This is a genomic window from Microbispora oryzae (assembly GCF_017896165.1).
GTDB lineage: Bacteria > Actinomycetota > Actinomycetes > Streptosporangiales > Streptosporangiaceae > Microbispora > Microbispora oryzae.
In genome coordinates this window covers 115,344-173,014 of record NZ_JAFCNB010000006.1, presented here as the reverse complement: position 1 = coordinate 173,014, position 57,671 = coordinate 115,344, and the positions used below count along the sequence as shown (strand labels likewise).

General features: G+C 72.8%; 50 protein-coding genes (2 of these 50 cut by a window edge). 31 read left to right on the top strand and 19 right to left on the bottom strand.

Annotated features, from left to right (window positions below):
- The 3 genes in view from rplM to glmM are tightly spaced (at most 30 nt apart) and all read left to right on the top strand, a layout consistent with a single transcriptional unit that may run on beyond the window.
- Positions 1-277: the 3' portion of a 50S ribosomal protein L13 gene (gene rplM / locus JOL79_RS13555; protein WP_210156132.1), read on the top strand. 167 nt of this gene lie to the left of the window's left edge; only the last 277 of its 444 coding nucleotides appear in the window; the start codon falls outside the window, past its left edge; it ends in the stop codon at positions 275-277.
- 30 nt (positions 278-307) lie between these two features.
- Positions 308-829, top strand: a complete 522-nt coding sequence (rpsI, locus tag JOL79_RS13550; RefSeq protein ID WP_210156131.1) for a 30S ribosomal protein S9 — start codon at positions 308-310, stop codon at positions 827-829.
- 1 nt (position 830) lies between these two features.
- Positions 831-2,186: a phosphoglucosamine mutase gene (gene glmM / locus JOL79_RS13545; protein WP_210156130.1), complete on the top strand. Its 1,356-nt coding sequence runs from the start codon at positions 831-833 to the stop codon at positions 2,184-2,186.
- Positions 2,187-2,312: 126 nt separating this feature from the next.
- Here glmM and JOL79_RS13540 read toward each other — a convergent pair whose 3' ends face one another.
- From JOL79_RS13540 to JOL79_RS13500, 9 genes are all read right to left on the bottom strand, one after another.
- The gene (locus JOL79_RS13540; RefSeq protein ID WP_307848516.1) at positions 2,313-2,768 is read right to left on the bottom strand and encodes a type II toxin-antitoxin system VapC family toxin; all 456 of its coding nucleotides are present in this window, start codon (positions 2,766-2,768) and stop codon (positions 2,313-2,315) included.
- Positions 2,769-2,782: 14 nt separating this feature from the next.
- A complete protein-coding gene (locus tag JOL79_RS13535) occupies positions 2,783-4,051 on the bottom strand; it encodes an AAA family ATPase (protein WP_230984733.1) in 1,269 nt (422 codons plus the stop codon).
- Positions 4,052-4,164: 113 nt separating this feature from the next.
- Positions 4,165-4,881, bottom strand: a complete 717-nt coding sequence (locus tag JOL79_RS13530; protein ID WP_210156128.1) for an ABC transporter permease — start codon at positions 4,879-4,881, stop codon at positions 4,165-4,167.
- Positions 4,878-5,831, bottom strand: a complete 954-nt coding sequence (locus tag JOL79_RS13525; RefSeq protein ID WP_210156127.1) for an ABC transporter ATP-binding protein — start codon at positions 5,829-5,831, stop codon at positions 4,878-4,880. Before JOL79_RS13525 ends, JOL79_RS13530 begins: the two co-directional genes overlap by 4 nt.
- The gene (locus JOL79_RS13520) at positions 5,831-6,697 is read right to left on the bottom strand and encodes an ABC transporter permease (protein ID WP_210156126.1); all 867 of its coding nucleotides are present in this window, start codon (positions 6,695-6,697) and stop codon (positions 5,831-5,833) included. The genes JOL79_RS13525 and JOL79_RS13520 overlap by 1 nt, the downstream gene beginning before the upstream one ends.
- On the bottom strand, positions 6,694-7,623 hold the full coding sequence (locus tag JOL79_RS13515) for an ABC transporter ATP-binding protein (RefSeq protein ID WP_210156125.1): 930 nt from the start codon (positions 7,621-7,623) through the stop codon (positions 6,694-6,696). Before JOL79_RS13515 ends, JOL79_RS13520 begins: the two co-directional genes overlap by 4 nt.
- A gap of 101 nt (positions 7,624-7,724) precedes the next feature.
- Complete coding sequence (locus JOL79_RS13510; RefSeq protein ID WP_210156124.1) at positions 7,725-8,657, bottom strand: DUF389 domain-containing protein; 933 nt, start codon at positions 8,655-8,657, stop codon at positions 7,725-7,727.
- Positions 8,658-8,741: 84 nt separating this feature from the next.
- Positions 8,742-9,665 carry a type I pantothenate kinase gene (coaA, locus tag JOL79_RS13505; protein WP_307848515.1) on the bottom strand — a complete coding sequence of 308 codons (924 nt, stop codon included), beginning with the start codon at positions 9,663-9,665 and terminating at the stop codon, positions 8,742-8,744.
- Between the two features lie 114 nt (positions 9,666-9,779).
- On the bottom strand, positions 9,780-10,730 hold the full coding sequence (locus tag JOL79_RS13500) for an SDR family NAD(P)-dependent oxidoreductase (protein ID WP_307848514.1): 951 nt from the start codon (positions 10,728-10,730) through the stop codon (positions 9,780-9,782).
- 62 nt (positions 10,731-10,792) lie between these two features.
- Between JOL79_RS13500 and JOL79_RS13495 the strand changes: the two genes are divergently transcribed.
- The 10 genes from JOL79_RS13495 to tsaD all read left to right on the top strand — a co-directional run bounded on the left by JOL79_RS13495 (position 10,793) and on the right by tsaD (position 19,141).
- Positions 10,793-11,146, top strand: a complete 354-nt coding sequence (locus tag JOL79_RS13495) for a holo-ACP synthase (protein ID WP_210156122.1) — start codon at positions 10,793-10,795, stop codon at positions 11,144-11,146.
- 18 nt (positions 11,147-11,164) lie between these two features.
- Positions 11,165-12,739 carry an NAD(P)H-hydrate dehydratase gene (locus JOL79_RS13490; RefSeq protein WP_210156121.1) on the top strand — a complete coding sequence of 525 codons (1,575 nt, stop codon included), beginning with the start codon at positions 11,165-11,167 and terminating at the stop codon, positions 12,737-12,739.
- Between the two features lie 23 nt (positions 12,740-12,762).
- Positions 12,763-13,908, top strand: a complete 1,146-nt coding sequence (alr, locus tag JOL79_RS13485) for an alanine racemase (protein WP_210156120.1) — start codon at positions 12,763-12,765, stop codon at positions 13,906-13,908.
- 24 nt (positions 13,909-13,932) lie between these two features.
- On the top strand, positions 13,933-14,985 hold the full coding sequence (locus JOL79_RS13480; protein WP_210156119.1) for an alpha/beta fold hydrolase: 1,053 nt from the start codon (positions 13,933-13,935) through the stop codon (positions 14,983-14,985).
- Between the two features lie 32 nt (positions 14,986-15,017).
- Positions 15,018-15,476: a tRNA (adenosine(37)-N6)-threonylcarbamoyltransferase complex ATPase subunit type 1 TsaE gene (gene tsaE, locus JOL79_RS13475; protein WP_210156347.1), complete on the top strand. Its 459-nt coding sequence runs from the start codon at positions 15,018-15,020 to the stop codon at positions 15,474-15,476.
- Positions 15,477-15,590: 114 nt separating this feature from the next.
- On the top strand, positions 15,591-16,220 hold the full coding sequence (locus JOL79_RS13470; protein WP_210156118.1) for a hypothetical protein: 630 nt from the start codon (positions 15,591-15,593) through the stop codon (positions 16,218-16,220).
- Between the two features lie 2 nt (positions 16,221-16,222).
- Positions 16,223-16,771: a class F sortase gene (locus JOL79_RS13465; RefSeq protein ID WP_210156117.1), complete on the top strand. Its 549-nt coding sequence runs from the start codon at positions 16,223-16,225 to the stop codon at positions 16,769-16,771.
- Positions 16,772-16,828: 57 nt separating this feature from the next.
- On the top strand, positions 16,829-17,551 hold the full coding sequence (gene tsaB, locus JOL79_RS13460) for a tRNA (adenosine(37)-N6)-threonylcarbamoyltransferase complex dimerization subunit type 1 TsaB (protein WP_210156116.1): 723 nt from the start codon (positions 16,829-16,831) through the stop codon (positions 17,549-17,551).
- Between the two features lie 2 nt (positions 17,552-17,553).
- Positions 17,554-18,021, top strand: coding sequence for a ribosomal protein S18-alanine N-acetyltransferase (gene rimI, locus JOL79_RS13455; RefSeq protein ID WP_230984768.1), 468 nt, complete (start codon positions 17,554-17,556; stop codon positions 18,019-18,021).
- Positions 18,022-18,103: 82 nt separating this feature from the next.
- Complete coding sequence (gene tsaD, locus JOL79_RS13450) at positions 18,104-19,141, top strand: tRNA (adenosine(37)-N6)-threonylcarbamoyltransferase complex transferase subunit TsaD (RefSeq protein ID WP_210156115.1); 1,038 nt, start codon at positions 18,104-18,106, stop codon at positions 19,139-19,141.
- Between the two features lie 28 nt (positions 19,142-19,169).
- On the opposite strand, the gene JOL79_RS13445 is transcribed toward tsaD, so the two are convergent.
- Complete coding sequence (locus tag JOL79_RS13445) at positions 19,170-19,988, bottom strand: hypothetical protein (RefSeq protein WP_210156114.1); 819 nt, start codon at positions 19,986-19,988, stop codon at positions 19,170-19,172.
- Between the two features lie 164 nt (positions 19,989-20,152).
- The gene (locus tag JOL79_RS13440; protein ID WP_210156113.1) at positions 20,153-21,340 is read right to left on the bottom strand and encodes a class I SAM-dependent methyltransferase; all 1,188 of its coding nucleotides are present in this window, start codon (positions 21,338-21,340) and stop codon (positions 20,153-20,155) included.
- A 277-nt stretch (positions 21,341-21,617) separates the two neighbouring features.
- On the opposite strand from JOL79_RS13440, the gene groES reads away from it, so the two are divergent.
- The 4 genes from groES to JOL79_RS13420 all read left to right on the top strand — a co-directional run bounded on the left by groES (position 21,618) and on the right by JOL79_RS13420 (position 24,731).
- Positions 21,618-21,929: a co-chaperone GroES gene (groES, locus tag JOL79_RS13435; RefSeq protein ID WP_030508383.1), complete on the top strand. Its 312-nt coding sequence runs from the start codon at positions 21,618-21,620 to the stop codon at positions 21,927-21,929.
- A gap of 64 nt (positions 21,930-21,993) precedes the next feature.
- The gene (gene groL, locus JOL79_RS13430) at positions 21,994-23,616 is read left to right on the top strand and encodes a chaperonin GroEL (protein ID WP_210156112.1); all 1,623 of its coding nucleotides are present in this window, start codon (positions 21,994-21,996) and stop codon (positions 23,614-23,616) included.
- A 276-nt stretch (positions 23,617-23,892) separates the two neighbouring features.
- On the top strand, positions 23,893-24,519 hold the full coding sequence (locus tag JOL79_RS13425) for a sigma-70 family RNA polymerase sigma factor (protein ID WP_210156111.1): 627 nt from the start codon (positions 23,893-23,895) through the stop codon (positions 24,517-24,519).
- Positions 24,516-24,731: an anti-sigma-D factor RsdA gene (locus JOL79_RS13420; protein ID WP_210156110.1), complete on the top strand. Its 216-nt coding sequence runs from the start codon at positions 24,516-24,518 to the stop codon at positions 24,729-24,731. Before JOL79_RS13425 ends, JOL79_RS13420 begins: the two co-directional genes overlap by 4 nt.
- Here JOL79_RS13420 and JOL79_RS13415 read toward each other — a convergent pair.
- Complete coding sequence (locus JOL79_RS13415) at positions 24,692-25,069, bottom strand: DUF5319 domain-containing protein (protein WP_210156109.1); 378 nt, start codon at positions 25,067-25,069, stop codon at positions 24,692-24,694. The genes JOL79_RS13420 and JOL79_RS13415 overlap by 40 nt on opposite strands.
- A gap of 127 nt (positions 25,070-25,196) precedes the next feature.
- The gene (locus tag JOL79_RS13410; RefSeq protein ID WP_210156108.1) at positions 25,197-26,195 is read right to left on the bottom strand and encodes a helix-turn-helix transcriptional regulator; all 999 of its coding nucleotides are present in this window, start codon (positions 26,193-26,195) and stop codon (positions 25,197-25,199) included.
- A gap of 484 nt (positions 26,196-26,679) precedes the next feature.
- Between JOL79_RS13410 and guaB the strand changes: the two genes are divergently transcribed.
- Both guaB and JOL79_RS13400 read left to right on the top strand, forming a co-directional pair.
- Positions 26,680-28,161: an IMP dehydrogenase gene (gene guaB / locus JOL79_RS13405; protein WP_210156107.1), complete on the top strand. Its 1,482-nt coding sequence runs from the start codon at positions 26,680-26,682 to the stop codon at positions 28,159-28,161.
- A 71-nt stretch (positions 28,162-28,232) separates the two neighbouring features.
- A complete protein-coding gene (locus JOL79_RS13400; protein ID WP_210156106.1) occupies positions 28,233-29,351 on the top strand; it encodes a GuaB3 family IMP dehydrogenase-related protein in 1,119 nt (372 codons plus the stop codon).
- 57 nt (positions 29,352-29,408) lie between these two features.
- Here JOL79_RS13400 and nagA read toward each other — a convergent pair whose 3' ends face one another.
- Entirely contained in the window at positions 29,409-30,551 is a 1,143-nt protein-coding gene (nagA, locus tag JOL79_RS13395; protein ID WP_210156105.1) for an N-acetylglucosamine-6-phosphate deacetylase, read from the bottom strand.
- A gap of 229 nt (positions 30,552-30,780) precedes the next feature.
- On the opposite strand from nagA, the gene JOL79_RS13390 reads away from it, so the two are divergent.
- The gene (locus tag JOL79_RS13390; protein ID WP_210156104.1) at positions 30,781-32,523 is read left to right on the top strand and encodes a glycerol-3-phosphate dehydrogenase/oxidase; all 1,743 of its coding nucleotides are present in this window, start codon (positions 30,781-30,783) and stop codon (positions 32,521-32,523) included.
- Between the two features lie 69 nt (positions 32,524-32,592).
- On the opposite strand, the gene JOL79_RS13385 is transcribed toward JOL79_RS13390, so the two are convergent.
- Positions 32,593-34,530, bottom strand: a complete 1,938-nt coding sequence (locus JOL79_RS13385; protein ID WP_210156103.1) for a beta-propeller domain-containing protein — start codon at positions 34,528-34,530, stop codon at positions 32,593-32,595.
- A gap of 101 nt (positions 34,531-34,631) precedes the next feature.
- On the opposite strand from JOL79_RS13385, the gene JOL79_RS13380 reads away from it, so the two are divergent.
- The 4 genes from JOL79_RS13380 to JOL79_RS13365 all read left to right on the top strand — a co-directional run bounded on the left by JOL79_RS13380 (position 34,632) and on the right by JOL79_RS13365 (position 40,794).
- Positions 34,632-36,188: a succinic semialdehyde dehydrogenase gene (locus JOL79_RS13380; RefSeq protein ID WP_210156102.1), complete on the top strand. Its 1,557-nt coding sequence runs from the start codon at positions 34,632-34,634 to the stop codon at positions 36,186-36,188.
- An 11-nt stretch (positions 36,189-36,199) separates the two neighbouring features.
- A complete protein-coding gene (locus JOL79_RS13375) occupies positions 36,200-37,891 on the top strand; it encodes a GMC oxidoreductase (protein WP_210156101.1) in 1,692 nt (563 codons plus the stop codon).
- 74 nt (positions 37,892-37,965) lie between these two features.
- Positions 37,966-39,513, top strand: coding sequence for a glutamine-hydrolyzing GMP synthase (guaA, locus tag JOL79_RS13370; RefSeq protein ID WP_210156100.1), 1,548 nt, complete (start codon positions 37,966-37,968; stop codon positions 39,511-39,513).
- A gap of 72 nt (positions 39,514-39,585) precedes the next feature.
- On the top strand, positions 39,586-40,794 hold the full coding sequence (locus tag JOL79_RS13365; protein WP_307848513.1) for an acyltransferase family protein: 1,209 nt from the start codon (positions 39,586-39,588) through the stop codon (positions 40,792-40,794).
- Here JOL79_RS13365 and JOL79_RS13360 read toward each other — a convergent pair.
- Positions 40,745-41,488, bottom strand: coding sequence for a polysaccharide deacetylase family protein (locus JOL79_RS13360; RefSeq protein ID WP_210156099.1), 744 nt, complete (start codon positions 41,486-41,488; stop codon positions 40,745-40,747). The two genes, JOL79_RS13365 and JOL79_RS13360, sit on opposite strands and share 50 nt — an antisense overlap.
- A 229-nt stretch (positions 41,489-41,717) precedes the next feature.
- Here JOL79_RS13360 and JOL79_RS13355 point away from each other — a divergent pair, with 229 nt between their 5' ends.
- The 5 genes from JOL79_RS13355 (at position 41,718) to JOL79_RS13335 (ending at position 53,390) form a co-directional block, all read left to right on the top strand.
- Positions 41,718-43,682: a YML083C domain-containing protein gene (locus tag JOL79_RS13355; RefSeq protein WP_210156098.1), complete on the top strand. Its 1,965-nt coding sequence runs from the start codon at positions 41,718-41,720 to the stop codon at positions 43,680-43,682.
- The gene (locus tag JOL79_RS13350; protein ID WP_210156097.1) at positions 43,672-45,288 is read left to right on the top strand and encodes a glycosyltransferase family 2 protein; all 1,617 of its coding nucleotides are present in this window, start codon (positions 43,672-43,674) and stop codon (positions 45,286-45,288) included. The genes JOL79_RS13355 and JOL79_RS13350 overlap by 11 nt, the downstream gene beginning before the upstream one ends.
- 97 nt (positions 45,289-45,385) lie before the next feature.
- Positions 45,386-48,760 (top strand): bifunctional glycosyltransferase/CDP-glycerol:glycerophosphate glycerophosphotransferase, encoded by a 3,375-nt coding sequence (locus tag JOL79_RS13345; RefSeq protein WP_210156096.1) that lies wholly within the window; start codon positions 45,386-45,388, stop codon positions 48,758-48,760.
- A 137-nt stretch (positions 48,761-48,897) separates the two neighbouring features.
- On the top strand, positions 48,898-51,822 hold the full coding sequence (locus JOL79_RS35410; protein WP_210156095.1) for a CDP-glycerol glycerophosphotransferase family protein: 2,925 nt from the start codon (positions 48,898-48,900) through the stop codon (positions 51,820-51,822).
- Complete coding sequence (locus JOL79_RS13335; RefSeq protein ID WP_210156094.1) at positions 51,819-53,390, top strand: glycosyltransferase family 39 protein; 1,572 nt, start codon at positions 51,819-51,821, stop codon at positions 53,388-53,390. The genes JOL79_RS35410 and JOL79_RS13335 overlap by 4 nt, the downstream gene beginning before the upstream one ends.
- Here JOL79_RS13335 and JOL79_RS13330 read toward each other — a convergent pair.
- The gene (locus tag JOL79_RS13330) at positions 53,306-54,934 is read right to left on the bottom strand and encodes a stealth family protein (protein ID WP_210156093.1); all 1,629 of its coding nucleotides are present in this window, start codon (positions 54,932-54,934) and stop codon (positions 53,306-53,308) included. The genes JOL79_RS13335 and JOL79_RS13330 overlap by 85 nt on opposite strands.
- A gap of 244 nt (positions 54,935-55,178) precedes the next feature.
- On the opposite strand from JOL79_RS13330, the gene JOL79_RS13325 reads away from it, so the two are divergent.
- Entirely contained in the window at positions 55,179-56,048 is an 870-nt protein-coding gene (locus JOL79_RS13325; protein WP_210156092.1) for a CDP-alcohol phosphatidyltransferase family protein, read from the top strand.
- A 112-nt stretch (positions 56,049-56,160) separates the two neighbouring features.
- Positions 56,161-57,201, top strand: a complete 1,041-nt coding sequence (locus JOL79_RS13320) for a sulfotransferase family protein (protein ID WP_210156091.1) — start codon at positions 56,161-56,163, stop codon at positions 57,199-57,201.
- A 71-nt stretch (positions 57,202-57,272) separates the two neighbouring features.
- On the opposite strand, the gene JOL79_RS13315 is transcribed toward JOL79_RS13320, so the two are convergent.
- A complete protein-coding gene (locus JOL79_RS13315; protein ID WP_210156360.1) occupies positions 57,273-57,488 on the bottom strand; it encodes a hypothetical protein in 216 nt (71 codons plus the stop codon).
- On the bottom strand, positions 57,478-57,671 hold the final stretch of the coding sequence (locus JOL79_RS13310) for a PspC domain-containing protein (RefSeq protein ID WP_210156090.1). 1,339 nt of this gene lie beyond the right edge of the window; only the last 194 of its 1,533 coding nucleotides appear in the window; the start codon falls outside the window, past its right edge; it ends in the stop codon at positions 57,478-57,480. Before JOL79_RS13310 ends, JOL79_RS13315 begins: the two co-directional genes overlap by 11 nt.

Here is a 57,671-nt window from a genome sequence, read left to right as displayed (position 1 = left end):
GGTCAACGCCGACAAGGTGGCCCTGACCGGCAACAAGCTGGAGCAGAAGAAGGCGTACCGCCACTCCGGCTACCCGGGTGGTCTGCGGTCCGTCAGCTACGGCGAGCTCATGGAGAAGCGTCCGGACCGGGCCGTCGAGAAGGCCGTCCGCGGCATGCTTCCCAAGAACTCCCTGGGCCGGAAGATGGCCAAGAAGCTCAAGGTCTACGCCGGGGCCGAGCACCCGCACAAGGCCCAGCAGCCGGTGCCCTTCGAGATCAGCCAGATCGCCCAGTAATCGCGAGCCAGGAAAGTTAAGAGGAGAACCGTGGCCGAGCCCACCGGTATCGAGACGCTCGTCGAGGGCGAGCAGGAAGACTTCTCCTCGGAGGAGTTCCCTTCCGAGTACACCACTGAGTCGGCTCCCGCCGGCGACGCCGTCGTCCGTAAGCCCATCACCACGGGCAACTCGTACGGCACCGGCCGCCGCAAGGAGGCCGTCGCCCGGGTCCGCATCGTGCCGGGCACCGGCAAGTGGACCATCAACGGCCGTTCGCTGGACGCCTACTTCCCGAACAAGGTCCACCAGCAGATCGTCAAGGAGCCGTTCGTCGTGCTCGGCGCCGAGGACCAGTTCGACGTCATCGCCCGCATCGACGGCGGCGGCGTGACCGGCCAGGCCGGCGCCCTGCGCATGGGCCTGTCCCGCGCGCTCGCCGTGCTGGACGCCGAGGTGAACCGCCCGCCGCTGAAGAAGGCCGGCTTCCTCACCCGTGACGCCCGCGCCACGGAGCGGAAGAAGTACGGCCTCAAGAAGGCGCGTAAGGCTCCGCAGTACAGCAAGCGTTAAGTTGGGGCGCCTTTTCGGCACCGACGGGGTTCGTGGGGTCGCGGGTCGCGACCTCACCGCCGAGCTGGCCATGGATCTCTCCGTGGCCGCGGCTCATGTCCTCGGCGATGCCGGGGCGTTCCACGCCAGCGTCGGGCGGCGCGGCCGCCCGATCGCCGTCGTAGGCCGGGACCCGCGGGCTTCAGGAGAGTTCCTGGAGGCCGCCGTGGTCGCCGGCCTCGCGTCGTCAGGCGTGGACGTGCTCCGGCTCGGCGTGCTGCCCACCCCGGCGGTCGCCTATCTCACATCAGCGCTGGGCGCCGATCTCGGTGTCATGCTCTCCGCTTCGCACAACCCGGCTCCGGACAACGGCATCAAGTTCTTCACCCGGGGCGGCTTCAAGCTGCCCGACGCGGTGGAGAACGAGATCGAGCAGCGGCTGGGGGAGAAGTGGGAGCGCCCGGTCGGCCCTTCGGTGGGCCGGGTCAGAGAGGCCTACGGTGAGGCCGACAGGTACGTCTCCCACCTGCTGACCACGCTGCCGAACCGCCTCGACGGGCTGCGCGTCGTCGTCGACTGCGCGCACGGCGCCGCCCACATGGTCGCGCCCGAGGCGCTGCTGCGGGCGGGCGCCTCGGTCGAGACGATCGGCGCGTCGCCCGACGGGCTGAACATCAACGACGGAGTCGGGTCGACCCATCTGGCCGCTCTCCGGGAGGCCGTCGTCGAGCGCGGCGCCGACCTGGGGATCGCCTACGACGGCGATGCCGACCGCTGCCTGGCGGTCACCGGCTCCGGCCGGGAGATCGACGGCGACCAGATCATGACGATCCTGGCGCTCGCCATGCACGCCGACGGCCGCCTGGCGAACGACACCGTCGTCGCGACCGTGATGTCCAATCTCGGGTTCAAGATCGCCCTCAGGAACGCCGGGCTGAACGTGGTGGAGACCGCGGTCGGCGACCGGTACGTCCTGGAGGCCATGCAGGAGGGCGGCTTCAACCTCGGCGGCGAGCAGTCCGGTCACGTGATCATGCTGGATCACGCCACGACCGGCGACGGCCTGCTCACCTCGCTCCACCTCATGGCGGAGGTGGTCCGGCGGGGCACGTCCCTGGACGAGCTCGCCTCCCTCATGCAGAAGCTGCCGCAGGTCCTCGTCAACGTTCGCGACGTGACGAAGGCCAAGGCCGCGGACCCGCAGCTGCTGGCGGCAGTGGCGGAGGCGGAGGCCGAGCTCGGGGACGGCGGCCGGGTCCTCATCCGGCCCAGCGGCACCGAGCCCATGATCCGCGTCATGGTGGAGGCGCAGTCGCACGACCAGGCCGAGTCCATCGCGGGACGGCTGGCCGAGGTGGTCCGCACCGTCTGCGTCTAGCCGTTCCGCTTCGCGAGGCCTCTGCCCGGATCGGGCAGGGGCCTTCGTGCTCTCGTTGGCGAGCGCCGGCTGACACCCACAGGTAACGCGTGCTGCCCGTATCGCCCGGTCACGTGTCCTTGGGGGTCATGCGTGTGCCTTCAGTTGTTCGTCCAGGGTCCAGATGCCGACCTCCACACCGGTCACGCGCCGCCGGTACAACTCGCGCTCGGTAAGGATGCACAGATCGCCGAGACCCAGGCCGGTCATGGCGTGGTCGGCCAGATCGATTCCGGTCCCGCCGCCTCTGAGGAGTTCGCGGAGGAACGGTTCACCCCATTCGACTGTGTGCAACACCCAAGGCGCCTCCCCTCGGATCACCAGATTGAGGAGATCGTGAAGCCGAACGGCCCGGTCTCTGCGGTCGTGCCCGTTGGGTAATTGCGCGATGTGGTTGCCCGTCTCGATCACCGTCGTGACCGGCAGGATGAGATGGAACTCCAGACTTTTCCGGGGCAACTCTTCCTTCAGCGCCTCCCGTTGCTGGTTCTTTCCGGGGACGTCGAGGAGATTGCACAGGACAGAGGTGTCGACGAACTCCACACGGCGGCCTATCTTCAGCCGATCCCCATGAGCCGGTCGAATTCCGAGAACTGTTGCCGAGGCCGTTCGCTCATCACTCCCGAGGTGACGACGGCGCCGAGGTCACCCTGTGCCATCAGGCGAGGGTAACCGTCGAGATCGGGCAGGCGGACGAGGGTCGACTCTCGCGTCTCCGGGTCTCGTGAGCAGACGATCACGGACTTGTGATCGTCTGCGGAGAGCTGGGCCAGGAGGGCCGGGCTGTGAGTGCTGAACACCACCTGTGCGCCGTCATCCCTGACCGCGCGCCGTACCAGGCCGAGGGCCTTTCCGGCCTGTGAGGGGTGCAGGCCGTTCTCCAGTTCCTCGATCACCACCGTGACGGAACGCGTCTGGTCCTGGGCCCCGCCGAGGTCGACATCCCGGCCCTGGGTTATGAGGGTGGTCGCGATGGCCATGAAGCGCAGCAGACCGTCGCTCATCTCACGAGCGGGGGTCGTCGCGCGGCCTTCCCGGAGCGCCAGCATGACGTCGTTCAGTTCCGATCGGATGACCTCGATTCCCGTGACCTCGTGTTCGACCAGTTCGCGTACGAGTTCCAGCAGCTGAGCGAACTGTTCGGGGTTACGCTCCGCCATCTGGCCGATCACGGCGGAGAGGTTCTCGCCCGTCCGCCGCAGCCGGACGTCTCGGCCGGGGACGTACTGCCGCATGAGGTGGGGCACGGGATCGAGATGAAAGACACCCTCGAGTGCCTCCAGCATGTCCTCTGCGGCTTCGGCCACGAGCTGTTCGGCCCTTGTGTCCCTGGCCAGCCTCAGAGGCAGTTGGGCGGTCAGGAGCCTCGTCGAGCGGAACGAGGCTCGTGGATCGCGCCCGCGTGCCCCTCGGTACCAGCGGGCGTCGATGCTGCCCAGGCCGGGTGGAGACTCCAGGGTGGTCATGAGTGTGTGCAAGTTCCGCGTCGTCAGGTCCCTGGTGTTGCGACGTCTGCCGGACAGGCCTCTGAATGTTTCTTCGATGATTTCCGGCTCGGGTCTCACCTGCACCGTCACGTCGAGTTGAGTCCAGAAATAGCCGTCTCCGGCCATCCGATTCGGCGCGATTACGCTGCAGCCGAGACGAAAGCGATCAGCGCCATGGGGCGGGCACCCCTCGATGCCGCCCCTGAGCGCTCCCTCGTCGCCCCGTCGACTGTCCAGGGCGTCCACGATGTCGCCGCCCGCAGCCAATCGGGACAGGACCTCCAAACCGTCCAGCGCGTTCGACTTGCCGCTGCTGTTTCTCCCGATGAGCACGCTCATGTCGCCCAACGGGAGAACCGAGTCGTGCCGGAACGACTTGAACTCCGTCAGGCGCAGTTCAGACAGGCGGGGCCTCATGTGTCCACGGTATCGGGGTTGCCCTGGACGAGGGCTCAGTCGTCGCCGGTGAGGGACAGGGAGCGCAGGCGCTGACCGGCCCACACGAGCGCTCCCACCGTGACGATGAGCATCGCCGGCAGGGCGAAGCCGAGCGAGACGTCCGCCTTGAAGAAGGCGGACGACGAGACGTGGTCGGCGACCGTCTGGGCCCACTGCTGGATGGAGAACTTGCGGGCTCCCGGCACATAGCCTCCGACCACGCCCTCCCACACCAGCGCGTAGATGACCCCCACGGTGACCGCGTGACGGGTGACCACCCCGAGCAGCAGGAACACCGCGGCGTACGCGATCGCGCCGACGACGGCTCCGAGGGCGAAGCCGTTCGCCACCCCGGAGTCGCCGCGGGCGAGCAGGTAGGCGGCGGCGTACGTCGAGACGCCGGCGAAGACAGCGATCAGCGAGGCCGCCACGACGAACTTCGTGAGCACGATCACCGGCCGCGAGATCGGCTTGGCCAGCAGGTGGATGATCGTGCCGTCCTCGATCTCGGGCGCGATTACGCCGGTGCCTGCGATGAGCCCGAGCAGCGGCAGCATCGTCCCGATCGCGAACGTCTTCATCAGGAGCACGGCGGTGCGCTCGTCGGCGCCACCGATCATGCCGATGAGCGCGGCGATGACGACCAGCGCGAGCGGCAGCAGCACCAGCAGCCAGATCCGCTTGCGCCCGAGCATGGCCCGGTAGGTGATTTCGGCCACGACGCCGTTCATCGAGAGCTCCCGGAGATGAGGTAGGCGAACACGCTCTCCAGGTCCTCGTCGGTCGGAGAGACCTGCCAGAGGTGGACGTCCAGATCGCGCGCGATGCGGGGCAGTAACGCCGTGAACCGGGGGAAGTCGACGGCCTGGATCTCCAGACCCTGCGGGCCCAGCGAGACGGCGGCGGAGGACGGGTCGGCGATCAGGGCGGCGGCCAGTCTCCGGTCGTCGCTCGATCGGACCCGGAAGAGGTGGGGCCGGTCGGTCATGCGACGGCGGATCTCGCGGTAGTCGCCGGAGGCGGCGTGCCGCCCGGCCACGAGCACCTCGATGTGCTGGGCGACCCGCTCGACCTCCTCCAGGATGTGCGAGCTGAACAGGATCGTGCGGCCGGCCTCGCCCATCCGGCGGACCAGGTCCATCAGGTGCAGCCGCTGGCGGGGGTCCATCCCGTTGAAGGGCTCGTCGAGGAGCAGCACCTGCGGGTCGTGGACGAGCGCCGCCGCGACCTTCACCCGCTGCCGCATGCCCTTCGAGTACGTCTCGATTCGGCGGTCCTTGGCGTCCGTCATCTCGACCAGGTCGAGGGCCCGCAGGGCGGCCTCTCCCGGCGCGTCGAGCCCGTGCAGCCGGGCCGCGGACAGCACGAACTGCCAGCCGGTGAGGAACCCGTAGACCGCCTCCTTCTCGGGAACGAGCCCGATCAGGCGGTAGATGTCGTGGTTGTGCCAGATCTGCCGGCCGTCCAGGGTCGCGGTGCCGCTGGACGGCGCGAGGAACCCGGCCATCATGTGCAGCAGCGTCGACTTCCCGGCGCCGTTGGGACCGAGCAGGCCGGTGACGCCCGGCCCGATGGTCATCGTGACGTCGTTGACCGCGACGACGTTCCCGTACCAGCGGGACACCTGGGCGAGCTCGATGACACCCTGCCGGGTGGTCACCGGGGAGGTGGTGGTGGTCATCACGCGGCGGCCTTCCGGTAACGCAGGAGGATGCCCGACACGGCGACGGCGACCTCGGCCAGCAGGATCAGGCAGGTCCACAGGCCGGCCGGGTATCCGTCGCCGACCGACGGGTCGGTGCCGAACAGGCCCGACTGGACGGCGTCGGTCAGGAAGAACGGGTTGAGCAGGAGCGCCCACGGCGCGAGGGAGTCGTGCCCGGTCGACGAGAGGATGCCGTTGAACATGCCCGACACGGCGGCCGTGAACATGTAGAACGCGATGACAGAGGCCACGCCGAGCCCGCGGCGCGGGGTGAGGGAGGCGAGGACCACGCCGATCGAGGCCAGCAGCACCGCGGAGACGACCGAGCCGCCGATCGAGGCGAGGTAGTCGCCCGTGCGCGCCCCGCCGGGCAGGTCCACCAGCAGCTCGCCGATGAACATGACGGTGAGCGGGACCGCCGTCAGCAGGAAGAGGGCCACGGTCAGCGCGCTCAGCTTCGCGACGACGTAGTCGGTCACCGTCAGCGGCCGCGACAGGTAGAGCGGCAGCACCCGGAACCGCAGATCCGGAGCGACCAGGTACGGCGACTGGGCGGCCAGGAAGACCGCGATCACCGCCTGCATGAAGACCATGTACTGCGGATAGGGCAGGATGCGCTCCTTGGCCACCGCCATGACCCCGATGGAGACGACGACCGGCATGAACATGATCGCGATCAGCAGCAGCGGCATGATCTTCGCGCGGATCGCGCGCCCGAGGCCGAAGGTGCCCCGCAGGCTCTGGACGGCGAGGGCCATGGTGGCGTTGCCCCGGCCCAGCCGGGGGCCGTCGTAGTGGCGGTAACCGATGTCGTGGATGACCGCGGTGGGTTCTGTCGTCATGCCGCCGGCTCCTTGAACACGTCCTCGATGCGGCCGCGGCGCTGCTCCAGCCGGATCAGGTTGAGGGACAGGTCGCACACCGCGTCGCGGACGGCGTCGTAGGTCCGTCCCGGATCGGCGTCCGCGGCGACCTGGACGGTCAGCGTCCGGCCCTGCACGGCCACCGTCTCCCCGGCCCCGGCGAGCCGCGCGGCCAGCGGTTCGAGCCCTTCCTCGACCTCGACCGCGATCGTCTGACTGACCTGGGTGAACTCGCGGATCGCGGAGGAGCGGAGCAGCCGCCCGCCGTCGATCACGATGACGTGGTCGCACACCCGCTCGAGTTCGCCGAGCAGGTGGGAGGTGACCACCACGCTGATGCCGAACTCGGTGCCGATGCGCCTGATCAGGGCGAGCATGTCGTCGCGGCCCTGGGGGTCGAGGCCGTTGGTGGGCTCGTCGAGGAACACCAGCCGGGGGTCGTGCACGAGGGCCTGGGCGAGCTTGACCCGCTGCTTCATGCCGGTGGAGTAGCCGCCCATCGGGCGGTAGCGCTCCTCGTCGAGGCCGACGTGGCGCAAGGTGTCGGCGGCGCGTTCCCGGGCCGCGATCCGCGGCAGGCCGGACATCTGCGCCATGTGCACCACGAACTCGGTCGCCGAGATGTCGGGCGGCAGGCAGTCGTGCTCGGGCATGTAGCCGACGGCTCGGCGGATCTCCATGCCGTGGGTGCCGGAGTCCATCCCCAGCACGCTCGCGCTGCCCGAGGTCGGCGGCTGCAGTCCCAGAAGGATCTTGATCAGCGTCGATTTTCCGGCGCCGTTCGCGCCGACGAGGCCGGTCACGCCGGGGCCCGCGCTGACGGTCAGATCGTTGAGCGCCGTGACCCGGGGGAATCTCTTGGTGAGCCGCTCCGTGGCGAAGCAGGTGGTCGGGCTCGCTTTCATGTGCTGACCCTATCCGTACGGCGCGGCGGCGGACCTCCGCCGAACGAATGATCCGGCGGTCCGACTTCGGTATGCCCTCCCGTCGCCGTGTCGCCCCGAAGTCACGCCCGGGATCGGCGCCCGAACCGGTGCCAGAGGCGGCGCTGCGCGAACAGCGTCAGGGTGCCCGCGACGACCATCCCGGCGATGTTCTCGACGAGTTGAAGCGCCGATCCGCCGACGTCCGGCCAGCGGCCGAGGGCGAGCGCCACGGCCATGTAGCCCGCCGCGGGCACGGTGGTGACCGAGATGAAGACACCGACCAGCGCGGACGACTTCCCGGCGGTGATCGACAGCACGCCGGCGGCCCCGGCGAGCACCGCCACGATGAACGACCACCTGTCGGGCGTGACGATGAACCGCACCTCGTCGTGGTGCCGCAGCGTGGCGGTGGTGATCCACCCGACGCCGCGGCAGACGAGGGCGCAGAGGAGGGTGACGGCGATGGCCGTGGCGAATCCGATCAGCAGCGTCCGCGCCGCCCCGCCGACCAGTCGTCCGCTGCCGCGCAGGACACCGAACGAGATCGCCGCCACCGCGCCGAACTCCGGCCCCAGGACCATCGCGCCGACAATGAGGATCTGCGAGGGGATGAGCACCCCGATGGCCGCGATCTGGGTGGCGATGACCAGGAAGGCGAGGAAGGCCCAGGTGATCCGGGAGTCGGCGGCCACCCTCCGCTCGAACTGGTCCCACACCACGGCGTCGTCGCCGTCGCCGGGGGCCGCCGCCTCCGCGGCCACGGCGCCGTGCGAGATCGACACGTCGACCTCCTCGACGCTGATCGACCCGTCGGCCTCCAGGCCGAGGCTCTTGAGGTCGTCGAGGACGGTGTTCGCGGCCTCCCTGGCCACGTCGGCCAGCACCAGGTCGCCCTCGGGGCGGCGGGCCGCCTTCTCCAGGACCACCACGTTGGTGACGCCCGGGGCGCGTTCCAGCGCGTCGAGCACCCGGTCCGTCCGCCCGAACGGCGTGATCACGCGCAGATGCAGCACGGACTGATTATGTCCGGTGGCCGCGGCCCACCGGGGCGCGGAGGTGATGCCGGCGGCCGACTACGGCGGTCAGGCCCGGTCGGATCAGGTACGGCGCAGCCGCACGTGCCGGACCGAGTGGTCCGGCCCCTTGGTGAGGATCAGCCCGGCCCTGCCCCTGGTGGGCTCGATGTTCTCGACGAGGTTGCGCTCGTTGATGTCGCGCCACACGTTCCGGGCGAACCGGGTGGCCTCCTCGTGGGAGAGCTCGGCGATGTGGGTGAAGTAGGACTTCGGGTCGGAGAAGGCGGTGCGCCGCAGCTTGTGGAAGCGGTCCACGTACCAGGTCCTGATGTCCTCGGCCAGCGCGTCCACGTAGATGGAGAAGTCGAAGTAGTCGTAGACGGCGAGGGCGTCGGGAGGCGCGGGCTGGAGGACGTTGAGCCCCTCGACGATCAGGATGTCCGGCCGGCGGACCGTCTGCACGGCCCCCGGCACGATGTCGTATTCCAGGTGGCTGTAGACGGGGGCGTCCACGGACGGGCTGCCCGCCTTCACCTCGGCCACGAACCGCACCAGCGCCCGCCGGTCGTAACTCTCCGGGAAGCCCTTGCGGTGCATGATCCCGCGTTCCTCCAGCACCTTGTTGGGGTGGAGGAAACTGTCGGTGGTGACCAGCTCGACCCGGGGGTGCTCCGGCCAGCGGGCCAGCAGGGTGTGCAGGAGCCGCGCCGTCGTCGACTTGCCCACCGCGACGCTGCCCGCGATGCCCAGCACGTACGGCAGGGGGGCGTCCGCCTCGCCGAGGAAGGCGCCCACGGCGGCGCTGCGCTGCCGGGAGCCGGTGAAGTGGAGGTTGAGCAGCCGGGTGAGCGGCAGGTAGATGTCGGTCACCTCGGTGAGGTCGATCGGATCGTCGACCCCCCGCAGGTCCTCCAGCTCCGCCTCGGTGAGCGTGAGCGGCGTGTTCCTGCGCAGATCCCGCCACTGCTCCCGGCTGAGCTCGACGTACGCGTCCCCATCTGCCACGACGGCCAAGCGTAGCGATCGCCGGACGGGCGCCCCAGCCGGGGTCGTACACAGCCTGTGGATGAAAATCGATGGATTACCGCGGCGGGAATGTGGGAAAGGCGCTCGGGCCGGTCAGGCGCGCGCCGCGGGGACGCGGAACTCCACCCCGCTGAGCTCCTCGGACATCGTCCACAGCCGGGCTCCGAGCCCGGGATCCAGGGCGGACCGGGGCGGTCGTCCCGGGACGGGGTCGCCGGCGCCCCCACGCGCCGGGCCGTAATACTGGCCGCCCTCGGCGTCCGGGTCCACGGCGGCCCGTACGGCGGGCCAGGCGGCGCGGTCGTTGCCGTGCGAGATCGGGGCCAGCAGCAGGGCCGTCAGGCGGGAGAGCGCGGACGGCTCCTCGATCCTCTCCCGCCGGGGGCTCGCGCCGTCGAGGCCGAAGCCGGGGTGTGCCACGACGGACCGGATGTCCGCCCCGGCCGCGCGCAGCCGCCGGTCGAGCTCGAACCCGAACACCTGCACGGCGTGCTTGGACTGCGCGTACGCCCGCTGCCGGCCGTAGGAGCGCTCGCTTCCCAGGTCGTCGAGGTCGAAGCCGATCATCCGGGTGATGGCGCTGCCGATGGGGACGATCCTGCTGCCCGGCGTCGCCGACAGGGCGGGCATGGCCAGCGCGGTGAGCGCGAAGTGGCCCAGGTGGTTCGTGGCCAGGGCCACCTCGACGCCCTGACGGGTGGTCTCGCGCCGCTTGCCCGGCTGGGTGAGACCCGCGTTGTGGATCAGCGCGTCGAGCCGGTCGAGCCGGTTGAGCGCGGCGGCCGCGGCCTCGACCGACTCCGGGTCCACAAGGTCCAGCGGGATCGACGTGACGCGCGCGTCCGGCGTGCGGCTCGTGATCGACCGTACGGCGGTCGCCACGCGGCCGGGATCGCGGCCGAGGATCACCACGTCCGCGCCCGCCGCGGCGAGCTGCTCACAGATGAAGTAACCGATTCCGGCGTTGCCGCCGGTGACGGCGACGGTCCGGCCGGTCAGGTCCGGCAGGGCCCGGGGATCCCACGACACTGCGCTCGAAGACACGGCGCTCAAATTACCCCACCGGCGGCCCGGCGGAGGAGGCCGCCGGTCAGTAGCCTGAGCGGGTGATCCTGGGCATCGGCGTGGACGTGGTCGACGTGGCGCGCCTCGGGGCGGCGCTGGACCGGACCCCCACACTGCGCGCCCGGCTTTTCACCGAGGCGGAGGCCGGGCTCCCGGCCCACTCCCTGGCCGCGCGGTTCGCCGCCAAGGAGGCAGTGGCCAAGGCCCTCGGCGCCCCGCCCGGCCTGCGCCACCTCGACGCCGAGGTCGTCACCGGCGCGGACGGCGGGCCCTCGCTGCGCGTCACCGGCCGGGCGGCCGAGCGCGCCCGTGAGCTCGGAGTGGCCCGGTGGCACGTCTCCCTCTCGCACGACGCGGGTGTGGCGATGGCCTTCGTCGTCGCCGAATCCGGGTGACGCGGCTACGGTCGGACCATGCGGACCGCCTACACCTCCGACCAGATCCGGACCGCCGAGCGCGCCCTCATGGCCACGCTGCCCGAGGGGACGCTCATGAGCAGGGCCGCCGCCGGACTGGCCGCCGTGTGCGCGCGGCTGCTCACCGGTGTCCACGGCTCCGTTTACGGCTCTCGCGTCGTCATCCTGGCCGGTAGCGGAGACAACGGCGGCGACGCCCTGTACGCCGGGGCGCGGCTGGCCCGGCGGGGGGCCGGGGTGTCGGCCGTCCTGGCCGGTTCGCGCACCCACGAGGGCGGCCTGGCCGCGCTGCTGGCCGCGGGCGGCCGGGCGGGCGCCTTCGCCGAGGATCGGGCCGCGGATCTCGTCCGCGAGGCCGACCTGGTCCTCGACGGCCTGGTCGGCATCGGCGGCAGCGGAGCGCTCCGGGAGCCCTACGGCACGCTCGCCGGGCTCGCGGCGGACACCCGGGGGCTGGTCGTGGCGGTCGACGTGCCGAGCGGGGTCGACGCGGGCACCGGCGAGGTGGCGGGCGCGGCGGTCCGGGCCCAGGTCACCGTGACCTTCGGCGCGTACAAGAACGGCCTGCTGATCGACCCGGGTGCGGAGCGCGCCGGAGCCGTCGAGCTGGTGGACATCGGCCTCGGGCCGTACCTGCCGGGGCCGGACGTCGAGGCGCTGACCGGCGACGACGTCGTGCGGTTGCTGCCCCAGGCGGGAGTCGAGAGCGACAAATACCGCAGGGGCGTCGTCGGGATCGCCGCGGGAAGCGACAGATACACCGGCGCGGCCGTGCTGTCGGTCGGCGGGGCCGTCCGGGCGGGCGCCGGAATGGTGCGCTTCGTCAGCTCGGCCGAGCCGGTCCGCTATGTGCGCGCCCGCTGGCCGGAGGCGGTCACGACCGTCCTGCGCGACGGCGCGGAGAGCTCGGACGCCTCACAAGCCTCACAAGCACAGGGGTCAGACGGCTCGGACGACCCGCTCCGCGAGGTCGGGCGGGTCCAGGCCTGGGTCCTCGGCCCCGGGCTGGGGACGGACGCGCGGGCGCACGCGCTCGCCCGCGCCGTGCTCGCCGAGGACGTCCCCGTCCTCGTGGACGCCGACGGGCTCTCCCTTGTCGCGGGGGACCGGGCGCTGCTGCGCCGGACGGCTCCCACGCTGCTGACGCCGCACGCGGGCGAGCTGTCCCGGCTGCTGGGCGTCCCGCGCGCGGAGATCGAGGCCGGGCGGCTGGAGCACGTCCGGCGCGCCGCGGCCGAGCTTGGCGCGACCGTGCTGCTCAAGGGCTCCACCACGGTCATCGCGGAGAACGGCCACCCGGTGCGGGCGAACACCACGGGCACGCCGTGGCTCGCCACCGGCGGCACCGGCGACGTGCTGTCCGGTATCGCCGGGGCACTCCTGGCGGGCGGGCTGTCCTGCTACGACGCCGCCGCCTGTGCCGCGTACCTCCACGGGCTGGCCGGCCGCGACGCGGCCGGGGGCGGCCCGGACGGCCGCGGGCGGGCGCCGATCGCCGCGCTGGACGTGGCCCTGGCGCTGCCGGCCGCCATCAGGGCCCTGACATGGGCGTCGATCGGTCCCGGGCAGTGACGGGCGTTTGACACACTGGACAGATGAGTTCATCGTCAGACCGCCCGGAGACCCCCGCCGAGGCGCGCGTGGACCTCGCCGCGATCCGGCACAACGTCCGGCTGCTCGCCGGGCACGCCCCCGGCGCGGAGATGATGGTCGCCGTCAAGGCCGACGGGTACGGCCACGGCCTCGTGCCCGTGGCGCGGGCCGCCCTTGAGGGTGGGGCGACGAGACTCGGCACGGCGTTCGTCCGCGAGGCGCTGGCCCTGCGGGAGGCCGGGATCGACGCTCCGGTCCTGTCCTGGATCATCACGCCCGGCGAGCCGCTGGAGGAGGCGGCGCGACAGGGCGTGGAGCTGTCGGCCGGGACGCCCGAGCTGGTCGACGAGATCGCCGCGGCCGCGCGGCGGGCCGGCCGCCCGGCCGGCCTCCACCTTGAGATCGACACCGGGATGTCGCGCGGCGGCTGCCCCATCGAGGACTGGCCCCGGCTCGTCGATCACGCGCTGGCCGCCCGGGCCACCGGCGCGGTCGAGATCACCGGCCTGTGGTCGCACTTCGCCTGCGCCGACATCCCCGGCCACCCCTCCGTCCAGGTCCAGCTCGCGGTCTTCGACGAGGCGCTGTCGGTCGCCGACAAGGCCGGCGTGCCGAGCGACGCCGTACGGCACCTCGCCAACTCGGCCGCCACCGTGACGCTGCCCCAGGCGAGATATGACATGGTGCGCTGCGGCATCGCCGTCTACGGCCTGAGCCCCGTCCCCGAGCTGGGCGGCTTCGGGCTGCGCCCGGCCATGACGCTCGCGGCGAGGCTCGCGCAGGTCAAGCGGGTTCCGGCCGGTTCCGGGGTGTCCTACGGTCACCTCTACGTCACGGAACGGGAGACCAGGCTTGGTCTCGTTCCCCTCGGGTATGCGGACGGCGTGCTGCGGCACGCGACCGGCCGGGTGGAGGTGCTGGCGGGCGGGCGGCGCCGGCCGATCGCCGGTCGTGTGTGCATGGACCAGTTCGTGATCGACCTGGGCGACGACCGGGCGGAGGCGGGGGACGAGGTGATCCTGTTCGGACCTGGTGACGACGGAGAGCCCACCTGTCAGGAATGGGCGGATTCCCTGGGCACTCTTACTCATGAGATCGTGACCAGGATCGGGTCCCGCGTGCCCCGCGTCCACACGGACGGGCGCTGAGCCGCGGTTGCGAGGAGGGCAGGAATGAGCACACGTCGCAGGGTCGGGGTCGCCGGTGCGGTGGTCGGCGCGGCGTCGGCGGGAGTGGCGGCCGCCACGCTCGCCAAGAGATACGCCGTGGGCCGCATCAGGCTGCGTCCCGACCTCGAGGCGAGCGAGCCCTTCGGCGAGTTCAGGGGACGGCCGGTGACGCTGACGACCTCGGACGGCGTGTCGATCCACGCCGAGGTCGACGGCGACGAGGACGCGCCGCTGACCGTGGTGCTCTGCCACGGATACTGCCTCTCCCTGGACTCCTGGCACTACCAGCGGCGTGACCTGCGTGAGAACTTCCGGCTGGTGCTGTGGGACCAGCGCTGCCACGGCGCGTCGGCCCGGGTCGAGGGCGTCGACTGCTCGATTGAGCGGCTCGGCCAGGACCTCGGGCTCGTGATCGACGAGCTCGTGCCCGGCCCGTGCGTGGTGGTCGGCCATTCCATGGGCGGCATGACGATCATGGCGCTGGCCGAGCAGCGGCCCGAGCTGTTCGGCGACAAGATCCGCGGTGTGTCGCTGATCTCGACCACCGCCGGCAAGCTGGCCGAGGTCACCCTCGGGCTGCCCGCCCTGCTGTCCAAGGTCGTCCACCTCGCCGTGCCGTCCGCGGTGTCGGTGATGCGCCGGGGCGGGACGCTGGTCGACCGGGGCCGCGAGGCCGGCACCGACCTGTCGTTCCTGGCGCTCCGCCTGCTGGGCTTCGGCGACTCGAAGAACGTGAGCCCCACCCTGGTCGACTTCGTCGAGTCGATGATCAGGGCGACGCCGTCCCGGGTGATCGCCGACTTCTACCCGGCGCTGATGACACACGACAAACTGACCTCGCTGGACGTCCTCAACAAGGTCCCCACGGCGATCATCGTGGGCGAGCGCGACTGGCTGACCCCGCTCGACCACAGCAGGGCCATCGCGGCCGCCGTACCCACCGCGGAGCTCACCACCGTGCCCGGGACATCCCACCTGGTCCAGCTGGAACAGCCGGATACGGTGAACGAGGCGCTGCGCGAACTGCTGAACCGGGCCGAGCGGGAGGACCTTTGAGCGAGACGACCAACGCGGGCACCGAGCTCCGGATCGGGGCCGGAGCGCGGGAGTACCGGGCCGGGGACGCGGACCGGACGCGTGAGCTGGGCGCCCGCCTGGCCGCCCTGCTGCGCCCCGGCGACCTGGTGGTCCTCACCGGGCCCCTGGGCGCGGGGAAGACCACCCTGGTGCAGGGCATCGCCGAGGGACTGAAGGTCCGCGGGCCGATCACCTCGCCCACCTTCGTGATCGCCCGGGTGCACCCGTCGCTGACGGGCGGTCCCGCGCTGGTCCACGCGGACGCCTACCGCCTCGGCGGCACCCTGGAGGTCGACGACCTCGACCTCGACGCGTCCCTGGAGGAGTCGGTCACGGTCGTCGAATGGGGCGAGGGGCTCGTCGAGGGGCTGTCCGACGACCGGCTGGAGGTCCGCGTCGAGCGCGGGGCCGCCGGCGAGGAACGGATCATCCGGCTGACCGGTGTCGGCCCCCGCTGGTCCGCCTCCTGAGGCTTTCCGAAGCCCGTCCTGCTTGATACCGATCACCGCGAAAAGAAGATCCTTCGCCATGGGTTGGCATAGATTTTCTGGGTAGATGATCCGGTGGTGGGAGAGGGTGGGCCGATGGGCAGGGTCACGCAGGTCGCCATCGCGGGAGCCGTTCTGGCGGGCGCGGTCGGATGCTCCGCCTCGGCCGAGACCGGAGCCGGGGCCAGCCCCACGATCACGCTGACACCGGGCCTGCCCACGCCGGTGGTGAGCGTCTCCCGGCAGGACATCCACGTCGAGGTCGACCCCGCGAAGGTCACGGGTGGGGCGACCAGGACCGTGCACGTCACCGCCCGCTGCCCGCTCTCGCAGGGCGGCCCCGAATACCGGGCGACGGCGCGCTCCGACGCGTTCACCGGGCTGGTCACGCTGGTGCCCCGGCAGGGCGGGGGAGCGACCCCGACGCCCGCGGTGCCCGAGGTCACCGGTGGGGCGACCATCCGCGCGGACGCCAAGCCGGGCGGCTACCGGGTCCAGGTGCGCTGCGAGGCCACCAACGACGTCGGCAGCGCCGGATTCCGCATCGTCGCCGCCGGCTCCGCGCACACCGGCTTCCCCACCCGCGCCCCCCACGCCGGGGGCGGCGGCACCGCCGCGGGCGGCCCCGAGGACAAGGGCGGCCTGCCGACGGGCGTCGCCTTCGTTGCCTTCCTGGCCGCCGTCGGCGCCGGCGTCGCCGTGGTCCGCAGGCGCTCCGGAGCCTGACCTTGGGAGTTTCCTCCCGGTGGGTGGTGATCGCCGGGATCGTGACCGGGCTCGCCCTCGCGGCCACGACCGGGACCGGGCGCGACCGGGAGCCGTCCTCCGGACCGTCGTCCGTGGTGCCCGAGCGCATCGACATCCCGTCGCTCGATCTCAAGGCGCCGCTCATGAAGCTCGGCCTGTCGGACGACGGCGACGTCGAGCTGCCGCCGTTCGACAAGCCGTCCACGGCCGGGTGGTACACCGGCAGCGCCGTGCCCGGAGACCCCGGGGCATCGGTGATCATCGGCCACGTCGACACGAAGACCGCGCCGGCCGTCTTCTACCACCTGCGCGAGCTCCACAAGGGCGCCCTGGTCAAGGTGGTGCGCAGCGACGGCAGAACGGCGAGTTACGAGGTCGACTCCGTTGAGCGGATCCCGAAGGACGACTTCCCGGCCGAGCGCGTCTACGCCGAGGACGGGCTGCGGCTGATCACGTGCGGCGGCGCCTTCGACTGGGCCCGGCACGAGTACAAGGACAACATCATCGTCTACGCCTCACCCGCCGCCTGACGCCGTCAGGCCCGGATGCGGATCCGGCCCGCCGCGCAGCGACTACGCTTGACGTCCGTGCTTGTTCTGGCCTTCGACACCGCCACGCCCGCCGTCACGGCGGCGCTCCACGACGGCGCCCGGGTGATCGCCGAGTCGACGACGATCGACGCCCGCCGCCACGGCGAACTGCTCGCCCCCGCCGTCCAGCAGGTGCTGCGAGCCGCGGGCGCCGAGCTTGGCGACGTCACCGCGATCGTGGCGGGCACCGGGCCGGGGCCGTACACCGGCCTCCGGGTGGGCCTGATGACCGCCACCGCGCTCGCGTCCACGGCCGGGGTGCCCGCGCTCGGCGTCTGCACCCTCGACGCGCTCGCCTACGCCGCCGAGACGGACGGCCCGTTCCTCGTCGCCACCGACGCCCGCCGCAAGGAGGTCTTCTGGGCCAGGTACGGCGACCGGCGCACCCGGCTCGACGGCCCGCGGGTCGACCGGCCGCAGGACCTGCCGGGCGAGCTGCCCGTGGTGGGGGCGGGCGGCCGGATGTACGCGGAGACGATCGGCGCCGGCCGCGTCACCGGCCCGGAGCATCCCTCGGCCGGGGCCATGGCCGCGCTCGCGGCCGAGCACCTCGCGCCGCTGTCGGCCGGAGAGGTCGCCGAGATCGCCCGGGTGCCGGAGGGCCGCGTCGACTCGGTCGAGAAGGCGTCCGGACTGGGCGTGCTGGGCCCCGCCCGGCCGATCTACCTGCGTCGTCCTGACGCCCAGGTGCCCGGGGCGCCGAAGCGGGTCACGGCGTGACGATGGCGCGAGCCGAGCTCCGCCAGATGACGCGCGACGACCTGCCGACCGTGATGGAGATCGAGCGCGCGACGTTCCCGGCCGACGCCTGGAGCGAGGCGATGATGCGCGGCGAGCTGCGCGACCAGCCGCGCACCCGCCACTACGTCGTGGCGGAGATCGACGGGACGATCGTGGGCTACGCGGGGCTGGCCGTCGCAGCCGACCAGGCCGACGTGCAGACGATCGCCGTCCTGGCCGGGCACCGCCGCGCGGGGATCGGGGCGGCGCTGATGGACGAGCTGCTCGCCGAGGCCGTCCGGCGCGGGGCGAGCTCGGTGTTCCTGGAGGTGCGGGCCGACAACCCGCCCGCGCAGGCGATGTACGAGAGGTTCGGGTTCGTCCGGCTCGGCGTCCGGCGACGCTACTACGACGACGGCACGGACGCGATCACCATGGTGAAGGAGCTCGGAGAGCGGGACGGCCGATGAGCGGGCGACGGCAGGGGCGGGACACGCCCGGCCCGTGGCCCGCGACCGGTCCCCGCTCGGGGCGGCCAGGCGAGGAGGAGACATGAGCACGTCAGACGAGCCGATCGTCCTGGGCATCGAGACGTCCTGCGACGAGACCGGTGTGGGCATCGTCCGCGGCCACACCATGCTGGCGAACACGATCGCCTCCAGCATGGACGAGCACGCCAGGTTTGGGGGCGTGGTGCCCGAGGTGGCCTCGCGGGCCCACCTGGAGGCCATGTCGCCGACCGTGGAGGGGGCGCTCGCCGCGGCCGGGCTGCGGCTGTCCGACATCGACGCGGTCGCCGTCACGGCGGGTCCGGGCCTGGCCGGGGCCCTGCTGGTCGGCGTCGCCGCCGCCAAGGCGTACGCGATGGGCCTGGGGGTGCCGCTCTACGGGGTCAACCACCTCGCCGCCCACGTGGCCGTCGACCAGCTCGAACACGGCCCGCTGCCGAAGCCCGCGATCGCGCTGCTGGTCAGCGGCGGCCACTCGTCGCTGCTGCTGGTGCCCGACGTGGCCAGGGACGTCGTGTCGCTGGGCTCGACCGTGGACGACGCGGCGGGCGAGGCGTTCGACAAGGTGGCGCGGGTGCTCGGCCTGCCGTTCCCCGGCGGGCCGTACATCGACCGGGCGGCCAAGGAGGGCTCAGGCGCGGCCATCGGGTTCCCGCGCGGCAAGTACGACGACGGGACGCTCGACTTCTCGTTCTCCGGCCTGAAGACCGCCGTGGCCCGATGGGTGGAGGCCCGCGAGGCGGCGGGCGAGCCGGTGCCGGTGCCCGACGTCGCCGCGTCGTTCCAGGAGGCCGTCGTCGACGTGCTCACCCGCAAGGCGCTGCAGGCGTGTGCGCGCTACGGCGTGGACGACCTGCTGATCGGCGGAGGAGTGGCCGCGAACTCCCGGCTCCGCGCGCTCGCCCAGGAGCGCTGTGACGCGGCGGGCGTGCGGCTGCGCGTGCCGCGGCCCGGCCTGTGCACCGACAACGGCGCGATGGTGGCCGCGCTCGGCGCCGATCTGGTGGCGGCCGGCGTGGAGCCGTCGACGCTGGAGATCCCGGCCGACTCGTCGCTGCCGATCACCACGGTCCACGTCTGATCGGATCCCGGCCCGGTCTCGCGGGGGATCAGTCCCCGGGGGACCGGGTGGGGCGCAGCAGCGCCTCGGCGAGGGCCAGCATGGTCTCCTCCAGTGCGGCCAGCCGTCTCGCCATGTCGCCGTGGGCCGGCTCCACGATCCGGGCCACCGCGCCCGCCACGGCGTCGGCCGTCTGCTCGCGGTCGGGCCGGCTCCGCACCGCCTCGACCAGTGGCGTCAGGACGCCGCCCGCGGTCGTGACCTCGGCGCTGACCTCGTCGACCGCGGCGGTCAACCGGCCGACCCCGGCCGCGACGCCCTCCACGCCGGTGCCGATTCCCGCGAGGCCCGTGGTGACGCGCTCGTCCACGGTCTCCATCCGGTCGAGCAGGACGCTCTCCAGCCGCTCGGTGCGCTCGGTCAGCTCCGCCATCGCCCGGTCGAGCCGGGTGAACCGGCCGGCCGCGGCCTGCATGCTCGTGTGGAACTGGGTGAGGCGCTGGGCGAACTCGGTCATCCGCTCGGTCAGGGCCTGCGTGTGACCGCCGGCCTGCTCCACGTGCTCGCGGAGCAGGTCCATGTGCTGGGCCAGCCCCTCCGCCCACGCGGGCGGCTTGGCGGTCATCTCGTCGAGACGCGACCCGACGGCCTCCAGGGCCGCGCACAGGCCGCCGAGCTCGCGCTCGCGCACCTCGCGCAGCAGCCACTCCATGCCCTCAAGCCGTTGCCGGATCTCGTCCAGCACCGCGCCCTGGGTGCGCTGCTCGTACACATGGTCCTGCGCGGCCCGGGCGAGGAGCTCGCGCATCCGGTCGGAGATGGCGGTCTGGCTGCCCGCCTGGAGGAGGTTGTGGCCCGAATGCTCCACCTAGAGCTCCTTCACTCGCCGACCCGGAGCGTCCGGCCCGATCTCACGGAGAGGAAACGAACAGGCGGGCACGCCCGCGCGCCAACTTTAGGCCCACACCGGCCCGGCCCTCGCGGAGACAGAAAAAGATCGTGATTGCCGATGGATTGGGCGATATGCCCAGGTCAGGGACGGCCGACCGCGGCGCAGATCAGCACGTACGGGCGGTCTTCGACGCGGGTGAGCACCAGCACGGCCGCGTTGTCTCCGGCGAGCCGCAGGTCCTTGCGGAGCCGCTCGACGTCGACGGCGGAACCGCGCTTCATGATCGTCACGGCGCCCACCTTCCGCTCGCGCAGGGTCGCCCGGAGGCGCTTGAGCGAGAACGGGAGCACGTCGGCGATCTCGAAGCAGGCCGCCCACGGCGTCCGGACCAGGCGGTCGGAGGTGATGTACGCGATGCGTGGGTCGAGCAGCCGCCCGTCCACCATCGCGGCGACCTCGGCGACCAGGTGGGCGCGGACCGCGGCCCCGTCCGGCTCGTAGAGGTAGCGTCCCGCGGGCCCGGTCTCCGCCTCCGCTCCCGTCGCGGTCAGCGTCGCGCCGGAGGGCAGCAGGGTCGCCCGCCGCCCGCCGGGGCCCGGACCGGCCCAGATCGCCGCCTCCTTGACCTCGCCCCGATAGGAGACCCACTCGGCCTCCGCGCCCTCGGGGATCAGCTCGTACGGGATGCCGGGGGCGACCTTCAGGCAGGCGGCCCGCGCCCGGGACACCAGGTCGAGGACGGCCGGCCAACTCGGGGAGTAGGCCATCGGGTCGAACGTCCGTCCCCTGGCCCCCCGCCTGGCGGGATCGGCGAACAGCAGGCCGTGCCGCGAGGGGTCGGCCGCCGCGGCGTCTCCCGTACGGACCGCGATCCGGCCGGACAGGCCCAGGACCGCCGCGTTGGCGCGGGCCACCTCGGCCGTGAGCGGGTCGAGGTCGACCGCGTCGACGGCGCACCCCGCGCGGGCCAGTGCCAGGGCGTCGCCGCCGATACCGCAGCAGACGTCGAGCACCGTGGGCGGGCCGTCCGGGCCCGACCCGCGCACGACCCGCTCGGCCCGGTGGGCGGCGACCTCGGCCCGGGTGGCCTGCTCCACCCCGTGAGGGGTGAAGTACATGACCGTGGCGTCCGCGCCGAACTTCGCCTCGGCCCGCCGCCGCAGCGACGCCTGGGTGAGCGCGGCGGAGGTCAGCTCCGGGGAGTGCGCCCGGCGCAGCGCGGTCGCGGCCGCGACCGGATCGGCGCCCCCGGCCAGGACGTCCGCCGCGTCGGCCAGAGCCCTCTGCCCCGCGGGTTCGAGCAGCGCGCGAAACGCCTCCAGATCCACGAATCCCGACGCTACCGTCTCGGGCGCCCGCCGGTGGATGGTGGTGCCAGGAGGAAGGCGGGGTGAGAACGGCGGCGGTGTGAGGGGGACGACCGTCGCGCACCTGACCTGCGGTGCGGGTTCGTGTTGACTGTCACGCGCCACTTGCATACTGTTTCGTGTTGGCACTCTCCCGCTGAGAGTGCCAACAGCGACGAGATTGGTCTGACACCCGCGACGGCAGGCCGCTGGTCGCCTCTTCAGCTCATTCATCGCAATCTGAAGGGGAGGTCCGATCGTGACGACCGCCACTAAGGTTCCCGTTAAGCCGCTTGGCGACCGCATCGTGGTCCAGCCGCTTGAGGCCGAGCAGACCACCGCCTCCGGCCTGGTCATCCCGGACACCGCCAAGGAGAAGCCGCAGGAGGGCCGAGTCCTCGCGGTGGGCCCGGGCAACTGGGACGAGGACGGCGAGAAGCGGATTCCGCTCGACGTCAAGGAGGGCGACGTCGTCCTCTACAGCAAGTACGGCGGCACCGAGGTCAAGTACGGCGGCGAGGAGTACCTGGTGCTCTCCGCGCGTGACGTGCTCGCCATCATCGAGAAGTAGGCCGCGCACATCATGTGGAGCCCCGGGACGCGTGCCCGGGGCTCCGGTGTCTAAGGAGACATGAATGCCGAAGATCCTGGAGTTCGAAGAGGACGCGCGGCGCGCTCTTGAGCGTGGCGTGAACGCTCTCGCCGACGCCGTCAAGGTGACCCTCGGCCCGCGTGGCCGCAACGTCGTCATCGACAAGAAGTTCGGCGCTCCGACCATCACGAACGACGGCGTGACCATCGCCCGCGAGGTCGAGCTCGAGAAGCCGTACGAGAACCTCGGCGCGCAGCTCGCCAAGGAAGTCGCCACCAAGACCAACGACATCGCGGGCGACGGCACCACGACCGCGACCGTGCTGGCCCAGGCGATGGTCCGCGAGGGCCTGCGCAACGTCGCGGCCGGCGCCCAGCCGCTGGCCCTCAAGCGCGGCATCGACCGCGCCGCGAAGGCCGTGAGCGACCGCCTGCTGGACACCGCCCGCCACGTCGAGGACAAGAAGGAGATCGCCAACGTCGCGACGATCTCCGCCCAGGACGCCAAGATCGGCGGTCTGATCGCCGAGGCGTTCGACAAGGTGGGCAAGGACGGTGTGATCACCGTCGAGGAGTCCAACGCCATGGGCCTGGAGCTGGAGTTCACCGAGGGACTCCAGTTCGACAAGGGTTACCTGTCGCACTACATGGTGACCGACGCCGAGCGCATGGAGGCGGTCCTCGAGGACCCCTACGTGCTGATCCACCAGTCCAAGATCTCCTCGATCGCGGACTTCCTCCCGCTGCTGGAGAAGGTCGCCCAGACCAAGCGGCAGCTCCTGGTCATCGCCGAGGACGTCGAGGGCGAGGCCCTGGCCGTCCTGGTGACCAACAAGATCCGCGGCACCTTCACCTCGGTCGCCGTCAAGGCCCCCGGTTTCGGTGACCGCCGCAAGGCCATGCTGCAGGACATCGCGATCCTGACCGGCGGCCAGGTCGTCAGCGAGGAGGTCGGCCTCAAGCTGGAGCACGTCGGGCTCGACGTGCTCGGCACCGCCCGCCGCGTCGTGGTGACCAAGGACACGACCACGATCGTCGACGGCGCCGGCGACGCGCAGGCCATCGAGGACCGCGTCCGCGAGATCAAGCTCGCGATCGAGCAGTCCGACTCCGACTGGGACCGCGAGAAGCTCCAGGAGCGTCTCGCCAAGCTGGCCGGCGGCGTGTGCGTGCTGCGGGTCGGCGCGGCCACCGAGGTGGAGCTCAAGGAGAAGAAGCACCGCCTGGAGGACGCGATCTCCGCGACCCGCGCCGCGATCGAGGAGGGCATCGTCTCCGGCGGTGGCTCCGCGCTCGTGCACGTGTCGAAGGAGCTCGACGACCTCGGCCTGGTCGGCGACGAGGCCACGGGTGTCTCGATCGTGCGCAAGGCGCTCGTCGAGCCCGCCCGCTGGATCGCCGAGAACGCCGGTCTCGAGGGCTACGTCGTGACCACCAAGATCGCCGCCCTGAACGCGGGTGAGGGCCTCAACGCCGCCACCGGCGAGTACGGCGACCTGGTGGCCCAGGGCGTCATCGACCCGGTCAAGGTGACCCGCTCGGCCGTGCAGAACGCCGCGTCCATCGCGGGCATGCTGCTCACGACCGAGGCCCTCGTGGTCGACAAGCCCGAGGAGGAGGCCCCCGAGGCCGCCGGTCACGGTCACGGCCACGGTCACGGTCACTGAGCCCGGTCACCGGCCCGGTCATCGGGTCCGGCCACCCGGCCCGGCTTCCGGGCCGGGCCACGGTCCGGCCACTGACGAAAACGGCTCCCGCCGCCAGGCGGGGGCCGTTTCTTTTATCCCTGTCAGAAGGCCTGACAAATATCGCTTGATTTGGGGCAATTGGTTGGAATGTTCCAACGGCCGCGTGTCCACCCGATTACCTGCTGTTATCGGCGGGTCAATGTGACCAATCCGTAGCCGTTAACCATGACGACATGAACCAGCGCGACGGGCATCATGCCTAACGTGACCGAGGGATGCGTCGCCGACGCCGCAACTGGGGTAAGGCTTGCGACGAGATCGGATGAGTCCGACCTCAGGGAACTGACCAGCCTTGCCGTACAGGGAGATCGCACTGCGATCGAAACGCTTCTGGGACGTCTGCGCCCCATGGTGGTGCGCTACTGCAGGGCCAGACTGGGCAGGGTATCCGGTCACTACCACATCGCCGACGATGTGGCCCAGGAGGTGTGCATCGCCGTCCTGGCGGCCCTGCCGCGCTACCGCGACATGGGCCGCCCGTTCGCGTCGTTCGTCTTCGGGATCGCGTCGCACAAGGTGGCCGACGCCCTGCGCAGCTCCGTCCGCTCGGCGGTGCCGACGCAGGATCTTCCTGACGGACCGGACGAGGGGCCGGGGCCGGAGGAGACCGTGGTGCGCTACATCGAGGCGCAGCACGCCCGCGCGCTGCTGTCCCGGCTGCCGGACAACCAGCGCGAGCTTCTCATCTTGAGGGTGGTCTCCGGCCTGTCGGCGGAGGAGACCGGTAATGTACTCGGCATGTCACCAGGTGCTGTCCGGGTCGCCCAGCATCGCGCTCTGGCCAGGCTCAGGCAGCTGGCCGAGTTGGAGTCGATTGCGTGACCGTTGATCGTCGCCGTACGGCACACCGTAAGGGGTCGTACGGCGATGCAGGCGTGGATGGCGACCTGAGGCGGGTGGACGCCGTCCTCGACGCGCTGGGCCGGCGTGAGCCGGTGTCCGGCGGAGATCCCGCCGTGCGGGTGCTCGCCGCGCTGGCCGCCGATGTGGACGGTCAGTGGCTCTCTTCGGTGTCGATCACGCCGTCCACGTAACCCCGGGCGTACTCCCAGCTCACGTAGTCGGCCGGATCGGGCTGGTAGGCCGGCTCGTGCACCTGGGGACGGCCGTTGTCGATCATCTGGCGTAGGTTGCCCCGCAGCAGGTCCCAGTCGAAGTAGTGCTGGTCGCCGCACTCGGGGCAGTCGAGCACGAGCCCGAGCACGCCCTGCGGTTCGAGCAGGGAACGGAAGACCTCGACGTCGGCGAGGTCCGTCAGCGCCTCGTCGCGTTCCTCGATCGTCAGGGGCTCCACATCGTCGGGCGCGCCGAGCTCGGCCGCGGGGTCTTCGGGGTCGTCCGCGAACGGGTCGCGGGGGACGTCTTCCAGCACGCATCCCACCTTATGGCCCCCGTGCTGCGGTCGAGGGAAAGTGCGGCCCACTGGGGATGGAGCGGCGGACGGTTCCGGACCTGCCCTTTGGGAAACGTGACGGGAGTCCCGCGGCGGGCCGGCGGGGTCAGAGCCAGCCGCGCCTGGCCGCCTCGACCCCCGCGTGGAAGCGGGACTGGGCGCCCAGCTCGCTCATCGCGCCGGCGAACCTCCCACGGACGGTGCGGACGGAAACGCCCAGGTGACGGGCGATGGCCTCGTCGCTCAGCCCCTGCGCCGCCAGCCGCAGCACCTGCCGGGCGTCGCCTCTCGTCCGGGACGGCACGGGCGTGGCGCGGGTCCACAGCTCCTCGAAGAGCGCGCGCAGCGCGGCCACCGCCACGGGGGCACGGACCAGGTAGCAGTTGTAGGCGTGCTCCGGCGGGGGCGTCCCCCACGCGGCGGGCAGCCCGGCCGCGTCGTCTCCCACGGCGAAGAACCAGCTGGGCACGTTGTCCAAGGTACGGACGCCGGCGCCGGCCGCGACGAGCCGGTCGCAGCCCTCGCGCACCCGTGGACTGGCCAGCGCGGAGACCGACACGACCGTGCGGGAGCGAAGCACCCCGTCCTCGATCGCCTGGATCCACGCCCCTGTGTACCTTTCAGCGAACCGGCCCATGGTGCGCCGGTCGGGGATCGCCGCGACGAGGTCCGCGGGCGGGGCCTGCAGGGCGAGGCCGACGACGCTCTCGTAGAGCTCGTCGGCGTCGCTGACCGCCTCGACGGAGAACTGGCCGCTCTGGTGGTCGCGGCCCGCGTCGTAGTGGTGGGTGAGCCGGCCGACGGCGTCGAGCGCGGCGTCGAGCTGGCGGCTCTCCCTGGCCAGCCGGTCGAGGCGGTCCGCCACCAGCCGCCCGATGGCAGCGGCCGGATGGCGGGCCAGGTAGTCGCCGTCCTGCACCTCCACCGCGCCGAGCCGGACGAGGCGGGTGAGGGTGTCGAGCACGTCGTCGGCGGGCCGCTCCACGACCTCGGCGATCTCGCCGGGCGTGGCGCGGTGCAGCTTCAGCACCGTCGTGTAGACGGAGGTCTGCTCCCGGGTGAGTCCAAGGCTTTCGAGGGTGTCCGCGTCGCGCGTCGTCCTCATGGTCCTCCGTCGCTGGGTTCCGCTCGCGAAAACGTCTCGCGGCTTCCGCGCTCGCGGAGCTCGCGAAGCCCGGTCCCTCGCCTTGCCACGAGTCGCGAGAATAGCTCGGCTTTTCCCCCGCTGTCCGGCCCATTCGCACAATAGTGAGACCCCGGACGGCTGATTTCGTGCGTGCGCTTTTTCGTTTCGTTCGCAGTTTCGAAAATCGCCGATATGCAGCTTTGTGCAACTGCACGTTGGGGCATTGCGCGCGGACGCTCCGTGACGCATCCTTGACTCAGCGTCAGCCGGGACCATGCGGTCGAGCGCGGAGGGGGGCCCGACCGCCTGGCAGGCGCGACGCGTGGGATGTGGGGGGACCGGCCATCGGTCCCCCCACTTTCTCTGTCCGCCGCCCTTGACAGGTCGGCCGGGTTCCGCTTCGCGACGGCCACTAGACTGGCCTCGGGTCCGGCGAGGGGCCCGCAGGGCAGGAGGGGTTGCGATGGCCAAGTTCACCGAGCCGGGGCTCACGTTCGACGACGTGCTCCTGGTTCCCGCCTACTCGGATCTGCAGCCGGGTGAGGCGGACACCACGACCCGGCTGTCCAGGAGCGTCACGCTGCGCATCCCGCTCGTGTCCGCCGCGATGGACACGGTGACCGAGGCCCGCATGGCGGTCGCGATGGCCCGGCAGGGCGGCATCGGGATCCTGCACCGCAATCTCCCCATGGAGGAGCAGGCCCAGCAGGTCGACCTCGTCAAGCGCTCCGAGGCCGGGATGGTGACCAACCCGGTGACCTGCTCGCCGGACGACACGCTCGCCGACGTCGAGCGCCTGTGCGCCACCTACCGGATCTCCGGTGTGCCGGTGACGGACGACCAGGGCGTGCTCGTCGGCATCGTGACCAACCGCGACATGCGCTTCGAGACCGACCAGAGCAAGCCGGTCCGCGACGTCATGACGCCGATGCCCCTCGTGACGGCCCCGGTCGGGGTCTCCAGGGACGAGGCCTTCCGGCTGCTGCGGCAGAACAAGGTGGAGAAGCTGCCGCTGGTCGACGGGTCGGGCCGGCTCCAGGGCCTGGTCACGGTCAAGGACTTCACCAAGAGCGAGCAGTATCCCCTCGCCACCAAGGACGCCCGCGGCCGGCTCATGGTCGGCGCCGCGATCGGAGTGGCGGGCGACGCCGAGAAGCGCGCCATGGCGCTGATCGAGGCGGGCGTGGACGTGATCGTCGTCGACACGGCGCACGGGCACTCCCGGGGCGTCTGCGAGATGGTCGCCAAGATCAAGGCGAACGGCCAGGTCGACGTCATCGGCGGCAACGTCGCCACCCGGGCCGGAGCCCAGGCGCTGGTCGAAGCGGGCGTCGACGCGGTGAAGGTGGGCGTCGGGCCCGGCTCGATCTGCACGACCCGGGTCGTGGCGGGGGTCGGCGCGCCGCAGCTCACCGCGATCTACGAGGCCGCGCAGGTGTGCGCGCCCGCGGGCGTGCCCGTGATCGGGGACGGCGGCCTCCAGTACTCCGGTGACATCGCCAAGGCCCTGGCGGCCGGGGCGGACACCGTGATGCTGGGCTCGCTGCTGGCCGGCTGCGAGGAGTCCCCCGGCGAGCTGATCTTCATCAACGGCAAGCAGTTCAAGTCGTACCGCGGCATGGGCTCGCTCGGCGCGGTGCGCAACCGGGAGCGCGGCGGCGCGTCGTTCAGCAAGGACCGCTACGCGCAGGCCGAGGTCAGCGGCGAGGACAAGTACATCCCCGAGGGCATCGAGGGCCAGGTGCCCTACCGCGGCCCCGTGGCGGCGGTGGCGCACCAGCTCGTCGGCGGCCTGCGGCAGGGCATGTGGTACACGGGCTCCCGCACGATCGCCGAGATGCACGAGAAGGCGCAGCTCATGCCGATCACCTCGGCGGGGCTGAAGGAGAGCCACCCCCACGACATCCAGATGACGGTCGAGTCCCCCAACTACCACCGGCGATAGCGGACGACGGTACGGCTCCCGCGCGGCGACGGCGGGAGCCGTACGCGAGTAACGGGAAAGAACAGGCGACAATGACACAGGTGGAGATCGGGCGCGGCAAGAGCGGGCGGCGTGCCTACGCGCTGGACGAGATCGGCATCGTGCCCTCCCGGCGCACCCGAGACCCGGAGGAGGTCTCGATCTCCTGGCAGATCGACGCCTACCGGTTCGACTCGCCGCTGGTGGCGAGCCCGATGGACAGCGTGGTCTCGCCGGCCACGGCGATCGAGATCGGCCGGCTCGGCGGCCTCGGCGTCCTCGACCTGGAGGGGTTGTGGACGCGCTACGACGACCCCTCGCCCCTCCTGGAGGAGGTGGCCACCCTCGACCAGGACGCGGCCACGCGGCGGCTGCAGGAGATCTACACCGCCCCCATCAGGGACGAGCTGATCGGGCGGCGCATCGAGGAGATCAGGGCCGCCGGCGTGACGACGGCCGTCCGGCTGTCCCCGCAGCGGACCGTGCAGCACCACAAGGCCGTGATCGACGCGGGCGTCGACATCTTCGTGATCCGCGGGACGACGGTCTCCGCCGAGCACGTCTCCGGCCGGGCCGAGCCCCTCAACCTCAAGCAGTTCATCTACGAGCTCGACGTCCCGGTGATCGTGGGCGGCTGCGCGACCTACACCGCCGCGCTGCACCTCATGCGGACCGGCGCGGCGGGCGTGCTGGTCGGCTTCGGCGGCGGCGCCTCCCACACCACCCGCAACGTGCTCGGCGTGGTCGTGCCGATGGCCACGGCGGTCTCCGACGTCGCCGCCGCGCGCCGCGACTACATGGACGAGTCGGGCGGGCGCTACGTCCACGTCATCGCCGACGGCGGCATGGGCGGCTCGGGCGACATCGCCAAGGCGATCGCCTGCGGCGCCGACGCCGTCATGGTGGGGTCGCCGCTGGCCCGGGCCGCCGAGGCCCCCGGCCGCGGGTTCCACTGGGGGTCGGAGGCCCACCACCCGGAGCTGCCGCGCGGCAGGCGGGTGGAGTTCGGCACGATCGGCACCCTGCGGGAGATCCTGCACGGCCCCTCGTCCCTGGCCGACGGGTCGATGAACCTGATGGGCGCGCTGCGCCGCACGATGGCCACCGCGGGCTACTCCGACCTCAAGGAGTTCCAGCGCGTCGAGGTGGTCGTCGCCCCGCCGCAGCGCTGACACCCGGACGCCGGGCCCCGGTGTCCGCCGGGGCCCGCCGGCCGGGCGCGCGGCCGGTCAGACGCCCGCCGGGCGCGTGACCCAGGATCCGCGCTTCATCACGCCGTCCACGTTCAGGTCGTCGTCGAGCACCACCAGGTCGGCGTACCGGCCGGTGGAGATCGACCCGATCTCGGCGTCCAGGCCCAGCACGCGGGCCGGGGTCTGCGACGCCATCCGGACCGCGTCGGTGATGGGCACCCCGAGATCTCCGACCGTCCGGCGGAAGGCGACGTCCATGGTGAGGGTGCTGCCCGCGATGGCTCCGCCCTCGGCCAGCCGGGCCACGCCGTTCTCGACGTTCACCGTCATCGGGCCCAGCGGGTAGGTGCCGTCGCCCATGCCGGCCGCCGCCATCGCGTCCGTGATGAGGGCGGTACGGCCGGGGCCCGCCGCCCGCATGGCGAGGCGCAGCATGGCCGGGTGGACGTGCACGCCGTCGTTGATGAGCTCGATCGTCACCCGCTCGTCCTGGAGCAGGGCGGCGATGGGCCCCGGATCCCGGTGGTTCAGCGGGGGCATGGCGTTGTAGAGGTGGGTCGCGACGCCGCCACCGGCCTCGATGCCGGCGATCGTCTGCTCGTAGGTCGCGTCGCTGTGGCCCAGGGCGGCGACGACGCCCTCGGCCCTGGCCTCTCTGATCACATCGAGCGCGCCGGGCAGTTCGGGTGCGATGGTGATCATCCGGACGTGGCCGCGGCCGGCCTTCACCAGTGCCTGGAACTCGGCGCGGTCGGGGGTGCGCAGCAGTGCGGGGTCGTGCGCCCCGCAGCGGGCCCTGGCGATGTACGGGCCCTCGAAGTGGATCCCGGCGATCAAACCCTGCTCGGCGAGATCGGCCAGCGTGCCGGCGGCCCGGGCGAGCGCGTCGGGGGAGGCCGTGACGAGGCTGGCCAGGGCCGTCGTCGAGCCGCGGGACAGGTGGAACGCGGCTACGGCGGCGGCCGTCTCGGGATCGCCGTCCGGGTAGGAGCCGCCGGCCCCGCCGTGGGTGTGGATGTCCACGAAACCGGGCACGACCGTGCGCCCGCCCAGGCTCAGGCCGGGTCCGGGCGCCCGTCCGTCGCCGATGTGGGTGATCCGGCCGTCCTCGATCGTGAGCCAGCCGTCGCGCACCCCGCCGGGGGTGACGACACGGGCGTCCGAAACAGTCACGCTCATGCGGACATCTTCGCTAACGCGCTCCCCGCCCGCCGCCGGGGGGCCGCGTCGGCCGTACGGAACCGGATCCCTCGGATATCCGGCGATGGCGGATCATTCCGCCGGGCGGCCTGTTTACTGACAATTCCGGAGATCCTTGGCTAAAAGGGAGGAATGGCGTGGAGTTTCGGGTAGCTCCCCACCGGTAGATTCGCCTCGGCAGACGCAACAGCCGTACAGAGGGAGCCGTATGACGGCGAGGATGGGCGCGGCGCGGCTGGGCCCGGCGGAACGTTCCGCCGCGCTTACGCGCATGGTGGCGCAGGAGCTCGACGTGGTCGTGATCGGCGGAGGCGTCGTCGGCGCCGGCGCCGCCCTGGACGCCGCGACCAGAGGTCTGTCGGTGGGCGTGGTCGAGGCGCGCGACTTCGCCTCGGGCACGTCGTCGCGGTCGTCCAAGCTGATCCACGGCGGGCTCCGCTATCTGGAGCAGCTCAACTTCGACCTGGTGCGCGAGGCGCTGCGGGAGCGCTCCATGCTGCTCCAGCGGATCGCGCCGCACCTGGTGAAGCCGGTGCCGTTCCTCTACCCGCTGACGCATCCCGGCTGGGAGCGGCCGTACATCGGCGCGGGCCTCGCGCTCTACGACACGCTCGGTTTCTCCTTCGGCTTCCGGCGCGGCGTGCCCGGTCACCGCCACCTGACCCGGCGGCGGGCGCTGCAGGTGGCCCCCTCGTTGCGGCGCGCCGCGTTCACCGGCGCCGTGCAGTACTGGGACGCGCAGGTCGACGACGCGCGCTTCGTCATGACCACCCTCAGGACGGCCGCGACGTACGGCGCGGAGGTCGTGTCCCGGGTCCAGGCGATCGCGTTCCTCCGGGAGGGGGAGCGGGTGACCGGCGTCCGGGTATGCGACCTGGAGACCGGGGCCGAGCTGGACATCCGGGCGCGTCAGGTGGTCAACGCGACCGGGGTGTGGACCGACGACATCCAGCAACTCGTCGGCGGGCGCGGGCGCATCCACGTCACCGCGTCCAAGGGCATCCACCTGGTGGTGCCCCGCGACCGGATCCACTCGGTGACCGGGATCATCATGCGGACGGAGAAGTCCGTGCTGTTCGTGATCCCCTGGGGCCGGCACTGGATCATCGGCACCACGGACACCGAGTGGACCCTCGACAAGGCCCATCCGGCGGCCTCCCGGGCCGACATCGACTACCTGCTCGATCACGTGAACGCGGTCCTGTCCGTGCCGTTGACCAGGGACGACGTCGAGGGCGTGTACGCCGGGTTGCGGCCGCTGCTGGCCGGGGAGTCGGAGGAGACGTCCAAGCTGTCGCGTGAGCACGTCGTGACCCATCCGGTGCCCGGCCTGGTCATGGTGGCGGGGGGCAAGTTCACCACGTACCGCGTCATGGCGGCGGACGCGGTCGACGCGGTCGCGCACGGCCTCGACCAGCGCGTCCCGCCGTCGTGCACGGACCAGGTGCCGCTGGTGGGCGCGGAGGGCTACCGCGCGCTGTGGAACTCGCGGCACCGGCTGGCGCGGTCGTCGGGGCTGCACGTGGCGCGGATCGAGCACCTGCTGGAGCGGTACGGCTCACTGATCGACGAGTTGCTCGTACTGATCGAGGAGGATCCCTCGCTCGGGCGGCCGCTGAGCGGTGCCGACGACTACCTCCGGGCCGAGATCGTCTACGCCGCGACCCACGAGGGGGCCCGGCACCTGAACGACGCGCTGACCCGGCGCACCCGCATCTCGATCGAGACCTTCCACCGGGGCACGGCGGTGGCCCAGGAGGCCGCCGAGCTGATGGCCGGGCCGCTCGGCTGGGACGACGAGCAGGTCAAGCGCGAAGTGGAGTACTACACCAAGCGGGTGGAGGCCGAACGCGCCTCGCAGGAGGAGGACACCGACCAGGCGGCCGACGCGATCCGCCTCGGCGCGCCCGAGATCGTGCCGGTGGCCCCGCCGGAGCGCCGTCCCTCCTGACATCCGGTCTGATCTGACCACCGGCCGCCGGAGCCCGGCGAGGGCCACGCGGCCCCCGCCGGAGCGCAGTCAGGCGAACGGGATCCAGGCCCGGTCGGCGAGGGTCGACGAGTCGCTGACCTTGAGCCCGAGGTCGGACAGCGTCCAGAGCGTGTCGCCGATGACCAGGCAGCGGTGGATGCTCGGGTCGGGCGCCGACACGCCGTCCTTCGGCGGGACCGGGTGCGTGATCACGCCCTTCTCGGCGATCGCGTCGTCGCCGACCCGCAGGACGACGGCCGCCCCGGCGCCGCGCGACCAGTTCGTCAGCGGGACCATGGCCAGGCCCGACTCCGGCCAGTAGAGGAACGCGTGCGGATCCCACTCGGCCTCCGAGCCCGAGTCGGGCTGGTGGAACCGGGAGAGGATCGTCGGCGCGGCCGGGTCGGACACGTCGAAGAGGGAGATCTGGGTGCCGGTCGCCCGGCCCTCCGTGCTCGCCTCCTGGCCGATCCCGATGAGTCGTCCGTCCCCGGCGGGGTGCAGGTAGGCCGAGTAGCCGGTGATCTTCAGCTCGCCCGACACCCGGGGACGGGCCGGATCCCGCAGGTCAAGCGCGTACAGCGGGTCGGTCTGCCGGAAGGTGACCACGTAGCCGAGGTCGCCGATGAACCGGACCGAGTAGATCCGCTCGCCCCGCCCGAGGCCGGTGACCGACCCCACCTGGCCGAGCGTGTTCGCGTCGAGCACGTAGACGCCGCTCTGGCTCGTCCCCGGCGTCGCGCCGAAGACCTCCGCGTCGCTGGTGGTGGCCACCCGCAGCCGGCCCTCGTACTCCGACAGGGAGTACTGGTTGAGCAGCCGCCCCGGGACGGCCCCCGAGGAGACGTAGCGGGGAGCGCCGGCGCCGCCGATGTCGAACCGGTGCACCTCGGTCCGCTCCGGCGGGGCGGCCGGGGCCGACGTGGCAGGCGCCGCGGCCCCCGCGGCCCCTGCTGCCACGTCGACGGCGGGGCCGGCGAACCACCAGCGCGGGTTGCTGGTGACGTACAGGCTGCTTCGCGTCCCGTACACGGTGTCGCCGTCGGCGGCGACCGCGACCGGGGTGTCGGCGGCGAAGGGCTGGGCGGGGTCGGCCGCCAGGTCGACCGTGTGGACCGTCAGCATGGACGTGCCGGTGAACTCGTCCGGGTGGCTGACCTGGTCGCAGCCCACCCGCTCGGTGCGGCGGGCGCCGCCCGACTCGATCTCGTACGAAGGCTGCCAGGCCTCGGCCGGAGCGGAGCGCACGGCCTCGCGGTTGCGGTCGAGCATTTCGCTCTCCGCGGCGTTCTCCTTCGGGGGCGGGAAGGTGATCTCCGGCTGCGACCGGACCACGATCCGCACGGTCGAGCCGACCTGGCGGGCGTCGACGTGGGTGCCGTGCGCCGTCAGCGTCCCGAGGACCCGCGGCCGGCCCGAAAGGTCCACCAGCAAGTACATCGAGCCGTCCGGGCCGGGCCGCCGCTTGGCCATCGCGCCGAACGGGATCGCCCCGCCGCCCTGGAACAGCACGAGCGCGCGGTCGCCGGAGACCAGCAGGTCGCCCTGCATCCAGCTCTGGTCGGGGGGGACCAGCCGCAGGGTGCCGGTCACGGCCCGGCTCGCGGTGTCGACCACGCGGAGCACCCCGGCGGAGACCGAGATCACCCGTTTCCCGTCGGTTTTGATCACGTCGGGCTCGTCCACTCCGGCCTCCTGGACGTTGGTCGTCGAGTAGGACGGAGCGGGCGTCGCCTGCTTGGCCGAGGCCGCCGCGTCGGAGCGGGCGAACATCAATCCGGGTCCGAATCCCCAGGCCGTCACGTTCCGCGCGGTCGTCTCCCGCAGCCCGGCCGTCATCTCGTCGCAGCCCGAGTACGAGACGAGCCGGACCTTCCCCGTCAGGTCGGCGGTTCCGGGGGAGGGCGTCGCACGGCCGTCGGCGCACGCCGTGACCAGCAGTCCGGCGGCGGCGAGGACTCCCGCCGTGCGCATCCATGTCTTCATGCCCCTACGACGGATCCGGACCGCCTCCGGTTCGGACCGGCGCATTAATGTCGCATTACCAGCCAGTAGCCAGTAGGCGGGCTCCGGAATATTCTTCCGGCATGGGTGCCATGATTCGGACGTTCGACCCGGATGTGACCAGCCGGCTTGTCGGGCACGTCGCCTCCGGCGGCGAGACGCGGGCGATCCCCGCCCCCTTCACCGGCGAGGTCCTCGCGGAGGTTCCCCTCTCCACGGCCGAGGACGTCCGCCAGGCGTACGCCACCGCGCGGGCGGCCCAGCGGGCCTGGGCGGCGCTGCCCGCCCGTGAGCGGGCCGAGCCGTTCCTGCGGTTCCACGACGCGCTCATCGACCGCCGCGCCGAGTTGCTCGACATCGTGCAGTGGGAGACGGGCAAGGCCAGGCGCCACGCGTACGAGGAGCTCCTCGACGCGGCCGGCTGCACGCTCTACTTCGCCCGAAGGGCCCCCGGCCTGCTCGAACCCCGGAGACGGCAGGGGATCTTCCCCGTCGCCACCCGGGTGACCGAGCTGCGCCACCCGAAGGGCGCGGTCGCCGTGATCAGCCCGTGGAACTATCCGCTCGCCCTGGGCGTGGGCGACGTGGTCCCTGCGCTGCTGGCCGGCAACGCCGTGGTCCACAAGCCCGACACCCAGACGCCGCTGTCGACGCTCTGGGTCGTCGACCTGCTCGCCGAGCTGGGCATGCCCCGGGACATCTGGCAGGTCGTCGTCGGGGACCCGGACGTGATCGGCGAGCCCCTCGTCGACGGCGCCGACTACGTGGCGTTCACCGGCTCGACCCGGGCCGGCCGCAGGATCGCCGAGGAGGCCGCGCGGCGGCTGATCGGCTGCTCCCTGGAGCTCGGCGGGAAGAACCCGATGATCGTCCTCGACGACGCCGACCTCGATCTCGCGGCGCAGGGGGCCATCCGGGCGTGCTTCTCCAACGCGGGTCAGCTCTGCATCGCGATCGAACGGCTGTACGTCCAGGAGGGGGCGGCCGACGCGTTCCGCGACAAGCTCGTGCGGGCGGTGCGGAACATGCGGATCGGCCCCGGCTTCGACTGGGACGTCCAGATGGGCTCCCTCACCCATTCCCGCCAGCTCGACGGGGTGGCCGCGCACGTCGCGGACGCCGTGGCGAAGGGGGCCACCGTGCTCACCGGCGGGCGGGCCCGCCCCGACCTCGGCCCGCTGTTCTACGAGCCCACCGTCCTAGACGGCGTCACCGACGACATGGCCGTCTGCCGGGACGAGACGTTCGGCCCGCTGGTCTCGATCTACCGTTTCGCCGGCGAGGACGAGGCGATCGAGAAGGCCAACGACACGGTCTACGGGCTCAACGCCTCGATCTGGACCCGCGACCCGGCCAGGGCCCGCCGGGTCGCGGCCCGCGTCAGGGCCGGGACCGTCAACATAAACGAGGGGTACGCCGCGGCGTACGGCTCCTACGACGCCCCGATGGGCGGGATGAAGGCCTCCGGCCTCGGCCGCAGGCACGGCGCGGAGGGCCTGCTCAAATACACGGAGGCGCAGACCGTGGCCAGCCAGGCGACCTGGCTCGGCTTCGAGCCGGTCCTCGGGATGGGCTACGACCGGTACGCCGACACCCTGGCGGGGCTGCTCAAGACGATGAAGCGGCTCCGGCTCAAGTGAGCGGCCCGCCGGTGGACTACGACGTGGTGGTGGTCGGGTCGGGCTTCGGCGGCAGCGTGGCCGCGCTCCGGCTCGTCGAGAAGGGCTACTCGGTCGGCGTCCTGGAGGCGGGCCGCCGGTTCGACGAGCGGACCCTGCCGAAGACCTCCTGGCGCGTGAGGGACTTCCTGTGGGCGCCCGCCCTCGGCATGAAGGGCATCCAGCGCATCCACGTGCTCGGCGGCCGCAGCGGCGTCATGGTCCTCGCGGGGGCCGGGGTGGGCGGCGGGTCGCTGGTCTACGGCAACACCCTCTACGAACCACTTGACCCGTTCTTCGCCGATCCGCAGTGGCGGCACATCACCGACTGGAAGGCCGAGCTCGCGCCCTACTACGACCAGGCGAAGCGGATGCTCGGCGTGACGGAGAACCCCACGGTGACCCCCGCGGACGAGATCATGCGCCGGGTGGCCGAGCGGATGGGCGTGGGCGGCACCTTCCGCCTCGCGCCGGTGGGCGTCTTCTTCGGCGAGCCCGGCGTCGAGGTGGACGATCCGTACTTCGGCGGGGCCGGGCCGCGGCGGCGCGGCTGCGTGGAGTGCGGCGAATGCATGACCGGCTGCCGCCACGGCGCCAAGAACATGCTGATCAAGAACTACCTCTACCTGGCCGAGCGGGCCGGGGCGCGGGTCCACCCCGGAACCACCGTGACCGGGATCCGGCCCGTCGAGGGCGGCTACGAGATCACGACCCGCGGGACCGGCCCGTTCGGGCGCGCCCGCACGCTGACCGCCGGCCAGGTGGTATTCGCCGCCGGCACGTACGGCACGCAGCGCCTGCTCCACCGGCTGCGGGCGACCACGTTGCCCCGCCTGTCGTCCCGCCTGGGGGCGCTCACGCGGACCAACTCCGAGGCGCTCCTGGGCTTCGAGCGGACCACCGCGGCGGGGGAGAGGCTCAACCGGGGAGTGGCCATCACCTCCTCGATCCACCCGGACGCCGAGACGCACATCGAGCCGGTCCGGTACGGCGACGGCTCCAACGCGATGGGCCTGCTGCGCACGCTCCTGATCGACGGCGGCGGCCGGGTGCCGCGCTGGCTGGGTTTCCTCGGCGCGGCACTGCGGCGCCCCCGCCTGGTGCCCCGGCTGTTCAACCATCGGCGCTGGTCCGAGCGGGCGGTCATCGCCCTCGTCATGCAGGCGAAGGACAACTCGGTCACGGTGTCGCTCAAGGGACGCAGGCTGACGGCGCGCCCGGGCCACGGCGAACCGAACCCGACCTGGATCCCGGCCGGTCACCGGGCCGTCCGGCTGGCGGCGGAGGAGATCGGCGGAATTCCGGGGGGATCGTGGCTCGATCTCTTCGACATCCCGGCCACCGCCCACTTCCTCGGCGGCTGCGTGATCGGCGACTCGCCGGACACCGGGGTCGTCGATCCCTACCACCGCGTCTACGGCTACGAGGGCCTGCACGTGGTGGACGGATCGGCCGTGTCGGCCAACCTCGGGGTCAACCCGTCCCTCACGATCACCGCGCAGGCCGAGCGGGCCCTGGCGATGTGGCCCAACAAGGAGGAGGCCGACCCGCGCCCGCCGCTCGGCGCGCCGTACGCCAGGATCGCGCCGGTCGCCCCGGTCCGGCCCGTCGTGCCGCCGTCCGCGCCGGCGGCGCTCCGCCTGCCGATCGTGGAGATCACTCCGCCACCCCCCGGCGAGCGCTGAGCGGTCGTATCAGGCGGGGGTGACCGCGCCGATAGACTGGCCGTACCGCTCGCTGCCTTTGGGGGTACCTTCCGGTGTCTGAGTTCGACACGGTCCTGGTGGTCGACTTCGGCGCGCAGTACGCGCAGCTGATCGCCCGCCGGGTGCGTGAATGCCACGTCTACTCCGAGATCGTCCCCTCGACGATGCCGGTGGCCGAGATGCTGGCCAAGAAGCCCAAGGCGATCATCCTGTCCGGCGGCCCGTCGTCGGTGTACGCCGAGGGCGCCCCGGCCGTGCCTACCGGCCTATTCGGCACCGGCGTGCCGACCTTCGGCATCTGCTACGGCTTCCAGGCGATGGCCCTGGCGCTGGGCGGCCAGGTCGCCAGGACCGACGCGGCCGAGTTCGGCGGCACGCCCCTGCGGGTGCTCGAACAGGGCGCGCTGTTCGCGGGCCTGCCCGCGTCGCAGACGGTGTGGATGTCCCACGGTGACTCGGTGGTCGGCGCCCCCGAGGGCTTCGCCGTCACCGCCTCGACCGACGCCACTCCCGTCGCCGCGATGGAGGACCCCTCCCGCGGCCTGTACGGCGTGCAGTTCCACCCCGAGGTGCTCCACTCCGAGCACGGCCAGGCGGTGCTCAAGCACTTCCTCGACGCGGCCGGCTGCCGCCCGTCGTGGACCATGCTCAACATCGTCGAGGACGCCGTCGCGGCCGTCCGCGACCAGATCGGCGACGGCCGGGCCATCTGCGCCCTGTCCGGCGGCGTCGACTCCGCGGTGGCCGCGGCGATCGTGCAGCGGGCCATCGGCGACCGGCTCACCTGCGTCTTCGTCGATCACGGACTGCTCCGCAAGGGCGAGGCCGAGCAGGTCGAGCGCGACTTCGTCGACGCCACGGGCGTGAAGCTGCGGGTGGTCGACGCCTCCGAGCGTTTCCTCAAGGCGCTGTCGGGGGTGACCGACCCCGAGGAGAAGCGCAAGATCATCGGGCGGGAGTTCATCCGGGTCTTCGAGGACGAGCAGCGCGCGATCCTCGCCGACGGCCCGGTCGACTTCCTCGTGCAGGGCACGCTCTATCCCGACGTGGTCGAGTCGGGCGGCGGCACCGGCACCGCCAACATCAAGTCCCACCACAACGTCGGCGGACTGCCGGACGACCTGCGGTTCGAGCTGGTTGAGCCGCTGCGCACGCTCTTCAAGGACGAGGTGCGCCGGGCCGGTGAGCAGCTCGGCCTGCCGTCGGCCATGGTGTGGCGGCAGCCGTTCCCCGGCCCCGGCCTCGGCATCCGCATCATCGGCGAGGTCACCCGCGAGCGCCTCGACGTGCTGCGCGACGCGGACGCCATCGCCCGCGAGGAGCTGTCGCGCGCCGGCCTCGACCGCGACATCTGGCAGTGCCCGGTCGTGCTGCTGGCCGACGTCCGCTCGGTCGGCGTGCAGGGCGACGGCCGCACCTACGGTCACCCGGTCGTGCTGCGCCCGGTCACGTCCGAGGACGCGATGACGGCCGACTGGTCACGCGTGCCCTACGACGTGCTGTCGCGCATCTCCACCCGCATCACGAACGAGGTGCGGGAGATCAACCGGGTCGTCCTGGACGTGACGAGCAAGCCCCCGGGCACCATCGAGTGGGAGTGATCCTGAGCACGGATCCCATCCGGAGATCCCGTCTTCAGGTGTGAAATCCGGCATGGCGGATAGGGTGGCGCGGTGATTGCCACCCAGCCAGCCGTCGCGTCGTCCCCCACCTCGGCCACCAGGCTCGCCTGGCTGGACGCGTTGCGCGGAATCGGGGCGATGGCCGTGGTGGCCGAGCACTCGCTGCCCTGGTTCATGCCGTCGCTGCGGCCGTACTGGTTCAACCTCGGCATGTACGGCGTGCTCGTGTTCTTCCTGGTGAGCGGCTACATCATCCCGGCCTCGCTGGAGCACCGGGGCGACGTCCGGGCGTTCTGGATCAGCCGGATCTTCCGGCTTTACCCGCTCTATCTGGTGGTCATCGCGGCGGTGCTGGTGGTGGCGTTCTGGGTGCCGGTGCGCCCGCAGGTGCCGCGCCACCCGTCGGCCGTGGCGGCGCACCTGACGATGCTGCTCGACGTCGTCCACATCGGGGCGGTCGCCGACCCGATGTGGACGCTGTCGTACGAGATGGTGTTCTACCTGCTGGTCACCGCGCTGTTCACCGGCGGGCTGCACCGGCGCAGCGGGGCGCTCGCGGTGGGCTTCGGCGCGCTGGCGGTCTGCGCGGGCCTGGCCCTGACGGCCCCGCTGCTGCCCGGTCCGTGGCCGGCCCTCGCGGCGGCCGCGGTATTCGTGACCGGGATGGTCTGCCTGGTGACCGGCCGGTTCCGGCGGGCGGCGGCGTACGCGCTGGGGGCGATGGCGCTGATCCTGCTGGTGTTCGGCAGCTTCGTGCCGTGGTTCGGGGCGGCGATCCTGGCCGTCATGTTCGCCGGCACGGCCGTCTACCGCTGGGAACGGGGGACGGGCGGCCTCGCCCCGGTCGTCGTCACGGTGGCGCTGGTGGCCGTCGCCCCGGTGTGGGCGGACCAGGCGGGCTGGTGGTGGGTCCAGCCCGACGTGTGGATCACCACCATCGTCCTGGCGGGCGGCACGTTCGCCCTCGCCATGGCCTTGCGAGGGCGACGCGTGCCCGGAGTGCTGACCTGGCTGGGCCTGATCAGCTACTCGATCTATCTCGTGCACCATCCGCTGCTGCGCTACCTCAGCGCGCTGGTGGGCGACCTGCGCGCCGTCCCGCCCACCGTTCAGGCGACACTGGCGCTCGGCTACCTGGTGGCGCTGCTCACCCTGAGCTGGCTGACGCACCTGCTGGTCGAGACGCCCACCCAGCGTCTGGGGAAGCGGCTCAGCCGGCGACCACGGACGACTGCTCCGGATACACCTGTCCCGGGATGAGCTCCTGACCCTCGAGCAGGGTCGAGACCGTCACGAAGTGGTAGTCCTCCGCGGTCAGCTTCTTCAGCACGGCGGGCAGGGACTGGACGGTCTGCTTGACCGTCTCGTGCATCAGGACCACCTCGCCCTCCCCGGCGACGTCGAGCGCGCGGGAGGTCAGGACGCCGACGTCCCGGTAGTCCTTGATGTAGTCCTTCGTGGCGACCGTGCCCGGGATCTGGATGAGGCCGAACTTGGCGGTGATCTCCTCGACACCGCCGTTGCGGAGGCCGCCGGGCGCGCGGAACAGCACGGGCGCCTTGCCGGTCGCCTTCGTGATGATCCGCTGGGCGTCGCCGATCTCCTTGTTGATCTGCTCGTAGGTGAGGTCGGTCAGATACTTGTGATCCCAGGTGTGGTTGCCGACCTCGTGACCAGCCTTGGCGATCATCGCGGTCAGCTTGGGGTGCTTCTCCACCCGGTTGCCGATGACGAAGAACGTCGCCTTCGCGTGGTAGGTGGCCAGCGTCTTGAGCAGCGTCTCGGTGTAGTCGGCGGGGCCGTCGTCGAAGGTCAGCGCGATGCACTTGTGGGTCGCGCAGAACGGCTCGCGCCGGGCGGACGCCGCCTGGGCGGAATCGGCCTGGGCGGGGACGGCGGCGGCCGCCGCCAGCGCACAGGCGAGAGTGAGGGGAATGAGGGTGCGAAAAGGCATGATGGGACTCCTCGGGGATCTTTCACGCGGCATCGTAACGCGCGACTCTGTGGACGACCTCCCAGACAAGCCCCGTCCGTCCCGTTTGATCATGCTCGTCCAGCACGGCCGCACCAGGGCCGTGGACTGTTAAACCTTCCGCCAAGAAGGCGGCTAAGGCGACCGCATCCGCGGCGCCGTTCGCGATGCTGGCCCGGTCATCGTCGTAACGGCCTGCGGAGGAGGACGGGTGACGCGAGCCGCCACCCGATCGCGGCGGACCTGGGGGACGTGGATCGGGTTCGAGTCCTGTCCACGGCTGCTCGACCGCCTCGTCGAGGGCTTCAGCGGTCCCTGGACCCGGTTGGAGGATCTGACCCTGCCAGCCGTGCCCACCGTGGACGAGAACGCGGAGGACGCGAACGGTAAGGCGGGGGACACCGCGACCGGCGCCCCGGAGGACGAGGCGTACGCGTGCGTGGTCCTCGCGGCCCGGTCCCCGGCCGACGTTCGCCGCGCCGTGCCGATGCGCGGCCTGCTGCCGCGCGCCCGGCGGGTGCGCGTGGCGATCGCCGAGGCGCCGTCGTGGGCGCCGCCGCCGCTGCCCGGCGGGTACGGCGAGACGTGGCGGCACCTCGCCGACCTGCGCGTGGTCCGCGCGGGACGGGGCTGGCTGCTGGACGCCGCCTTCGCCGAGGCCGTGGCGCCCGGCGACGTCCTCGCGCATGTGGCGCACGGCCTCGCCGGGGCGCGGCCCATGCCGCAGCCGGTGGCCGGTCTCGCCGGTCCGGGGGCCGCCCGCTGGCGGCCCGGCGACCCGAACGCGACGCCGGCCCCGGAGCGCGGGCCCGTCCCCGGCCGCCGCGACGCGCCCGGCTGCGACGTCCTGCTCCGCGTCACCGCGTCGGCCGCCGCGCTGGTCCCGGCCCCGGCCCGGCCGCCGGAGGAGCCCGCCCGGCAGCGGGAGCCGGCGGAGGACGGGCCGCCCGTCGTGGAGCGGCGTCTCCCCGGCCTGGAGACGCGGCCCCGCCCGGAGCTGCTGCCGCCCGTGGACGAGGCGGTGGTCAACCCCATCGGGTTCCGCCCCAGCCCCTCGCTGCCGGCCGCGGTCCTCGTCGCCGGGGACGCCGACCGGGGTCTCCTCATCGCCTGCGGCGAGCGGACCGTCGTCCGCCTCCCCGCCGACGGCGAGATCACCGACGTGGACGTCGCCCGGCTGCGCGACGTCAGGTGCGTGGCCGTGCCCGCCCTTCCGGGGCGGGCCGTGGTCGCCGCCCGGATCGTGGCCGCGCTCGCGGCCGCGGGCGTGCCCATGACCGCCACGCCGGACGCCGCGCGCGACGCGGCGCTCGGGCCCGGCCTGGCCGCCGCGTTGCGGGCGTCGAGCGTCGGCGACCTCGACGACGACCTACGGCGCGAGGAGCTGAGCATCCGGCTGCGGCGGTGCGCGCTGCGCAACCACGGCGTGCTCGCGCGCTGGCGCGGCCTCGCGGGCGACGCCGGGCTGCCCGTGCCGCCGCGGCCGGCCGTCTCGATCCTGCTGGCCACCCGCCGCCCCGACATGATCGCGTCGGCCGTCCGGCAGCTCGAACGCCAGCGGGGGGTGACCGCGGAGCTGATCGTGGGCCTGCACGGGGTGCCGGCCCGCGAGGCGGCGGTCGGCAGCGCACTGCTGCCGGTCACGGTCGTCGAGGCCCCGGCCGGGATGCCGTTCGGCGCGGTGCTCAACCGCATGGCCGCCGCCGCGTCCGGGTCGCTGCTCGCCAAGGTCGACGACGACGACTGGTACGGCCCCGACCACCTGGCCGACCTCCTGCTCGCGCGGCTCTACTCGGGGGCCGACCTGGTGGGCTCCGCCGCGGAGTTCGTCTACCTGGAGCCCCTGGACGTCACGATCCGGCGGTGCATCGGCACGGAGCGGTACGCGCCGCAGGTGGCCGGGGGAACGATGCTGATCACCCGGGCGGCCTTCGAGGCGGTGGGCGGCTTCCGGCCCCTGCCCAGGACCGTGGACGGCCAGCTCCTCGAAGCGGTGCTCGCGGCGGGCGGCCGGGTCTACCGCACCCACGGCTTCAACTACGTCCTGCGCCGGAGGAACGCGCAGGGTCACACCTGGCGTCAGCCCGTCCAGTCGTTCCTCGCCTCCTATCAGGCGCAGTGGCGGGGACTGGTGTTCAACGACCTGATGGAGAGCGCGGTGCCGCATGAGAGATGAGGACCACACCCGGATCCCGCGGATCCCCCTGAACGACTACGGCGTGCTCGGCGACCCGCCCGAGCTCGGCGCGTGGACGCCGTCGCTGGCGGTCAGCGTCATCGTGCCCGCCTACCGGGCGGAACGCACGCTGCCGCTGACGCTGGCCGCCCTGGCCGCCCAGACGTATCCCAGCCACCTGCTGGAGGTCGTCGTCGTCGACGACGGCGACCACCCGATGCCCCCGCTCGACGGCCCGATGCCCGCGCGCACCCGGATCGTCCGTCCCGCGCCCGGCGTCTGGGGCAAGCCGGCCGCCTGCGTCGCCGGAGCGGAGATCGCGGACGGCGACGTCATCCACTTCCTCGACGCCGACGTCGTGCCGTTCCCCGACCACGTCGAGGCGCACATGCGCTGGCATCACCTCGCGAGCTATCTGGTGGTGCTCGGGCGGCTGCGGTTCGTGCCGGGGCTCGACGAGGTCCCGGCCAACGAGGTGCTTGCGGCCATCGAGGCCGGCGCCCTGGACAAGCTGTTCCCCGACGCGGACGGCACCCCGCAGTGGACCGAGGAACGCTGGGACCAGACCGCCGATCTGCGGGAGGCCGGGCTCAAGGCGTTCTCCGTCATGGTCGGGGCCACGGCCTCGCTCCCGGCAGCCCTGTTCCGCGCGGCCGGCGGGCTGGACCGGACGCTGGTGCTCGGGGAGGACACCGAGCTGGGCTACCGGCTGGCCCAGGCCGGCGCCGTCTTCGTCGCCGACCGGGCGGCGCGGGCGCGGCACATCGGCGAGTCCACCGTCATGCGCCGCGAGCAGGAGGTGAAGCGGCACAACTGGCCCTACCTCGCCGAGCGCGTGCCGGCCTTCCGCTGGCTGCGGCGTCACCCCGCCCGCCGCTATCTGGTGCCGTACGTCGAGGTGGTGGTCGCCGCCGGGGACGCCTCGTTCGAGGAGGTGCGCGGGACGGTCGACGCGGTGCTGGCGAGCAGGCTCCCGGACGTGTCGGTGCGGATCGTCGCGCCGTGGAGCCGCCTGCGCGGCGGGCGGCGCGACGCGCTCCGCGACCCCGACCTCGACCTGCGGCTCGTCCGGGCCTGCTACGAGGGGGAGTCCCGCGTCGCCTTCTGCGAGAGCGTCCCGGACGTCTGCTTCCCCGTGCCGTTCCGCCTGCACTGCCCGCCCGGATGGGCGCCCGGCCGCTCCGCGATCGGGTCGCTGGTGAAGTTCGCCGACCGGAGGGGACTGGCGGTGGTGTCGCTCGCGCTGGAGGAGGGCGCGGACGGCGAGGTCGTGCACGCCCGGCTCGAACGCACCGCCGCCTTCACCCGGGCCCGCTGGTGCGCCGCCCCCGGAGACGACCTCGACGATCTGGCGCACGAGATGTTCGGCACGCTCTGGGACGCCGGGGACAAATGGGGGATCGCCGCGGCGCAGCCGCCGCCTCCGCCGCCGGCGGCCCGGCCCTGGTCGGCGGATCCGGGGGCGGCCGAGCCGGGGGCGGCCGCACCGGCCGGGGATTCCGCGGCCCATCGGTCGCGCCGCACCGCCCGCCCGCTCCGGCGCACCGCGCGCCGCACCGCCCGTCGCATCCGCCGGAGACTGCGCTCGCTGGTGCGGGCGGCCTGACCGGCCCGCAGCCACAGCCCTGTCACGCAGCCACGAGCAGTCACCGTGCCCGTCCCGCGCCCGCCACCGCCACATCGACCGACCTAAGGACCTCGCCGTGCCTCGCATCAGCGTCATCGTCCCGATCTACGACGTGGAGCCCTACCTTTCGGCCTGCCTGGAGTCGGTCGCGGCGCAGACGTGGCAGGACGTGGAGGTCGTCATGGTGGATGACGGCTCGCCAGACGCCAGCGCGCGGATCGCCGCCCGCTTCGCCGCGCGCGACGGCCGCTTCCGGCTGCTGCGGCAGGACAACGGCGGCCTCGGGGCCGCGCGCAACACCGGGATCCGGCATGCGACCGGCGAGTTCCTGATGTTCCTCGACAGCGACGACCTGCTGCCCGTCCACGCGCTGGAATACCTGCTGGCGAGCCTGCAGCGCACCGGTTCCGACATCGCCGTCGGCAACGTGCTGCGGTACGACGGGCGGCGGACCCGTCCGTCGGCGTTGCACCGGGAGATCGCCGCCCGCCCCGGCGCGCACTCGCACATCACCAGGAACCGGGCGCTGCTGCGGGACCGGCTCGTCACCAACAAGCTGTGGCGCCGCGCGTTCTGGGACGCCCGCTCCCTCGCCTTCCCCGAGGGAGTCCTCTACGAGGACATCGGGGTGGCCCTGCGCGCGCACTTCCTCGCGCGCGCGGTCGACGTGCTGCCCGCACCGGTGTACGTGTGGAGAGAACGGACCGCGGGCAGCCGTTCGATCACCCAGGATCAGACCGGTCCGGCGCACCTGGAGGACCGCTTCGCCGCGGTGAACGGCGTGCGCGACTTCCTGACCGAGCATCACCTGACGGCCCACATCCACGGCTGGGACCGGGTCGTGCTGGAGTCCGACCTGACGAACTTCCTCGACGTCCTCGACCGGGCTGCCGAGCCGTTCCGGGAGCGTTTCCTCGATCTCGCGAACGCCTACCTCGACGACGTGGCACTCCCGGTGCGCGACGCGCTGCCGGCGCTCCGGCGGGTGGAGTGGCACCTCGTCAGGGAGCGGCGTCTCGGCGACCTGCTGCGGGTCGTCGCCTGGGACCGGGAGGTCGCGCCGGAGCGGCGGCTGGTGCGGCGGCTGTGGCGCTACCACCTCGACGTACCGGTGTCGCGTGGCCGCGGCGCGGCGCTTCCGGCGGCGCTCACCCGCGTCCGCGAGGAACTCGACCCGCGTCACCGCGTCGACGCGGTCAGGTGGGAGAACGGCCGGTTGACGGTCGAGGGCCGGGCCGCCCCCGCGTTCCTGCGCCCGGCCCGCCGCTTCCACCAGCGCGTCTTCGCCGCCCTCGTGCACGAGCGGAGCGGCCGGCGCCTGCGGGTGCGCGCCGTGACGACACGGGCCCGGGTGCGCGCCGGGTCAGGCGGCGAACACGACTGGGGCGGGTTCCGCGTCGAGATCGACCCCGCCCTCGTGGCGCGGCCCGGCCGCCTGGGACGGTGGCACGTCGAGCTGGGCGTCGTCCACCGGGGCTTCCTGCGGCGCGGGCGGATCGCGGACGGCCGGGCCACCTGGGTGGCCCGCGCCGGTGGCCGCGCCGTCGGCCCGGACCACTACGCGGCGCCGCTGCTGAGCGAGACCGGCGACCTGGTCGTGCGCGCGAGCAGGCAGGCCGCCCGCGTCCTCACCCAGAGCGTCAGGGACGGCAGGCTCCGCCTGGTGGGGCACGTCGTCACCGACCTGGGCCCCGAGCCCGTGCTCCAGCTGGTGCGGCGGCCCGGCGGCGTGCCGCTCGGCTTCCCCGTCGAGGTCGACCGGCGCACGTTCGAGGCGACCGTCGACCTGCGCCGCGTCCTGCCCGCGCGCAGGCCCGAGCCCGCAGCCTGCCCCGACGACGTCCACCTGCTGGACGCGCCGGCCGAGTGGACGGTCGAGGTGCGCGCGGCCGACGGCACGGCGACCGCCGTGACCGCCGTCGACGACCTCCCGCCCGGCCGGTACGCCGTGGAAGACCGGGAGATCGTGGTGCTCCGCGAGCGGTCCGGCTGCCTGGTGCTGCGGGACCAGCCGGTCAGCGCCTACGCCGACCTGACGGAGTGGCTGCCCGGCGGCGAACTGCTCCTCGAGGGCGGGTTCGCCGTGCCGCACGCGCCGTCGGCCCTGGTCGTCACCTCGCTGGACCGGCAGGACGAGCGCCTTGCGCCGATCGAGGCCGTGGGCGCGCGCTTCCGGGCGCGCCTCGCCCCCGAGGAGGTCGACTCGCCCGCGGGGCCGCTGCCGCTGCCGAGAGGCCGCTACGCCCTGTCCGTACGGGTCCTCGGCGGCGCCGAAGACCTGCCGGTGGAGCTCGACGGCGACGGCCCGGCGGCGCACGAGACGGCCCGGCGCACCTTCGAGCTGGGGACCGACGAGGCCGGTCGCGCCGTGCTGACCGTGGGCGGCGACCTGGGCGCGAACGAGCGGGGCCGCAAGGCGCAGCGGGAGCTGCGGACCATCGCCTACCCCAAGATGAGGGAGCGGCCGCTGCGTGACGCGGTGTTCCTCAGCGGGGGCGGCGGCACGCGGCTCGGCGCGAGCCCGAAGGCGATCCACGAGGAGCTGCGGCGGCGGGGAGCCGACCTGGAGTTCCTGTGGCACGTGCGGGACGGGCAGGTCGCGCTGCCCGGCGGAGCCGACGCGGTCCGCTCGCTCGGGCGGGAGCACTACGAGGCGCTGGCCCGCTGCCGCCTCGTCGTCGCCGACGGCCCGCTGCCGTCCTGGTTCGTCCGGCGGCACGGGCAGGTCGTGGTGCAGACCTGGCACGGCCCGCCGGACGACCCCGCGGGCCGGGACGAGCGCGAGCGGCTGGCCGAAGGCGCACGGGAGTGGACCCACCTGGTCTCGGCCGGTCCCTGGTGGACCGAACGGCTCCGCGCGACGTTCCCGTTCGGCGGCGAGGTGCTGGAGACCGGGCTGCCGGGCGACGACCTGCTGTGCCGTCCCTCTCCCGGCGCGGTGGCCGGGACGCGGCGCGGCCTCGGCGTCGCGCCCGGACGCGTGACCGTGCTGTACGTGCCCGGGGACGGGCCGTCCCTCGACCTCGGCCGCCTGCGGGAGGCGCTCCCGCAGGACCACGAGATCCTGGTGTGGCGTCCGCGGGGGCCGCGGCCCGGCCCGTCGCCGGTCCGGCCGCGCGCGGTCCGGGGGGTGCGGGACGTCTCCGCGCACCCCGACCTCCACGGCCTCTACCTCGTCGCGGACGTGCTGGTGACCGGCCACGGCGAGGCGGCGTTCGAGTTTCCGGTGACCGGGCGGCCGGTGCTCCTGCACTCCGCCGACGACCGTCCCCCGCACCCCGAGGCGCCCGGCCCGCTGCTGCGTTCGGCCGACGAGGTGGCCGAGGCCGTCCGCGACCTCGCCGAGGTGGCCGAGAAGCACACGGGCCTGCGCGAGGCGTTCCTGGCCCGGTTCCGTCCGCTGGCCGACGGACGCGCCGCCGCCCGCCTCGTCGACGCGCTGTTCGGCTGACGCCGGTCCATCGCGGGCCTCGGGCGCCCTCGGGCCGGGGGCGCCGCGTCCGGCGCGGGTCAAGGCTGGGCAAAGCGCGGGTAAGGCCATCGGGGTTCCGCCGGTGAGGGGACGCGTGGGCTCGGCATCCTTTCGGCGTGACCGAGCCGCCCAGACTCTCGGTGGTCGTTCCCCTGCGAGGCAGGCGGGAGCACATCGAGGAGTGCCTGACGTCGTTGCGATCGCCGACGCCGCGCGACCTGGAGGTGGTGCTCGTCGCGGACGAAGGGGCCCCCCGCCTGTCGGCGGCCGGGCCCGCGTTCCGCCTGGTGACCGTGCCGCACGGCACGGACGCGGCGGCGGCCCGCAACGCCGGGGCCGCCCACGCCACCGGAGTCCACCTCGCGTTCGCCGATCCCCGCCGCGTCGTCCCCGAGGGCGCTCACCTGAGGCTGGCCGAGGCGCTGGAGACGACCGGGTCCGACCTCGCCTGCGGCGTGTCGCGGCGGCTCGGCGGGCGGGCGCGCGGCCCCGGCCGGGAGGCGGACGTCCTGCGCACCCACGTCAGGGACCGGCCCGGCCTGCTGCGGGACACGTCGGCCGCGACCAAGGTGTTCCGGCGGGAGTTCTGGGATCGGCACGGTCTGTCCTTCGCGGCGGGCCTGGAGGACGACGTCCCGGTCACCGTCCCGGCCCTCGTGCTCGCCGAGGCCACCGACGTGCTGGGCGAGGTCGTCTGCCTGACGCGGCCGGGCGTCCGGGAACCGGCCGGGGAGCCCGCCCGGGTGCTCGCCGCGCTGCTCGACGCCGGTGAGCTGGTCGCCCGGCACGCGCCCGGCCTGCGTCCCGCGTACGACCGTCAGGTGACCGAGTCGGCGGCGTTCCGCGCGGCGCTCGACACCGCGCCGGCGGGGACGCTCGCCCCGCTGGCGACCGGCCTCGGCCGTCTGTGCCGCGAGGCGGTGGACGGCCTGCCCGCGTTGCGGCGGCTCCAGCTCCACCTCGCCCGGCACGGCATGGCCGCGGAGCTCGACCTGATCAGAGAGTTCGCCGAGCACGAGATCAGAGACAGGGGAGTGCTCAGGCGGGGGCCGCTGCGCCGCCGGGTCATGGACTATCCGCTCCGCGGCGACCGGCGGCTGCCCGCACGTCTCTTCGACGCGGGCAACGACCTGCGGCTGCACGCCCGCCTCGACGACGTGCGGCTCCGCGAAGGGCGGCTGCGGCTCGCCGGGTACGCCTACATCGCCCATCTGGGCAGCGGCGGCAGCCGGATCGAGCTGTGGCTGGGCCGGAAGGACGAGCGGGTGGCGCTGCCGGTGCGCCGCATCCACCGGCCCGAGGCGACCGCGGGCTCCGGGCAGTCGGTCGTCTGCCACGACGAGTCCGGCTTCGAGACCGAGATCGACCTCGGCCGGCTGCCGCGCGGGCGCTGGACCCTGCACGCCCGCGTGCGCGCCGGGGGCGTCACCCGTACGGGACCCGTGACGGCGGCCAGGGACATGGGGGAGCGCGAGTTCCGCGCGGACGGCTTCGACGTCGTGCTGACCCGCGACCGGGGGCTCGTCCTGCGGGCCGCCGCCGGCGACCCCCCGGAGGAAGAGACCGGTGGTCCGCTCGTGACCGGGCTGCGCTGGACGAAGGCGGGCGAGCTCGTGCTGACCGGCACGGGCCCCGCCGCCCGGATAGTCCTGGAACGCGGTGGTGAGCGGCACTCGTGGCCTGCGACCACGCGGGAGGGCCGGTGGACCGCGACGATCGGCCGGACGGCGGCGGGCCCGCCGCCGCGCAGCGGGACGTGGCGGATCTCGGCCGGGGGCGTCGCGGTGCGCCTGCGCGAGGCCTTCGTCGCCGATCCGCCCGCGCCCCACGTCACCGGCACACACGAGGTGCGCGTACGCACGACGAGAGACGCCGATCTCATGCTCGTGATCCGGCCCGCCCTCGGCCCGGACGAGCGCGGGCCGTACGCCACCCGCAGGCGGCGGGCCGCGCCCCGGCCCGCCGGGCCGCTCAGGAACGCCGCGCTGTTCGACAGCTACGGCGGGGGACAGTACTCGTGCAACCCCCGGGCGGTGTCGGAGGAGCTGGGCCGCCACGACCCCGGGGTCGAGCTGGTCTGGGTCACGCGCGACGGCCAGTTCACCGTGCCCGACGGCGTCCGCACCGTCCTGTACGGCTCCCGCGCCCACGAGGAGGCGCTGCGCACCTCGCGGTTCGTCGTCGCCAACCGGCGCACCCAGCCGAGCTGGTACGCCAAGCCGCCGGGGCAGCTGTTCGTGCAGACCTGGCACGGCACGCCGCTCAAGCGCCTGGGCCTCGACGCCCGGGACATGCCGCACGCGCAGCGCGTTCCGGCGGACGACCTGCGGCGGCAGGCGGGCACGTGGGATGTGCTGATCTCGCCGAACCCCTTCTCCACGCCGATCCTCTCCCGGGCCTTCGGCTACGAGGGAGAGATGCTGGAGTCGGGCTATCCGCGCAACGACGCGCTGCTGCGGCCCGGCCGCCGCCGCGCCGCCCGCCGCGCGCTCGGCCTGCCGGAGGACCGGCGGGCCGTTCTCTACGCGCCGACCTGGCGCGACGACGAGGTGGGCCGGCCGGGCAGGCTGCGGCTTGACGTCGGCCGGGTGGCCGCGGCCCTGGACCCGGATGCCGTGCTGCTCGTGCGCGCGCACTACCTGGTCGCCGACGATCTGGACATCCCTCCTGAGGTGCTCGACGTCTCACGATTTCCGGACATGGCCGACCTGTTGGCCGCCGCGGACGTGCTGGTCACCGACTACTCGTCGGCCATGTTCGACTTCGCGGTCACCGGCAGGCCGATGGTGTTCTTCGCCGACGACCTGGAGCGCTACCGCGACGAGGTGCGCGGGTTCTACTTCGACTTCGCGGCGCGCGCCCCCGGCCCGGTCGTCCGCACCGCCGGCGAGGTCGCCGAGGCCGTCGAGGCCGTGGCGTACGGCGACGCCGCGAGTGCGTACAAGGCCCGCTACGACGCCTTCGCCCGCGACTTCTGCCCCTGGGACGACGGGCAGGCGGCCGGGCGTGTGGTCGCGCGGATGACGCGGTCACCCCGGTGAGCGTCGCCCCGGTCGGCGTCGCCACGACGCGCGCCGCCCGTGCGCCGAGGGCGCGGGCGAGCGCCGCCCTCGCGGTGCCCGCCGTCCTCGCCCTGGCCGCCGGCCTGTGGGAGCCGGCCGGGCCGCCCGTGTGGCGCGACGAGGCCGCCACGATCAGCGCGGCGAGCCGCACGCTCCCGGAGACCGCCCGGCTGCTCGCGTCGGTGGACGCCGTCCACGGCCTCTACTACGCGTTCGCGCACGTCATGGTGGCGCTCTTCGGCCCCGACCCGGTGGCGCTGCGGCTGCCCTCGGTCGTCGCCGGGGCGCTGGCCGCCGCCGGGGTCTGCGCGCTCGGCCGCGCGCTCGGCGCCCCCAGGGCCGGTCTGTACGGCGGCTGCCTGCTCGCGCTCATGCCGATCTTCTCCAGGTATGTCCAGGAGGCCCGGCCGTACGCCTTCGTGCTGGCCGCCGCCGTCGGCGCGACGCTGCTCTTCGTGCGGGCCCTGCGAACGGGGTCGGCGACCGCCTTCGCCGCCTACGGCGTGGCGCTCGCCGGCCTGGCGTACCTGAACCTGTACGCGGCGCTGGTCCCGGTCGCCCACGGGGTCTCGCTGCTGTGGAGCCGGAGCGTTCCGCGCGCCTCGTTCCTCCGCTGGTGCGCGGCCACGGCCGCGGTGGGGGCGGCCGTGGCGCCCCTGGCGTGGCTCGGCCGGCGGCAGAGCGCCCAGGTGGGCTGGATAACCCGGCCCGACGCGGGCGACGTGGGGACGCTCGCGGCCCAGCTCTTCGGCGACCTCGGGACGGGGGCCCGGCCCTGGCTCGGGCTCGCGCCCCTGGTGTGGGCCCTGGCCCTGGCCGGGCTGTGGCGGGCCGCCCGCCGCTCGCCGTCCGCCGGCGTCCCCCTGACACTCGTGCGGCTGACACTGGTACGGCTGGCGCTGCCCTGGCTGCTCCTGCCGCCCGCGGTGCTGCTGGCCGTCTCGTGGACGGTGCATCCGGTCTACGTGTTCCGGTACGTGCTGTACTGCGTGCCCGCGGCGGCTCTGCTGGCGGGCGCGGGGCTGGCCGCGTGGCCGGCTCGGTCGGCCGTGGCCATGCTGGTGCTGGCGGCGGGCCTGTCGATCCCCGGCCAGCTCGCCACCCGGGGGCCGGACGGCAGGCAGGACGATCCCCGGCCGGTCATGGCGGTGCTGGCCGCCGCGCGACCGGGAGACGGGGTGCTGTTCGTCCCGCGCAAGGTGCGGAAATACGCCGTGGTCTATCCCCGCGTGTTCGGACGGCTCGACGACGTGGGCCTGCGCCGGTCGCCGCGCCGCGACGGCAGTTTCGGCGGCCGCGACGTCGGCCGCCGCCTGCTGCCGGGCCGCCTCACGGGCGTCCGGACGGTCTGGGTGATCGGGCAGACCGGTAAGGCCGGGCGGTCGTCCCGTCGGCTCGGCGTCGTGCGCCGGATGTTCGCCCCCGCGGGCCGGTGGGCGTCCCGGGGTCTGTTCCTGGAACGCTATGAGGCTCCCAGCGCCCGGGCCGCGCGCCCGGCGGGCTCCGCCGGTCCGGTCAGCTCGAACGGCGCCGGGGTGGGGAAGTAGGCCTCCAGGAACCGCCGGAGCAGGGCGTCCTGTTCGCGCGTCGTCGGCGCCGTGTCGTTGAGGCAGAACACGTCGTAGCGGCGCCGGGAGAGCATCCGCCGCAGCTTGCCGGGCGTCTTGCGCAGCGACAGGTCGACGTAGGTGTAGTCCACCGAGCCGGGGACGGCCCGGCCGCTGAGGTAGCCGTAGTAGTGCGCGAGCGACGACACCACGGAGATGTCCGACGACGTCCGGAACGTGCTGCGGGCCGTCGCCGCGAACTCCGCGGCGAACCGCTGCTCCAGTTCGAACATCAGCGACCGGCGCAGCGCGTACGGCGCGTGCTTCAGCTTCTGGGTCAGCGTCCGGCCGCAGAGCTCCTCCAGCATCCGCCGGTTGTTCATCCCGGCGGCGTGCACGGGCGACTCCTCGGCCTCCGGCACCCCGAACGGCACGTGCACCGTGCTCGGGAAGAAGCGGGGGATGCCGTTGCCCTCGAAGAACGTGCCGGCCGGCAGCGGGCGGCCCAGGAAGAAGTCGTCGTTCAGGTAGAGGAAGTGCTCGGAGAGCCCGTCGATGTGGTGGAGCTGCGTCTCGATCGCGTGGGAGTTGAAGACCGGCAGGACCGACGGGTCGCTGAAGATCTCCTTGTGGTCCACCACACCGATCATCGGATGGGACGTGTCCAGCCAGGACGGCGTCTGGCCGTCGGTGACGATCCACACCCGGTTGATCCACGGCGCGGACAGCAGCAGCGACCGCAGCGAGTAGCGCAGCTCGTCCCTGCTGGTGAACCGGGCCTCGGTCGTGGCCAGCTCGCTCAGCCGGACCTCGGGCCGGCCGGTCCGCCCGCTGCTCAGCGCCTGGTCACGGCGGGCCCGCCAGTCCGGATCCGCGCCGTCCACCCAGGTGTAGACGGCGTCGATCGGGAAGTCGATGTCGTCGACGAGCCGCCGGGTGAACTCCGGGCGCGTCGGATAGGCGCGCATCCGCTGGCGCGCCGTCACCAGCGGGTGGAACAGCTCCTCGCCGCCCTCCACCACGTCGCCGTCGGCAGGGACCGCGTCACACGTCAGGTTGGGCCGGGGCGCGAGGAGTAGATCATCTTCTCGCGACCAGAACTCCAGGTCGCAGCCGTGCTCCGGGCCGAGAAGAAGAGTGCGGGAGGGGCTGGCGAAGAACATCGCCACCCGCACGACACGGGCGTCGCCAAGGGACCCCACGGCGCGCCGCAGTGGGCGCATCCGGGCCGTCTGCGGCTGGTTCCGCCATCCGCGGCCGTGCGGCTGGGCCGCCGCGAACAGCGGCTGCCCGCCCCGGGCCAGCGCCGCGAGAGCACGGGACCGCTCCTCCTCGGGCACCGCGACCACCGGCGGGCGCTCGGGCAGCGGGCGGACGCAGAAGTACGGCACGCAGGCCCCGGACAGCAGCGCGCACACCAGGTCGAGCGTCTCGCGGCGCGCCTGCAGCGGGGAGGCGTCCTCGCGGATCAGCGCTGCCCTTGGCGTGGTCTCCCATGACGGCAGCCGCCCCTGCAGCCGCCGGTACAACCTGACAACCGGCATGTTCTCCCCCTTGGACACGGACTGTACACCTGCGTGTACTCGCCGTGTCCAGGTCTTGTGTATCTCGCGTACCCCAGGACGAGGCATTCGCCGGTTCTGGTGGCTTATGCCCCTTTCTGGGTGTCCACCGGATTGGGGGACGCTTTACCCGGGGCCGGGAAACGGTCAAGAAGTGGCAACGAGATACCCCTCCTGTTACCGAAGAGTGCGCAGCCGACTACGGGTTGTAGTCATTCTTGCCTTCATGGGGGGCTTCACGCTGGACGACATCCTGGCGGCGCGCAAGTCGAGGGACTCGTGGTGGACCGTTTTCCTGGTCGACCCGCTGGCCTGCCGGCTCGCGCTTGTCGTGGCGAACCACACCTCGATCACCCCGAACGGGCTGACCCGGCTGTCCATGGCGGTCGGGGCGGGCTCGGCGGTGGCGTTCGCGGAGGGCGCGCTCGCGCTGGGGGCCGTGCTGTTCTACCTCAGCTTCACGGTCGACTGCATGGACGGCAAGATCGCCCGTCTGAAGGGCACGGGCACGCCGTTCGGGCTCTGGCTCGACTACGTGGGCGACCGGATCAGAGTGGTGGCCTGCGCCTTCGGGCTGGGGTTCGGCGAGTACACCCGCTCGGGTGACACCGACTACATCTTCGCCGCCATGGGCGTGATCGTGCTCGACCTGTTCAGGTACATCAACGGCCCCCAGCTCAAGCGGGTCAAGGAGGCCACCAGGGACCTCGCGTTGAGCCGGATGGGCGGTGACTGCGCGTTCGTGGAGGACGTGCTGCGCACCCGGCCCCGGACCGAGGTGGGCGAGGTCGCGGCGGAGGACGGCCGCACCCTCGTCGACCTGCAGAAGGAGTTCCACGCGCGGTTTCCCTGGTACGACCGGTTCCGGGTCTTCCTCGTGCGCCGCCGGGTGCGTACGCACGTGATCAGCGGGATCGAGTTCCACGCCGCGGTGTTCGTGGTGGCCCCGCTCCTCGGGATGTGGGCGGTGGTGCCGGTGGCGGCGGGGACGGGCGCCCTGTTGCTGGCCTTCGAGATGAGCCTCGTCTATCGCGTCTGGCTGGCCGCCCGCCAGATCCCGGCGAGCGCACCCGAGGGGGAGCGCATCCTCGTCTGAACCGCGGTTCCCGGCGGATCTCGCCGTCGAAGCCGCGCCATAGGCGCCCGGCCGTCTCGGGGGAGGGAGGCCGTCCGCCACGTCATGAATTCATCACAGGGGGATTGATCTCATGCAGTCGGACCGGCCCGTCTTCGTCATCGGCTGCCCGCGCTCGGGCACCACCATGCTCCAGCTCATGCTGCACTCGCACCCGCGCCTCGCGGTGCCGCCGGAGACGCGCTTCCTGGTCCCCGCGTACTTCTCCCGGCGCGCGTACGGCGACATGCGGCTGGCCGACAACCGCCGCAAGCTGGCGGCCTGGATCGCCGAGGGGCGCAACACGAAGTTCCGCGAGCTCGGCATCGACGCGGCGGACTTCGTCCAGGCGGCCATGCACGGGCCGGGCAGCTTCGGCTCCGTCATCGGAATGGTGTTCAAGTGCTACGCCGAGCGCTTCGGCAAGCCCCGCTGGGGGGACAAGCGGCCCAGCTACTACCGGCACGTCGAGATGCTCGTCCGCATGTTCCCGGACGCCCAGTTCGTCCACCTGATCAGGGACGGCCGCGACTGCGTCGCCTCACTCAAGCAGATGCCCTGGTACAAGCCCGACAGCGTGCACGCCATGGCCAACTGGGCGGAGGCGATCGACTTCGGCCGCCGGCACGCGCGCAAGCTGCCCTCGGACAGCTTCTACGAGCTGCGCTACGAAGACCTGACCACGGACCCGGAGACCGAGCTAAAGAAGCTCTGCGCGTTCATCGGGGAAGACTACGACCCCGCGATGTGCGAGCCGCGCCACATGGCGGAGGTGGCGGTGCCCAAGCACAAGGTCTGGCACATCAACACCCACACCGAGGTCACCACCGCCCACTCGGGGAAGTGGGCGAGCCGGCTGGAGCCCTGGGAGATCGCGCTCTGCGAGGAGGTGCTGGGAGAACGGCTGACCGCGCACGGCTACGAGCTGACCGGCGCTCCCCGGGCGTCGCGCCAGCAGGTGGCGGCGTTCAAGGTGGCGACGGGCAAGCGCCGTTCGGCGCGGCTGCGCAAGTACAACCGCGACCGGCTCACCCGGCTGCGCGAGCCGGGGCCGATCGCCGCGCTGCTGACGGAGGGCCAGCGGAGCCTGGCCGGGCTGCCGCAGCAGCGGGTCCGCGAGCTGCTCGTCCGCTGATCCGGCCCCGCGGCGGAGGCGGGGGGGGACCGGCGGACGCCCGGAGGCGGGGGGCCGGTCCCGGTGGGGCCTCAGCGCCGGATGGCCTTGGCGAGGATGGCGACGAACGCCGCGAAGCCGAGGCCGCCGACGAGCACCGGCGCCATGATCACGGGATCCGGCGCCGGGCCGGCCAGGTAACGCACACCGATGCCGACGAACAGCAGGCCGCTCAGCAGGGCCATCCAGTCGGTCCGGTGCCTGCGGCGCGGACGCGCGGGCACCTCGGGCTCCGGGTCAGGCGCCACGGCGCACCTCCACGTCTCCGATGCCCGCCTTGACGTTGAGCTCGATCGTGGGCGCGTCGCCGGTGCCCGGCACCTCCGGGTCGAGCACCCTGTTGAACCGCACGTCGGTTCCGTCCTCCACCTTGTGGTCGATCTTCACCTCGCCCAGCCGCGTGTATCCGTGCACCACGACCCGCGCGGTGG

Bases quoted from the DNA above. Each gene is read 5' to 3' on its own strand.
- JOL79_RS13535 (WP_230984733.1), bottom strand. From the start codon at position 4,051: ATGAGCGTGCTCATCGGGAGAAACAGCAGCGGCAAGTCGAACGCGCTG.
- JOL79_RS13530 (WP_210156128.1), bottom strand. From the start codon at position 4,881: ATGAACGGCGTCGTGGCCGAAATCACCTACCGGGCCATGCTCGGGCGC.
- JOL79_RS13525 (WP_210156127.1), bottom strand. From the start codon at position 5,831: ATGACCACCACCACCTCCCCGGTGACCACCCGGCAGGGTGTCATCGAG.
- JOL79_RS13520 (WP_210156126.1), bottom strand. From the start codon at position 6,697: ATGACGACAGAACCCACCGCGGTCATCCACGACATCGGTTACCGCCAC.
- JOL79_RS13515 (WP_210156125.1), bottom strand. From the start codon at position 7,623: ATGAAAGCGAGCCCGACCACCTGCTTCGCCACGGAGCGGCTCACCAAG.
- JOL79_RS13490 (WP_210156121.1), top strand. From the start codon at position 11,165: ATGCGGACCGCCTACACCTCCGACCAGATCCGGACCGCCGAGCGCGCC.
- alr (WP_210156120.1), top strand. From the start codon at position 12,763: ATGAGTTCATCGTCAGACCGCCCGGAGACCCCCGCCGAGGCGCGCGTG.
- JOL79_RS13480 (WP_210156119.1), top strand. From the start codon at position 13,933: ATGAGCACACGTCGCAGGGTCGGGGTCGCCGGTGCGGTGGTCGGCGCG.
- JOL79_RS13470 (WP_210156118.1), top strand. From the start codon at position 15,591: ATGGGCAGGGTCACGCAGGTCGCCATCGCGGGAGCCGTTCTGGCGGGC.
- rimI (WP_230984768.1), top strand. From the start codon at position 17,554: ATGGCGCGAGCCGAGCTCCGCCAGATGACGCGCGACGACCTGCCGACC.
- tsaD (WP_210156115.1), top strand. From the start codon at position 18,104: ATGAGCACGTCAGACGAGCCGATCGTCCTGGGCATCGAGACGTCCTGC.
- groL (WP_210156112.1), top strand. From the start codon at position 21,994: ATGCCGAAGATCCTGGAGTTCGAAGAGGACGCGCGGCGCGCTCTTGAG.
- JOL79_RS13425 (WP_210156111.1), top strand. From the start codon at position 23,893: ATGCCTAACGTGACCGAGGGATGCGTCGCCGACGCCGCAACTGGGGTA.
- JOL79_RS13410 (WP_210156108.1), bottom strand. From the start codon at position 26,195: ATGAGGACGACGCGCGACGCGGACACCCTCGAAAGCCTTGGACTCACC.
- guaB (WP_210156107.1), top strand. From the start codon at position 26,680: ATGGCCAAGTTCACCGAGCCGGGGCTCACGTTCGACGACGTGCTCCTG.
- JOL79_RS13400 (WP_210156106.1), top strand. From the start codon at position 28,233: ATGACACAGGTGGAGATCGGGCGCGGCAAGAGCGGGCGGCGTGCCTAC.
- nagA (WP_210156105.1), bottom strand. From the start codon at position 30,551: ATGAGCGTGACTGTTTCGGACGCCCGTGTCGTCACCCCCGGCGGGGTG.
- JOL79_RS13390 (WP_210156104.1), top strand. From the start codon at position 30,781: ATGACGGCGAGGATGGGCGCGGCGCGGCTGGGCCCGGCGGAACGTTCC.
- JOL79_RS13385 (WP_210156103.1), bottom strand. From the start codon at position 34,530: ATGAAGACATGGATGCGCACGGCGGGAGTCCTCGCCGCCGCCGGACTG.
- JOL79_RS13380 (WP_210156102.1), top strand. From the start codon at position 34,632: ATGGGTGCCATGATTCGGACGTTCGACCCGGATGTGACCAGCCGGCTT.
- JOL79_RS13360 (WP_210156099.1), bottom strand. From the start codon at position 41,488: ATGCCTTTTCGCACCCTCATTCCCCTCACTCTCGCCTGTGCGCTGGCG.
- JOL79_RS13350 (WP_210156097.1), top strand. From the start codon at position 43,672: ATGAGAGATGAGGACCACACCCGGATCCCGCGGATCCCCCTGAACGAC.
- JOL79_RS13330 (WP_210156093.1), bottom strand. From the start codon at position 54,934: ATGCCGGTTGTCAGGTTGTACCGGCGGCTGCAGGGGCGGCTGCCGTCA.
- JOL79_RS13325 (WP_210156092.1), top strand. From the start codon at position 55,179: ATGGGGGGCTTCACGCTGGACGACATCCTGGCGGCGCGCAAGTCGAGG.
- JOL79_RS13320 (WP_210156091.1), top strand. From the start codon at position 56,161: ATGCAGTCGGACCGGCCCGTCTTCGTCATCGGCTGCCCGCGCTCGGGC.